At 60.0% G+C, this 57017-nt stretch carries 53 protein-coding genes (2 of these 53 running past the window's edge); 19 read left to right on the top strand and 34 right to left on the bottom strand.

The window, feature by feature from the left end:
* From odhB to sdhC, 6 genes are all read right to left on the bottom strand, one after another.
* A protein-coding gene (gene odhB / locus CUR33_RS14900; RefSeq protein WP_289240151.1) for a 2-oxoglutarate dehydrogenase complex dihydrolipoyllysine-residue succinyltransferase crosses the window boundary here: on the bottom strand, positions 1–415 show its beginning. 812 nt of this gene lie to the left of the window's left edge; the window shows 415 of its 1227 coding nt (coding positions 1–415); it begins with the start codon at positions 413–415; the stop codon falls past the left edge of the window.
* Positions 416–484: 69 nt separating this feature from the next.
* A complete protein-coding gene (locus CUR33_RS14895) occupies positions 485–3316 on the bottom strand; it encodes a 2-oxoglutarate dehydrogenase E1 component (RefSeq protein ID WP_160087248.1) in 2832 nt (943 codons plus the stop codon).
* Between the two features lie 245 nt (positions 3317–3561).
* The gene (locus CUR33_RS14890) at positions 3562–4269 is read right to left on the bottom strand and encodes a succinate dehydrogenase iron-sulfur subunit (RefSeq protein ID WP_090253279.1); all 708 of its coding nucleotides are present in this window, start codon (positions 4267–4269) and stop codon (positions 3562–3564) included.
* Positions 4270–4280: 11 nt separating this feature from the next.
* A complete protein-coding gene (gene sdhA, locus CUR33_RS14885) occupies positions 4281–6053 on the bottom strand; it encodes a succinate dehydrogenase flavoprotein subunit (RefSeq protein WP_090253275.1) in 1773 nt (590 codons plus the stop codon).
* Between the two features lie 3 nt (positions 6054–6056).
* Positions 6057–6425 carry a succinate dehydrogenase, hydrophobic membrane anchor protein gene (gene sdhD, locus CUR33_RS14880; RefSeq protein ID WP_289240150.1) on the bottom strand — a complete coding sequence of 123 codons (369 nt, stop codon included), beginning with the start codon at positions 6423–6425 and terminating at the stop codon, positions 6057–6059.
* A complete protein-coding gene (gene sdhC, locus CUR33_RS14875; protein WP_090253269.1) occupies positions 6419–6793 on the bottom strand; it encodes a succinate dehydrogenase, cytochrome b556 subunit in 375 nt (124 codons plus the stop codon). The genes sdhD and sdhC overlap by 7 nt, the downstream gene beginning before the upstream one ends.
* 361 nt (positions 6794–7154) lie before the next feature.
* On the opposite strand from sdhC, the gene gltA reads away from it, so the two are divergent.
* Positions 7155–8429: a citrate synthase gene (gene gltA / locus CUR33_RS14870; protein ID WP_160087256.1), complete on the top strand. Its 1275-nt coding sequence runs from the start codon at positions 7155–7157 to the stop codon at positions 8427–8429.
* A gap of 67 nt (positions 8430–8496) precedes the next feature.
* Here the strand turns inward: gltA and CUR33_RS14865 are convergent, their stop codons facing one another.
* From CUR33_RS14865 to CUR33_RS14845, 5 genes are all read right to left on the bottom strand, one after another.
* Entirely contained in the window at positions 8497–9099 is a 603-nt protein-coding gene (locus CUR33_RS14865; RefSeq protein ID WP_289240149.1) for an START domain-containing protein, read from the bottom strand.
* Between the two features lie 36 nt (positions 9100–9135).
* Positions 9136–9396 (bottom strand): YkgJ family cysteine cluster protein, encoded by a 261-nt coding sequence (locus CUR33_RS14860; protein WP_167144762.1) that lies wholly within the window; start codon positions 9394–9396, stop codon positions 9136–9138.
* Between the two features lie 88 nt (positions 9397–9484).
* On the bottom strand, positions 9485–11380 hold the full coding sequence (locus tag CUR33_RS14855; protein ID WP_289240148.1) for a sensor histidine kinase: 1896 nt from the start codon (positions 11378–11380) through the stop codon (positions 9485–9487).
* A complete protein-coding gene (locus tag CUR33_RS14850; RefSeq protein ID WP_289240147.1) occupies positions 11380–13593 on the bottom strand; it encodes a GGDEF/EAL domain-containing response regulator in 2214 nt (737 codons plus the stop codon). The genes CUR33_RS14855 and CUR33_RS14850 overlap by 1 nt, the downstream gene beginning before the upstream one ends.
* Before the next feature lie 89 nt (positions 13594–13682).
* Positions 13683–14558: an NAD(P)-dependent oxidoreductase gene (locus tag CUR33_RS14845; RefSeq protein ID WP_282876116.1), complete on the bottom strand. Its 876-nt coding sequence runs from the start codon at positions 14556–14558 to the stop codon at positions 13683–13685.
* Between the two features lie 207 nt (positions 14559–14765).
* Here CUR33_RS14845 and CUR33_RS14840 point away from each other — a divergent pair, with 207 nt between their 5' ends.
* The 3 genes from CUR33_RS14840 to rhtA all read left to right on the top strand — a co-directional run bounded on the left by CUR33_RS14840 (position 14766) and on the right by rhtA (position 16645).
* A complete protein-coding gene (locus tag CUR33_RS14840) occupies positions 14766–15317 on the top strand; it encodes an exonuclease domain-containing protein (protein WP_289240146.1) in 552 nt (183 codons plus the stop codon).
* 95 nt (positions 15318–15412) lie between these two features.
* Complete coding sequence (gene ppnP / locus CUR33_RS14835) at positions 15413–15694, top strand: pyrimidine/purine nucleoside phosphorylase (protein ID WP_090253248.1); 282 nt, start codon at positions 15413–15415, stop codon at positions 15692–15694.
* 78 nt (positions 15695–15772) lie between these two features.
* Positions 15773–16645 (top strand): threonine/homoserine exporter RhtA, encoded by an 873-nt coding sequence (rhtA, locus tag CUR33_RS14830; RefSeq protein ID WP_289240145.1) that lies wholly within the window; start codon positions 15773–15775, stop codon positions 16643–16645.
* On the opposite strand, the gene CUR33_RS14825 is transcribed toward rhtA, so the two are convergent.
* The 5 genes from CUR33_RS14825 to CUR33_RS14805 are packed head-to-tail and all read right to left on the bottom strand — an operon-like array spanning position 16642 to position 21009.
* Entirely contained in the window at positions 16642–18420 is a 1779-nt protein-coding gene (locus CUR33_RS14825; protein ID WP_289240144.1) for an ABC transporter transmembrane domain-containing protein, read from the bottom strand. The genes rhtA and CUR33_RS14825 overlap by 4 nt on opposite strands.
* 27 nt (positions 18421–18447) lie before the next feature.
* On the bottom strand, positions 18448–18837 hold the full coding sequence (locus CUR33_RS14820) for a DoxX-like family protein (protein ID WP_289240143.1): 390 nt from the start codon (positions 18835–18837) through the stop codon (positions 18448–18450).
* Complete coding sequence (locus CUR33_RS14815; RefSeq protein WP_289240142.1) at positions 18830–19270, bottom strand: thiol-disulfide oxidoreductase DCC family protein; 441 nt, start codon at positions 19268–19270, stop codon at positions 18830–18832. Before CUR33_RS14815 ends, CUR33_RS14820 begins: the two co-directional genes overlap by 8 nt.
* Before the next feature lie 23 nt (positions 19271–19293).
* Positions 19294–19869, bottom strand: a complete 576-nt coding sequence (locus CUR33_RS14810) for a DUF1287 domain-containing protein (RefSeq protein ID WP_289240141.1) — start codon at positions 19867–19869, stop codon at positions 19294–19296.
* Between the two features lie 24 nt (positions 19870–19893).
* The gene (locus tag CUR33_RS14805; RefSeq protein WP_289240140.1) at positions 19894–21009 is read right to left on the bottom strand and encodes an ATP-NAD kinase family protein; all 1116 of its coding nucleotides are present in this window, start codon (positions 21007–21009) and stop codon (positions 19894–19896) included.
* Between the two features lie 152 nt (positions 21010–21161).
* On the opposite strand from CUR33_RS14805, the gene CUR33_RS14800 reads away from it, so the two are divergent.
* Positions 21162–21338, top strand: coding sequence for a PA1571 family protein (locus CUR33_RS14800; RefSeq protein ID WP_338110971.1), 177 nt, complete (start codon positions 21162–21164; stop codon positions 21336–21338).
* A gap of 33 nt (positions 21339–21371) precedes the next feature.
* Here CUR33_RS14800 and pdxB read toward each other — a convergent pair whose 3' ends face one another.
* Positions 21372–22520: a 4-phosphoerythronate dehydrogenase PdxB gene (gene pdxB / locus CUR33_RS14795; protein ID WP_289240139.1), complete on the bottom strand. Its 1149-nt coding sequence runs from the start codon at positions 22518–22520 to the stop codon at positions 21372–21374.
* Positions 22521–22689: 169 nt separating this feature from the next.
* Here pdxB and CUR33_RS14790 point away from each other — a divergent pair, with 169 nt between their 5' ends.
* Together CUR33_RS14790 and CUR33_RS14785 are read left to right on the top strand one after the other, a co-directional pair.
* Positions 22690–24069: an MATE family efflux transporter gene (locus CUR33_RS14790; protein ID WP_289240138.1), complete on the top strand. Its 1380-nt coding sequence runs from the start codon at positions 22690–22692 to the stop codon at positions 24067–24069.
* On the top strand, positions 24069–25151 hold the full coding sequence (locus CUR33_RS14785) for a DUF3080 family protein (RefSeq protein ID WP_289240137.1): 1083 nt from the start codon (positions 24069–24071) through the stop codon (positions 25149–25151). Before CUR33_RS14790 ends, CUR33_RS14785 begins: the two co-directional genes overlap by 1 nt.
* On the opposite strand, the gene CUR33_RS14780 is transcribed toward CUR33_RS14785, so the two are convergent.
* Together CUR33_RS14780 and tusA are read right to left on the bottom strand one after the other, a co-directional pair.
* Positions 25109–25564: a gamma-glutamylcyclotransferase family protein gene (locus tag CUR33_RS14780; RefSeq protein ID WP_167144774.1), complete on the bottom strand. Its 456-nt coding sequence runs from the start codon at positions 25562–25564 to the stop codon at positions 25109–25111. The two genes, CUR33_RS14785 and CUR33_RS14780, sit on opposite strands and share 43 nt — an antisense overlap.
* A complete protein-coding gene (gene tusA, locus CUR33_RS14775; protein ID WP_170048792.1) occupies positions 25564–25815 on the bottom strand; it encodes a sulfurtransferase TusA in 252 nt (83 codons plus the stop codon). Before tusA ends, CUR33_RS14780 begins: the two co-directional genes overlap by 1 nt.
* 187 nt (positions 25816–26002) lie before the next feature.
* On the opposite strand from tusA, the gene CUR33_RS14770 reads away from it, so the two are divergent.
* Positions 26003–27544: a CocE/NonD family hydrolase gene (locus tag CUR33_RS14770; protein ID WP_289240136.1), complete on the top strand. Its 1542-nt coding sequence runs from the start codon at positions 26003–26005 to the stop codon at positions 27542–27544.
* Positions 27545–27548: 4 nt separating this feature from the next.
* Here CUR33_RS14770 and rlmM read toward each other — a convergent pair whose 3' ends face one another.
* Complete coding sequence (rlmM, locus tag CUR33_RS14765) at positions 27549–28604, bottom strand: 23S rRNA (cytidine(2498)-2'-O)-methyltransferase RlmM (protein WP_160087293.1); 1056 nt, start codon at positions 28602–28604, stop codon at positions 27549–27551.
* Between the two features lie 260 nt (positions 28605–28864).
* Between rlmM and CUR33_RS14760 the strand changes: the two genes are divergently transcribed.
* The gene (locus CUR33_RS14760) at positions 28865–30430 is read left to right on the top strand and encodes a methyl-accepting chemotaxis protein (RefSeq protein ID WP_289240135.1); all 1566 of its coding nucleotides are present in this window, start codon (positions 28865–28867) and stop codon (positions 30428–30430) included.
* A gap of 42 nt (positions 30431–30472) precedes the next feature.
* On the opposite strand, the gene CUR33_RS14755 is transcribed toward CUR33_RS14760, so the two are convergent.
* Positions 30473–32752, bottom strand: a complete 2280-nt coding sequence (locus CUR33_RS14755) for a fatty acid cis/trans isomerase (RefSeq protein WP_289240134.1) — start codon at positions 32750–32752, stop codon at positions 30473–30475.
* Positions 32753–32920: 168 nt separating this feature from the next.
* On the opposite strand from CUR33_RS14755, the gene metH reads away from it, so the two are divergent.
* Entirely contained in the window at positions 32921–36637 is a 3717-nt protein-coding gene (gene metH, locus CUR33_RS14750) for a methionine synthase (RefSeq protein WP_289240133.1), read from the top strand.
* 56 nt (positions 36638–36693) lie between these two features.
* Here metH and cysK read toward each other — a convergent pair whose 3' ends face one another.
* Positions 36694–37668, bottom strand: a complete 975-nt coding sequence (gene cysK / locus CUR33_RS14745; RefSeq protein ID WP_090253204.1) for a cysteine synthase A — start codon at positions 37666–37668, stop codon at positions 36694–36696.
* Positions 37669–37790: 122 nt separating this feature from the next.
* On the opposite strand from cysK, the gene CUR33_RS14740 reads away from it, so the two are divergent.
* The 3 genes from CUR33_RS14740 to CUR33_RS14730 all read left to right on the top strand — a co-directional run bounded on the left by CUR33_RS14740 (position 37791) and on the right by CUR33_RS14730 (position 41210).
* Positions 37791–38861: a DUF748 domain-containing protein gene (locus CUR33_RS14740; protein WP_289240132.1), complete on the top strand. Its 1071-nt coding sequence runs from the start codon at positions 37791–37793 to the stop codon at positions 38859–38861.
* A gap of 133 nt (positions 38862–38994) precedes the next feature.
* Positions 38995–39840 (top strand): AAA family ATPase, encoded by an 846-nt coding sequence (locus CUR33_RS14735; RefSeq protein ID WP_289240131.1) that lies wholly within the window; start codon positions 38995–38997, stop codon positions 39838–39840.
* A gap of 191 nt (positions 39841–40031) precedes the next feature.
* On the top strand, positions 40032–41210 hold the full coding sequence (locus CUR33_RS14730; protein ID WP_090253197.1) for a vWA domain-containing protein: 1179 nt from the start codon (positions 40032–40034) through the stop codon (positions 41208–41210).
* Positions 41211–41251: 41 nt separating this feature from the next.
* On the opposite strand, the gene CUR33_RS14725 is transcribed toward CUR33_RS14730, so the two are convergent.
* The gene (locus tag CUR33_RS14725) at positions 41252–42142 is read right to left on the bottom strand and encodes a LysR substrate-binding domain-containing protein (RefSeq protein ID WP_090253191.1); all 891 of its coding nucleotides are present in this window, start codon (positions 42140–42142) and stop codon (positions 41252–41254) included.
* A gap of 103 nt (positions 42143–42245) precedes the next feature.
* Between CUR33_RS14725 and CUR33_RS14720 the strand changes: the two genes are divergently transcribed.
* Positions 42246–43232 carry a DMT family transporter gene (locus CUR33_RS14720; RefSeq protein ID WP_289240130.1) on the top strand — a complete coding sequence of 329 codons (987 nt, stop codon included), beginning with the start codon at positions 42246–42248 and terminating at the stop codon, positions 43230–43232.
* 55 nt (positions 43233–43287) lie between these two features.
* Here the strand turns inward: CUR33_RS14720 and CUR33_RS14715 are convergent, their stop codons facing one another.
* The 4 genes from CUR33_RS14715 to CUR33_RS14700 form a co-directional block, all read right to left on the bottom strand.
* Positions 43288–43812, bottom strand: coding sequence for a DUF2937 family protein (locus tag CUR33_RS14715; protein ID WP_160087311.1), 525 nt, complete (start codon positions 43810–43812; stop codon positions 43288–43290).
* Between the two features lie 15 nt (positions 43813–43827).
* A complete protein-coding gene (locus tag CUR33_RS14710; RefSeq protein ID WP_289240129.1) occupies positions 43828–44604 on the bottom strand; it encodes a class II glutamine amidotransferase in 777 nt (258 codons plus the stop codon).
* A complete protein-coding gene (locus CUR33_RS14705; protein ID WP_090253181.1) occupies positions 44597–45040 on the bottom strand; it encodes an HIT family protein in 444 nt (147 codons plus the stop codon). Before CUR33_RS14705 ends, CUR33_RS14710 begins: the two co-directional genes overlap by 8 nt.
* Positions 45041–45127: 87 nt before the next feature.
* On the bottom strand, positions 45128–45601 hold the full coding sequence (locus CUR33_RS14700) for an MFS transporter (protein WP_090253178.1): 474 nt from the start codon (positions 45599–45601) through the stop codon (positions 45128–45130).
* A gap of 151 nt (positions 45602–45752) precedes the next feature.
* On the opposite strand from CUR33_RS14700, the gene CUR33_RS14695 reads away from it, so the two are divergent.
* The 3 genes from CUR33_RS14695 (at position 45753) to CUR33_RS14685 (ending at position 50048) form a co-directional block, all read left to right on the top strand.
* Positions 45753–47783, top strand: a complete 2031-nt coding sequence (locus tag CUR33_RS14695; RefSeq protein ID WP_289240128.1) for a S9 family peptidase — start codon at positions 45753–45755, stop codon at positions 47781–47783.
* Between the two features lie 219 nt (positions 47784–48002).
* Positions 48003–49628, top strand: a complete 1626-nt coding sequence (locus CUR33_RS14690) for a methyl-accepting chemotaxis protein (RefSeq protein ID WP_289240127.1) — start codon at positions 48003–48005, stop codon at positions 49626–49628.
* Between the two features lie 102 nt (positions 49629–49730).
* A complete protein-coding gene (locus CUR33_RS14685) occupies positions 49731–50048 on the top strand; it encodes a cyclic nucleotide-binding domain-containing protein (RefSeq protein ID WP_289240126.1) in 318 nt (105 codons plus the stop codon).
* An 11-nt stretch (positions 50049–50059) separates the two neighbouring features.
* Here the strand turns inward: CUR33_RS14685 and CUR33_RS14680 are convergent, their stop codons facing one another.
* On the bottom strand, positions 50060–50359 hold the full coding sequence (locus tag CUR33_RS14680) for a hypothetical protein (protein ID WP_289240125.1): 300 nt from the start codon (positions 50357–50359) through the stop codon (positions 50060–50062).
* A 125-nt stretch (positions 50360–50484) separates the two neighbouring features.
* Here CUR33_RS14680 and CUR33_RS14675 point away from each other — a divergent pair, with 125 nt between their 5' ends.
* A complete protein-coding gene (locus tag CUR33_RS14675) occupies positions 50485–50856 on the top strand; it encodes a YajD family HNH nuclease (RefSeq protein ID WP_090253165.1) in 372 nt (123 codons plus the stop codon).
* A gap of 174 nt (positions 50857–51030) precedes the next feature.
* Positions 51031–51501, top strand: a complete 471-nt coding sequence (locus CUR33_RS14670) for an RNA methyltransferase (protein WP_289240124.1) — start codon at positions 51031–51033, stop codon at positions 51499–51501.
* A 15-nt stretch (positions 51502–51516) separates the two neighbouring features.
* Here the strand turns inward: CUR33_RS14670 and CUR33_RS14665 are convergent, their stop codons facing one another.
* The 6 genes from CUR33_RS14665 to CUR33_RS14640 form a co-directional block, all read right to left on the bottom strand.
* Complete coding sequence (locus CUR33_RS14665) at positions 51517–52614, bottom strand: extracellular solute-binding protein (protein ID WP_289240123.1); 1098 nt, start codon at positions 52612–52614, stop codon at positions 51517–51519.
* 9 nt (positions 52615–52623) lie between these two features.
* Positions 52624–53736, bottom strand: coding sequence for an agmatine deiminase (gene aguA / locus CUR33_RS14660; protein WP_289240122.1), 1113 nt, complete (start codon positions 53734–53736; stop codon positions 52624–52626).
* Between the two features lie 100 nt (positions 53737–53836).
* Positions 53837–54721 (bottom strand): LysR substrate-binding domain-containing protein, encoded by an 885-nt coding sequence (locus tag CUR33_RS14655; RefSeq protein WP_289240121.1) that lies wholly within the window; start codon positions 54719–54721, stop codon positions 53837–53839.
* A gap of 49 nt (positions 54722–54770) precedes the next feature.
* Positions 54771–55997, bottom strand: coding sequence for a hypothetical protein (locus CUR33_RS14650; RefSeq protein ID WP_289240120.1), 1227 nt, complete (start codon positions 55995–55997; stop codon positions 54771–54773).
* 64 nt (positions 55998–56061) lie between these two features.
* Positions 56062–56511 (bottom strand): YcgN family cysteine cluster protein, encoded by a 450-nt coding sequence (locus CUR33_RS14645; protein ID WP_160087331.1) that lies wholly within the window; start codon positions 56509–56511, stop codon positions 56062–56064.
* A gap of 84 nt (positions 56512–56595) precedes the next feature.
* Positions 56596–57017, bottom strand: the end of a protein-coding gene (locus CUR33_RS14640) for a D-2-hydroxyacid dehydrogenase (protein WP_289240375.1). Its footprint extends 511 nt past the window's final position; 422 of the gene's 933 nt are visible here — the last part of the coding sequence; the start codon falls outside the window, past its right edge — the gene reads right to left on this strand; the stop codon is at positions 56596–56598.

Genomic DNA, 57017 nt, shown 5'->3' with positions numbered 1-57017 from the left:
TGGTGACACGACCGCCTTTACCGGTGCCAGCGATGCTGTTCGGGTCGATGCCGTTTTCTTCAGCAATCTTGCGCGCAGCTGGGGACAGGATCTGATCGTCGCCCGCAGCAGCGGCAGGAGCAGCGGCAGCAGGTGCAGCAGCCTGAGCGGCAACAGCCGGTGCAGGAGCAGCCGCGCCGCCCTCGCCCAGGGTACCGAGCAGTTCGTTGGACAGAACAGTGTCGCCTTCATTCTTGATGATCTGCGCGAGGACGCCGTCGGCCTCGGCCAGCACTTCGATCACTACTTTGTCGGTTTCGATGTCAACGATCAGCTCGTCGCGCTTGACCGCATCGCCCGGCTTCTTGTGCCAAGTGGCCACGGTGCCGTCAGCAACCGATTCCGGAAAAGTAGGGGCTTTGATCTCGATAGCCATTGTGTGTGGTTCCTTAAATTCGGTTTCTTCTAGCAGGCGACCCAGTTGGCCGCCTGTTGCGCGAAGGCGTTAAACAGTAAAGGCGTCTTGCAGGAGTTTTTCCTGCTGTTCGGCGTGCATCGATGCATAACCACAGGCAGGTGCAGCAGACGCATCACGACCGGCGTACTCGAGGAACAGCGCTTTCTTGTGCGCTGTCGCCACGCGACGCATGTGATGCTGGCTGCAGTACCAGGCACCCTGGTTCATCGGCTCTTCCTGACACCAGACGATGTGCTTGAGGTTCTTGTACGGAGCAATTGCCTCGGCCAGATCATCTTCTGGGAACGGATAGAGCTGCTCGATACGCACGATGGCGATGTCTTCGCGGCCTTCGTTGCGGCGCTTCTCCAGCAAGTCGTAGTAAACCTTGCCGCTGCACAGAATCAGACGCTCGACTTTCTTCGGATCGATTGCATCGATCTCCGGAATCACAGTCTGGAACGAACCTTCGGCCAAATCTTCCAAAGTCGAGATGGCCAATTTGTGGCGCAGCAGCGACTTCGGCGTCAATACGACCAATGGCTTGCGCAGCGGGCGAATCACCTGACGACGCAGCAAGTGGTAGATCTGCGCCGGGGTGGTCGGTACGGCAACCTGCATGTTGTGCTCGGCGCACAGCTGCAGATAACGCTCCAGACGCGCCGAACTGTGCTCTGGCCCCTGCCCTTCATAACCGTGCGGCAGCAGCATGGTCAGACCGCACAGACGGCCCCACTTGTGCTCGCCACTGGAAATGAACTGGTCGAACACTACCTGAGCACCGTTGGCGAAGTCACCGAACTGCGCTTCCCAGATCACCAGCGACTGCGGCTGGGTGGTGGCATAGCCGTATTCGAAGGCCAGCACGGCTTCTTCCGAGAGGAAAGAGTCGTACAGGTCGAAACGCGGCTGACCCTGGTAGAGGTTCTGCAGCGGCAGATGGGTGCCGGCGTCCTTCTGGTTGTGCAGCACCGCGTGACGGTGCGAGAAGGTGCCGCGGCCGATGTCCTGGCCGGTCATGCGAATCGGATGGCCTTCGAACAACAGGGTGGCGTAGGCCATGGTCTCGGCGTAGCCCCAGTTGATCGGCAGCGCACCTGCGCTCATCTTCTGGCGATCTTCGAGAATTTTCGCGACCTGACGCTGAACCACAAAGCCTTCCGGAATTTCCAGCAGCTTGTTGGACAGTTCCTGCAGGGTTTTCAGCTCGAAACGAGTGTCGTGACGCGCGGTCCAGGCATGGCCCAGGTACGGACGCCAATCGACGAAGAGTTCCTTGTTCGGCTCTTTGACCAGGCTTTTGACCACATGCTGACCGTTATCCAGCGCGGTACGGTACTCGTCAATCTTGGCCTGCACCTCATCTGCCGACTGACGCGCCGCAGCGGTCAGCACTTCGGCATACAGCTCACGGGTGGTGCGCTGCTTGGTGATTTGCTGATACATGATCGGCTGGGTGCCGCTCGGCTCGTCGGCCTCGTTGTGGCCGCGACGGCGGTAGCAGACCAAGTCAATGACCACGTCACGCTTGTACTGCATGCGGTAATCGACAGCCAGCTGGGTCACGAACAGCACCGCTTCCGGATCATCGCCGTTAACGTGCAGGATCGGCGCCTGAATCATCTTGGCAACGTCTGTGCAGTACTCAGTGGAACGCGAGTCCAGCGGATTGCTGATGGTAAAGCCGACCTGGTTGTTGATCACGATGTGGATGGTACCGCCCGTCTTGAAGCCGCGAGTCTGCGACATCTGGAAGGTTTCCATGACCACACCCTGACCGGCAAATGCTGCGTCACCGTGCAGGGAAACCGGCAGCACTTTCTCGCCAATCGCGTCGTTACGACGGTCCTGACGGGCACGTACCGAACCTTCGACCACCGGCGAAACAATCTCCAGGTGGGATGGGTTGAACGCCATCGCCAAGTGTACTTCACCGCCAGCGGTCATCACGTTGGAGGAGAAACCCTGGTGGTATTTCACGTCACCGGACGACAAGCCTTCGGTTTTCTTGCCTTCGAACTCGTCGAACAAGTCGCGTGGGTTCTTGCCGAAGGTGTTGACCAGTACGTTAAGACGGCCACGGTGGGCCATGCCGATAACGATTTCCTTGGTGCCGTAGGAGCCGGAACGCTGGATCACTTCATCGAGCAGCGGAATCAGGCTCTCGCCGCCTTCCAGACCGAAACGCTTGGTGCCTGGGTATTTGGTACCCAGGTACTTTTCCAAGCCTTCGGCTGCGGTCAGACGCTCAAGCAGGTGGCTCTGCACGTCAACCGAGAATTGTGGACGACCGCGCACGCTTTCCAGGCGCTGCTGGAACCAGCTGCGCTGCTCGGAATCAACGATATGGGTGAACTCAGCGCCAATGGTGCGGCAATATGTCTGCTGCAACGCATCGCGAATTTCGCGCAGAGTAGCCTCTTCCTTGCCAATGAACAGACCACCGGTACGGAAGGTAGTGTCCAGGTCAGCATCGGTCAGACCGTAGTGATTGATTGCCAGATCAGCCGGGACAGGACGCTTCCAGAGGCCAAGCGGATCGAGCTGGGCAGCCTGATGGCCGCGCATGCGATAAGCCTGAATCAGGCGCAGCACTTCGACTTGCTTCTTTTCGTGCTCACTGCTGACGCTACCAGCAGACACCGGTTGGGCGCGGCGCTGGTTTTTAGCGAGCAGGACGAAATGATCGCGAATCGTTGAGTGCGATACGTCTGTGGCGGCGCTGCCGTCGGTCGGCAACTTCTGGAAGTAAGTGCGCCACTCTTCTGGCACAGCGTTGGGATCGTGCAGGTAAAGCTCATAGAGCTCTTCCACATAGGCAGCGTTACCACCGGATAGGTGGGCACTGTCCCACATGCGCTGCATCACGCTTTCTTGCATGCTTGGTCACCCTCGGTAAGGGGACACCACCGGCGAAGAAACCGCATGGCTGTCAGTCCTGAAGCAGCGACTGGTAAGCCACTACGGATCCCGCAGATAGTCCGGGCACCAGCCCGGATGCCCCTGCTGGTCGTCATATTTTCAAATTAGGGCCACCGCTTTGTGAGCAGCCGCCCTGGCTAAAACTACGGCGCTGGGTTGAAAGCAGCGCCGCAGGTGTTACAGGTCTAGCAAACAACCGTGAATCAGGTACCGCTTTGCAGCAACATGTTACGTACGTGGCCGATTGCCTTGGTCGGGTTAAGACCCTTAGGGCAAACGTTCACGCAGTTCATGATGCCGCGGCAACGGAACACACTGAACGGATCATCCAACGACGCCAGACGCTGTTCGGTCTGAGTATCACGGCTGTCCGCCAGGAAACGATAAGCCTGCAGCAGCGCAGCTGGGCCGAGGAACTTGTCTGGGTTCCACCAGAACGATGGGCAGCTGGTCGAGCAGCACGCACACAGGATGCACTCGTACAGACCATCCAGCTTCTCACGCTCTTCCGGCGACTGCAGACGCTCGATGGCCGGAGCCGGCGTGTCGTTCTGCAAATATGGCTGCACCTTCTCGTACTGCTTGTAGAAGATGCTCATATCAACAACCAGGTCACGAATGACTGGTAAGCCAGGCAGCGGCCGGATCACAAGCTTGCCACCTTTAAGGCCGGCAACCGAAAGCGGCGTGATGCACGCCAGACCATTCTTGCCGTTGATGTTCATGCCGTCGGAGCCACAAACACCCTCACGGCAGGAACGACGGTAAGAAAAGCCTTGATCCTGTTCTTTGATCAAAGCCAGCACGTCGAGAACCATTACATCCTTGCCACCGGTATCGACCTGGAAGTCCTGCATAAACGGCGCTGCATCTTTTTCCGGGTTGTAGCGATAAACACTGACTTGCAACATATCAGTCACCCTTAATAAGTCCGGACCTTGGGTTCAAACGCCGGTACTGTCTTCGGCGCGAAATTGACGGCACGCTTACTGACGCGCTTATCCTCTGGAAGATAGAGGGAGTGGCACAACCAGTTTTCGTCATCACGCTCTTCAAAGTCTTCGCGAGCGTGAGCCCCACGGGACTCTTTACGAGCCTCCGCAGCGATCGCAGTAGCCTCAGCAACTTCGAGAAGGTTTTGCAGTTCCAGCGCTTCGATACGCGCAGTATTAAATGCCTGACTCTTATCCGCGATCTTGACGTTCGCGATACGCTCACGCAGGTCGGTCAGTTGTTTGATGCCTTTTTGCATGTATTCGCCGGTGCGGAACACACCGAAGTAATTTTGCATGCAGTTCTGCAATTCTTTACGCAGCGGCGCTACATCTTCACCTGTGGTGCGCTCGTTGACGCCAGCCAAACGCTTGAGCGACAGCTCAATGTCCGTCTCAGACGCGCCACGCGCATCTACGCCTTCTTTAAGTGCTTTTTCCAGGTGGATACCGGCGGCACGGCCGAACACCACGAGGTCAAGCAACGAGTTGCCGCCAAGGCGGTTTGCACCATGAACCGATACGCAAGCCACTTCGCCCACAGCGAACAGACCGTCGATGATCTTGTCGTTACCGTTGGCATCCTGAGTGATGGCCTGACCATGGATGTTGGTCGGTACACCGCCCATCATATAGTGACAAGTCGGCACAACCGGGATCGGTGCAACAACCGGGTCAACGTGTGCGAAGGTCTTCGACAGCTCGCAGATACCCGGAAGACGGCTGTGAAGCACCTCCTCACCCAGGTGATCGAGTTTGAGCATCACGTGATCGCCTTCTGGACCACAACCGTTGCCGGCGATGATTTCCTTAACCATCGAGCGTGCAACAACGTCGCGGCCGGCCAGGTCTTTGGCGTTCGGAGCATAACGCTCCATGAAACGCTCGCCGTGCTTGTTGATCAGGTAACCACCTTCACCACGGCAGCCTTCGGTTACAAGCGTACCGGCACCTGCGATACCGGTTGGGTGGAACTGCCACATTTCGATGTCCTGCACCGGAACGCCAGCACGCAGAGCCATACCAACACCGTCACCCGTATTGATCAGGGCATTGGTGGTGGAGGCATAAATGCGACCAGCACCACCGGTAGCCAACACTGTGGCTTTGGAACGGATATAAACGGTTTCGCCGGTTTCGATGCAGATGGCGATGGTGCCAACTACGGCGCCGTCCTGGTTCTTCACCAGATCGACCGCGTACCACTCGTTGAGGAACGAGGTGCCAGCTTTCAGGTTGGCCTGGTACAGGGTGTGCAGCAGGGCGTGACCGGTACGGTCAGCAGCAGCACAGGTGCGCGCAGCCTGAGTCGGGTTATTCGGGCCTTTGGACTGACCGCCGAACGGACGCTGATAGATGCGGCCCTGCTCGGTACGGGAGAACGGCAGCCCCATGTGCTCGAGTTCAAATACGGCTTCCGGACCCACAGAACACATGTACTCGATAGCGTCCTGGTCACCGATATAGTCGGAGCCCTTGACGGTGTCGTACATGTGCCAGCGCCAATCATCGTTTGGGTCGGCCGAAGCGATGGCGCAGGTGATACCACCCTGAGCGGAAACAGTGTGCGAGCGGGTCGGGAAGACCTTGGTCACTACAGCGGTTTTGTGACCACCCTGAGCCAACTGCAGTGCAGCGCGCATACCCGCGCCGCCGCCACCAATAATGATGGCGTCATAAGAAAGAGTGCGAATGCTTGTCATGGATCAGTTACCCCAAAAAATCTGCACGCCCCAGACGAATAACGCGAACATGGCAACGCCACACGCGGCCTGGAACAGAAAACGCACGACAGTAGCCCACTTACCCAGGGCCATCGGCGTCAGGTAGTCGGTGGAAATTGTCCACATGCCAACCCAGGCGTGAACGCTGAGCGCCACTAGGGTCAACAGGCTGAAGATACGCATTGCGTTATTGGAGAACAGCGCATGCCATTCGGCATAACCCAGACCCGGGTTACACACGACAAAGCCAAGCAGAAACAGCACATAAGCCGCGAGGACGACAGCAGATACACGCTGTGCCATCCAGTCATAAAGACCCGAACGCGAGAAATTCGTGACGTTGGTTACCATATCCACACCCCCAGCAGCACGATCACGATCGTCGAGACGACGAGAACGATTTTCGAACCCAGTTTGCCGCCTTCCAGCGTCTCACCGATGCCCATATCCATGATCAAGTGGCGAACACCGGCCACCAGGTGGTACAGCAGAGCGGACAACAGACCCCAAATCACGAACTTGGCCAGCGGGCTGGTCAGGCATTCCTGCACCTGGGCAAAGCCCTCTTCGGACGCCAGCGACTTGTCGAGGCCATAAAGCAGAATGGCGATACCGACAAAGAGGATGACACCGGAGATACGGTGAAGGATGGACGTGTAAGCAGTGATCGGGAGTTTGATAGTCCTAAGGTCTAGGTTTACAGGTCTTTGGCTATTCACGGCTTTTTATCACACTGAGAGCCCCTAACTATCAGGGCAAAGTTGTCGGGAGGTGCACTGGTCAGGTACCCATCACCCAAGGAGTGACAACTACCAAAAGACAGGCTAAAGCCCTTGGTAGCTGGGCGCAGAGTATAGACAGTTAGGTTACTAATGACAACGCAAAGCCCCCTACCTAAAAGCGCATTGCGTACCTTTTATAAATGGCGTAAAGAACCACTTTAAAAGCCCGAAAACCACCCGCAAACCCTTCTGCCGCCTGGGTTTTCGCAAATTGACATTCGAATTTATCTCACTATAGTGGTGCGGGCCCTGCGTGGGGGGCAGTCAGATGATTTCAAGCATAACTAGGAGGCCACACATGGCTGACAAAAAAGCGCAGTTGATCATCGAGGGCGCAGCCCCCGTCGAGCTGCCCATTTTAACCGGCACCGTTGGTCCCGATGTAATTGACGTGCGGGGCTTAACCGCCACGGGCCGTTTCACATTTGATCCTGGCTTTATGTCCACCGCCTCGTGCGAGTCGAAGATCACCTACATCGACGGCGACCAGGGCATTCTGCTGCATCGCGGCTACCCCATCGAACAGCTGGCAGAGCAATCCGATTACCTGGAAACCTGCTACCTGCTGCTGAACGGCGAACTGCCGAGCGCAGAAGAAAAAGCCAAGTTTGTCAGCACCATCAAGAACCACACCATGGTTCACGAGCAACTGAAGACTTTCTTCAACGGCTTCCGCCGTGACGCTCACCCGATGGCCATCATGTGCGGTGTAGTCGGTGCCCTCTCGGCCTTCTACCATGACTCGCTGGACATCAATAACCCGCATCACCGCGAAGTATCGGCCATGCGCCTGATCGCCAAGATGCCAACCATCGCCGCCATGACCTACAAGTACTCCATGGGTCAGCCGATGATGTATCCGCGTAATGACCTGAACTACGCGGAAAACTTCCTGCACATGATGTTCAACACCCCGTGCGAGATCAAACCGATCAGCCCGGTGCTGGCCAAGGCCATGGATAAGATCTTTATCCTGCACGCCGACCATGAGCAGAACGCCTCCACCTCCACTGTACGTCTGGCCGGCTCCTCGGGTGCCAACCCGTTCGCCTGTATCGCAGCCGGTATCGCCGCCCTCTGGGGCCCGGCGCACGGCGGTGCCAACGAGGCAGTGCTGAGCATGCTGGATGAGATTGGCGATGTTTCCAACATCGACAAATTCATCGCCAAGGCCAAGGACAAGAACGATCCGTTCAAACTCATGGGCTTCGGTCATCGCGTTTACAAAAACCGCGATCCGCGCGCCACCGTGATGAAGCAGACCTGCGACGAAGTACTGAAAGAGCTAGGCATCAAGAACGATCCACAGCTGGAACTGGCGATGCGTCTGGAAGAAATCGCCCTGACCGACCCATACTTCAAAGAGCGCAACCTGTACCCGAACGTCGACTTCTACTCGGGCATCATCCTCAAAGCTATCGGTATTCCGACCAGCATGTTCACCGTGATCTTCGCCCTGGCGCGGACCGTCGGCTGGATCTCGCACTGGAAAGAAATGCTCTCCAGCCCTTACAAGATTGGCCGTCCGCGCCAGCTGTACACCGGCTACCCGCAGCGCGACCTGAAGAAGTAATTCAGTTCTCGCTGCACAAAAAGGCTGCCCTCGGGCAGCCTTTTTTATTGCGCTGAATAAGCCAGCTTTATGGCTGTTCAGCCAACTGACGCAGCCCCTGCAAAGTATTGAACGGCGCATCCACGACAAAGCTGTTGGCCAACCAGGCCGGCACGCTGCCACCCGGCTCAGAATGCACCTCGTAGATCACCTCGATTTCATCTTCGTGCGGCATGAGGCTCCAGAAGCCCTCCACCTTGCTCACCCGCACAAAGCCTTGCTGCGGCGGTAAAAAGTCGGCAACGCCATGCAAGGTGCGGGTTACCCGACCATCAGCATCACGCGTGGTAGTCACCTGCAGGATGGAATCACGCGGTTGCACTGGCCAAGGCGTGTGGAAGCGGCTGTAGGCCCAGCTCAGATCCCCCTCATGCTTGAGCAGTTTCTGCTCGCTGCACGCATGAATCCAAGCGCAGGCCGCGCTGACGTCATCCTGCAGGGCCAACAAGCGTGGCATATCCACTCGTATACGAGTGACACCGCGAAACGCCTGAAAACTTGAGCCTGGGATCTGCTGCAAATAGACCTGAATACCCGCTTCATCCTTAACCAGACGCCATTGCGCCGCCTGCGCCCCGCTCACCGCCAGCAACGCGGCAATACCCAAGAGCAGCCCTTTAAACCGCACCATCACGCCTCCAGCAGCCAATAACGTTGCGCCACAGTATCAGACTGCAACGGCCGTGCTTTGCTCCAGCCAGCCAATCAACTGCAGCGCCTCTGCCGTATTGCTGCCGCATACATACTCGGCAGCATGAAATGCAGAACACACCGCAGGTCGCTCAGGCCGGCCAAAAATCAGGCAGTAGTTGTTCGCATCCAGCTGCACGCAGCGCACACCAGCCGGCTTGCCATCAGGCATACCTGGGATAGGGGAACTGATCGAAGGAGCGATGCAGCAGGCGCCGCAGCCGGCACGGCAATTCATGACAGGGAGACCTCAACATCACAGCACAGGGCATAGGCCGGCGATTCTACGTGGGTGCAGACGGCTTGGCAGCCATTCATCCATAGATTCAGGCGAGTGGTAAACGCAGACGAAACTGCGTGCCCTGCCCTGGTATACTGCGTACCTGTAGTTCAGCGCCGAGAATATCCACAGCCAGCTGGTGGGTGATATGCAAGCCAAGCCCGGTTCCTCCGCGTCCGCGACGGGTGGTAAAGAACGGGTCGAAGATCTTGCCCAGCACCTCCTCGCTCATGCCGTCGCCGTTATCGCTGACTTCAATCACGCATTCGCGGCGCATCTCATCATGCTCAACCCTGACCGTAACCACGCCGTTCATGCCCGAATCGAAAGCATGGATCAGCGCATTGTCGATCAGGTTCTGCAGGATCTGGCCCAGAGGCCCTGGATAGCTGTCGAGCATCAGGCTCGGCGGTAGCTCCAGCTGTACCCGATGGTTTGACTGCTTAAGCTTGGGAGTAAACAGCAGCATGACCTCACCGACCAACTCGACCAGATCAAAGCAACGTCGCTCGGTACTCGCACGGTCACTGGCCAGTTGTTTGAAGGCCCGGGTTAGCTGCGCCATGCGCGTCAGACTATTAAGGATGATCGCCAGGCCTTCATCATTGCGCTGTACAAAGCGCTCCAGCGCCGAACGCTGCAACCCTTCACCGAGGCTCTTCTGCAGGCTCTGATTACCTTTATCCAGGGTTGAGGCAGCCATGCTGGCGGCACCAATCGGCGTATTCAGCTCATGCGCCACCCCCGCGACCAAGGTACCCAACGAAGAGAGCTTTTCCGCCTGGAGCAAGGCGCCGCGCGTGCGCTGCAGCTGATCAACCGTGTCACGCAGCTCCGCATTACGCTGCAACAGTGCCTTACTACTGACCTCCAGCGCCTGGCGCACCTGATCACGCTCGAACTCCGCCAAGCCGAGGCGTAACACCACCAGTAGCCCAAGAGAGAGCATCACGCAGACAAACAGCAATACCTGCCAGAATACTTGCCCGCGCAGGCCCTGGATTTGTTCCAGAGGCAGGTGCGAAACCAGCAACCAGTACTCACCTGTTGCCGCGTCCTGGCCACTGCCCTGGTAGGGATCGAACTTATTAAAGGCCCAGTAACCACCACTGTCGCTGAACACGCCATCGTGGGCAGCCTGCATCCGCCGCCAGCTATCCGGAAAGCGGCTGGCCAGCGTTGCCTCAGGCTTGCCCAAAGCAAAACCCCAAGCATCCTGCTCATCAGCGGCGAGCATCCAGTAGCCTTCATGGTCGACCAGAGTCAGGTTGTTGCCGTAACTCTTGGACACCTCGGCCAGACGCTGCAGCAGCACTTGCCCAAGGTAATTGAGGATCAGGATGCCGCGGCGCTTTCCCTCACCATCGAAAATCGGCTCGGCACCCCGCAGAGTGGGCTTGAGTGGTTGTTCGACGCTGCCCATATCAGCGTTCAGGTCAAAACGTGAGAGGTAGAACGCGCCCTGAGGCAGGTTCATGGTCTCAACGAAGTAATAGTGCTGCGCCTGATTGTGCAATTGCGCCTCATCACTCGCCAGCGGCTCGCCATTGCGCCAATCAACCCGCACCTGCTCTGCACCACGCTCATCCAGCCAGCGAATCTGGTCATAAACCATGCTGCTGCGGGCGAACTCGACAAACAGTTGACTCAGGGCGTGCCGGTTATCTGCACTTGGGTTCCGCAGCACCTCAGCCAGTAGTGGCTGTTGGATGAGAAATTGCAGATTGCCGCGCAAGGTCGCCAGGTGCCGATTTAGCACGCCTACGCCCTCGTTAAGACTGACCTGCTGATCGCGCAACAACGGTTCAAGTCGCGCATCCAGCAAGCGCTCGTAAAGCAGTGCCATCAGCAGCAGAATCAGCAGCGTCCACGGCACAAATAGCAGCAATAGGTTGCGCCTTACCGGCTGCGACAACAGCTTGGCGCGCCTGGATTGCTGCATCAGGCCGTGCGCTCCGGCCAGTCACTCAACCAATTGAGTAAATCAGCGCAGGTCATCGGCTTGGCAAACAGATAGCCCTGCGCCTGCCGGCAGCCATGCTTGAGAATCCAGTCGGCCTGCTGTTGGGTTTCGACGCCTTCGGCAATGACCCGCATGCCAACCCGCGCGGCAATCTGGATCACCGCTTCGGCGATCATCTGCTGGTCGCTGACCTCACCGATTTCCAGAACAAAACTGCGGTCGATTTTCAAGCGATCGGCAGGCAGCAAACGCAGGTAGCTGAGCGATGAGAAACCAGTGCCAAAGTCATCGATGGCCACCTCCACGCCCATGGCCCGCAACGCACGAAGCTTTTCACAGACGGTGTCGAAGGTGCGCATGGCCACCGACTCGGTAATTTCCACTTCAATCTGCTCAGGCAGCACCCCAGCCACCTGCAAGTGCGACTTAAACCGCTCAATGAAGTCATGCTGCAGCAGTTGCGGTGCAGAGACGTTAACCGCAACGCGGATGTGCGGGTACCCCGCATCAGCGAGCTGTTTTGCCGCCTGCAGCGCGAGACGCATCAGTAAATCGCCCAACGGCAAGATGTAGCCCGTGGCTTCAGCCAGAGGAATAAAGCTCAAAGGCGGAACCATCTTGCCATCAGTTTTACGCCAGCGTGCCAAAGCTTCCACACCAGTTACTCGGCGCGTTTCAAGGTCAATTTGCGGCTGCAATTCAACACTGATTTGGCCGGCGTCCACCGCATCACGCAAGGCCAGCAGCATGCGGTACGACTCGGCATGCGCGCTCTGCAGGCGCGGGTCATACACCCCGTGCTGATCATGCCCCAAGCGCTTGGCCTGTTTTAGGGTCAACAGCGCATCCTGCAGGGCCACACTGGCGCTGCCGGTAAAGTCAGCTAGGTGCATGGTCACGCTGCTCAGGCTGTGCACCTGGCCCAGCTCATAAGGGCGTTTATGCCGGCGAAACAATGCCACCACGTCTGCGGCATTAACCTGGGTTTGCGGGCCGAGGATGGCAAACAGGTCATCACGCACTCGGGCAATCAGCACATCATGGGTGAAGGCGTCGCGCAGTTTCTTCGCCACCAGGCCGAGAATAAAATCGCCATAACCGGTGCCAAAGGCGGTGTTGGCACCGGAGAAATTATCGATATCGATAAGCACCAGCACCCGCTGATCCTTGGCCTCCGATTTGAGCGTCATGTCCAGCATGCGAATCAGCGCATTGCGATTAGGGATCTTCAGCAAGTCGTCCTGATAGGCCATTTCCTCCAGGCGGCTGAACAGCGCAACGTTGTAAAGGCCACGGCTGATACTGACACTGAACACCTTGAGCAGCTCCAACTCGGTGTCATCCAGAGCCCGTGCACTGTCGATATAGCAGGCGTAGTCAGAACCGGCCTGAAAGCGCGGAAAGAACAAGACCGTGCAATCGCTCAGACGCAGAGTCTGCTGCGCCCGCAGGCATTGGCGCACCGCCGCCGCGACCTGCGGCTGCAGCACGTCCAGATTGGCGTCGATGCTGTCGAAGAAGCGCCCGCTGGCGCTGACAATCCGCGCATTTGGCTCGTTAGTGGCGTCACCCTCATCGGCGCGCACGCAGACAATGCCCTCGGTCTGCAGGTCAAGCAGTGAGGTGATTTCCGAGAGAATCTTGGCCGACAGCTCGCGGGTACTCTTCGAACAGAACAGTGCATTGCTCGACTCGACGATCATCTGCAAGCCACGCCGCGCGCTAGCTACAGCCTTGAGCTGCGCATAACCGCGTACCGCTGCGGTGAGCACCGTCAGCAAGCGCTCGGCGCTGAGTTCACTTTTGGTCCAATAATCGTTGATGTCGTAATCACGCATCACTTCATGAGCCGGCGCCAGGCCTGGCTCACCAGTGAGCATCACCACGCGGGTTTCGCGATTGCCGATCACCTCACGCAGCGCCTTGATCAGGCGCAGGCCGGCGTCTTCGGTCTCCATCACCACATCGAGCAATACCAGGGCGATGTCATGGTGTTTGGCCAACAGCATGGAAGCTTCACGGCAGCTGAACGCCTGGATCAGCTCAATACGCCCGCCCAGCAGCTCCAGCTCGCTCAGGGCAAAGGCGGTGGCGCGCTGGAAGTCGGCGTCATCATCAACTGCCAGCACGCGCCATACGGACTGGCTGGTGGTGCTGGGAAGGTCGTCGCTGAATGCAAATTGATCATCCATGAACAGTGCCCGCATGCCTGAAAAGTGAGAACAGTGCCGAATCCATACTGGCTTTGAACCCAGTATAGACGGCCGTACTCAGCTGCCAGTTAGCGCTTGTTCAGGCGGGCCAACAGACTGGACGTGTCCCAGCGGCCGCCGCCCATGCCCTGCACATCGGCATAGAACTGATCGACCAGCGCGGTGACCGGCAGCTGCGCGCCATTGCTGCGCGCCTCGGCCAGCAGAATTGCCAGGTCCTTGCGCATCCAGTCCACGGCAAAACCATGCTCGAACTCGCCGGCCAGCATGGTTTTGTGGCGATTTTCCAGCTGCCAGGATTGTGCAGCGCCCTTGCTGATCACCTCCATCGCGCCATGCGTATCGAGTCCGGCGCACTCGGCGAAATGCAGCGCCTCGGACAAGCCCTGCACCAGCCCGGCGATGCAAATCTGGTTGACCATCTTGGTCAGCTGACCGCTGCCGGCTTCGCCCATCAGGCGGGCCATGCGTGCATAGGCCTGAATGATTGGCTCAGCTTTGGCGTAGGTCGCCGCCTCACCGCCGACCATAATGGTCAACGCGCCGTTCTGCGCCCCAGCCTGTCCGCCGGAGACCGGCGCATCGAGAAAACCCAGTTGCCGGGCAGCGGCCTGCTCGGCCAATTCACGTGCAACCTGCGCCGAGGCGGTGGTGTGATCAATCAGCACCGCACCAGCCTGCATGCCGGCAAAGGCGCCCTGCTCGCCCAGCACAACACTGCGCAGATCGTCATCATTGCCCACGCAGACCATCACAAACTCGGCACCCGCAGCCGCTTCACGCGGGGTTGGCGCGTGGCTGCCGGGGTATTCGGCGGCCCATTGCGCAGCCTTGGCGGCGGTGCGGTTGTACACACACACCTGATGCCCGGCACGTGCCAGATGCCCAGCCATCGGATAACCCATTACGCCCAGCCCGATAAACGCCAGCTTTGCCATATCCACCTCTACCGTCGAGCGTCCTTTACCGCACGCTTCTGATTAACTGCATACCTGCGCAATACAGCGGGTACGAACTTGGCTGCAAGCATGCCCGCCCCCTGCAATCAACGCCAGTACAGACATGTGGCAAAACTGTATGGATGCCCCACGCAACAGGCTTTACCCGACGCTGAAACTGCTTCCATACTGACTGCACGCTAAGGAGGGCTTATGCAGCACTGGCTGGTCATCGACCTAGAAGCCACCACCGAAGAAGGCGGTTGGCCGATTACAGACATGGAAATCATCGAAATAGGCGCCAGCCTGGTCAACGCGGGCGGCCATGAAATCGAGAGTTTCCAACGGTTTGTGCGACCCACCCGACGCCCGCACCTGACCCACTTCTGTCGTCAGCTCACCCAGATCAGCCAGGCCGATGTTGATGCCGCCGCGCCGCTGAGTGCGGTATGGGCACAATTCGAACGCTGGCTGCTGGCCCATCAGGCACAACTGGCGGGCTGGGCCAGCTGGGGCGACTACGATCGCCGTCAGTTTGAACAGGAATGGCGCGCCCATGGGCTGGAGAGCTACCTGAGCCAGATCCCGCACATCAACCTGAAAAAGCGCTTCGCCGAAGCCCGCCAGCTGCCCAGCCCGATTGGCTTGAAAATGGCGCTGAATCTCGCCGGCCTGCAGTTCCAAGGCCAGCAGCATCGCGCCCTGACCGATGCGCGCAATACCGCCCGGCTGCTGCCACTGGTTTTGCCTGCGCAAAGCAGATGACGAAGAAAAAACGCTTGGGCATACTGGCGGGCCTTTTTCTATGGCCTGTCGCTACTGGCGGCCAGCCTTTTTAATCCCCTATTGAGGAACTGCAGATGTTCAAGGTCAATGAATACTTCGACGGCACCGTCAAATCCATCGCCTTCGGCATGGCTGAAGGCCCGGCTACCATTGGCGTGATGGCTGCAGGCGAGTATGAATTCGGCACCAATCAGCTGGAAATCATGCACGTGGTCGCCGGCGCCCTGACCGTGAAACTGCCAGGCAGCGACAACTGGGAAACCTTCACCAGTGGCAGCAAGTTCACCGTACCGGCCGACAGCAAGTTTCAGCTCAAGGTGGCAGCTGATACTGCCTACCTGTGTGAATACCGCTAAGCCTTAGCCGTGGTGCATAAAAGCCGGCCCCAGTGGCCGGTTTTTTTATTACTGGATAGATAACCCAAAGGAACAGTCATGCCGCGCTCAACGCAATTCTCCCTGGTGATCCTGCCGATCCTGTTGCTAGTGATCGCCATGACCTCGATCCAGAGCGGCGCTTCCCTGGCCAAGGGGCTATTTCCGGAAATTGGTGCAAGCGGCACGACGGCCCTGCGCCTAAGCCTTGGCGCGCTGATCCTGTGCATTCTGATGCGGCCCTGGCAGGCAAAGCTGACGCTGAAGTCCAGCCGTTCCCTGCTGGCTTACGGGTTGTCGCTGGGCGGTATGAACCTGCTGTTCTACCTCTCGCTGAAAACCATTCCCCTGGGCATCGCCGTAGCCCTGGAATTCACCGGTCCACTTGGCCTGGCGCTGTTGTCGTCACGCCGTTTGGTGGATTTCGTCTGGATTGCTCTGGCGGTTTTCGGCCTGTGGCTGCTGTTGCCCACCGGGCAAAGCGATGTGCCGCTGGACCCCGTCGGCATGGGCCTGGCCCTGGCGGCTGGGCTGTGCTGGGCGCTGTATATCGTTTTCGGGCAAAAAGCCGGCGCTGAACACGGCAAGCAGACCGTGGCACTCGGCACCATCGTCGCGGCCTTGCTGGTGTTCCCGATTGGCCTGTGGCAAGCCGGCAGCGGCCTTTTTTCACTGGACCTGCTGCCCGTCGCCCTCTGCGTCGCCGTGCTGTCCTCGGCCCTGCCCTACAGCCTGGAAATGGTCGCTCTGACCCGCCTGCCGGCGCGCACTTTCAGCATCCTGATGAGCATGGAGCCGGCGATTGCCGCGCTTTCTGGCCTGCTATTCCTCAGCGAGCGCCTGACCCTCAGTCAATGGCTGGCGATCAGCGCCATCATCCTCGCCTCGGCCGGTGCAGCGGCGACCATACGCCCCAAAGCCAAGCCGCTTTAAACAGCGGCCTCCGCCTCGTTACTGAACTGCAACTCGGCTAAACGGGCATACAGCGGGCTGTTGCTGACCAGCTCGCTGTGCGTGCCAATCGCCGCCAGCTTGCCGTGCTCGATCACAGCGATGCGGTCAGCGCTTTTGACCGTCGCCAGGCGATGGGCGATCACCAGGGTGGTACGCCCTTCCATCAGCGGCGGCAAGGCTTGCTGAATCAAGTGCTCGCTCTCGGCGTCCAGCGCACTAGTCGCCTCGTCGAGCAGCAGAATCGGCGCATCCACCAACAATGCCCGAGCAATCGCCAAACGCTGACGCTGCCCGCCGGAAAGCCCTAAACCGGCATCACCCAGGTGAGTCTGGTAGCCATCCGGCAGCTTCATAATAAATTCGTGGGCATGCGCCGCTTTGGCCGCAGCTTCAACCTCAGCCAGGCTGGCAGTGGTTTTACCGTAACGGATATTGTCCTCCACCGAGCCGAAGAACAGCGCAGGGTTCTGCGACACCAGGGCAAAGCTACTGCGCAGTTCGCGAGGGTCGAGCTGTTGGATCGGCACGCCATCAATCAGGATGCGACCCTGCTGCGGGTCGAAAAAGCGCAACAGCAGATCAAACAGCGTCGATTTACCCGCGCCAGACGGCCCGACCAGCGCCAGAGTTTCCCCCGCGGCAACCTGCAGATCGATACCGTCCACGGCGAAACTGCCGGGGCGCGACGGGTAGGCGAAGCGCAGCCCTTGCAGCTCGATACGGCCCTGCACCGGCTGGGTCAGATGCAAAGCATCAATAGCCGGCGGACTAATTTCATTGCGTGCCTGCAACAGTTCAGCGATGCGTTCAGCGGCACCGGCAGCGCGTTGCAGCTCACCGATCACCTCACTCAGGGTGCCAAAAGCTGAGCCTACGATCAGGCTATAGAACACAAAAGCGGCCAGCTCACCGCCGGAAATTCGCCCGGCAATCACGTCCATACCGCCGACCCAGAGCATCACCCCCACCGCGCCGAGCACCAGCACAATCACCACAGTAATCAGCCAGGCACGCTGGGCAATGCGCTGACGCGCGGTGTCGAAGGCGGCCTCGGCGGACAGGCCGAAACGGCGTTTGTCCTCATTTTGGTGGTTGTAGGCTTGTACGGTCTTGATCTGCCCCAGCACCTCACCAACGTAGCTACCAACATCCGCCACCCGGTCCTGGCTCTGCCGCGACAACGCGCGTACGCGACGGCCGAATATCAGGATCGGCGCGACCACCAGCGGCAGCGCCATCAGCACGATGCCGCTGAGCTTGGCGTTGGTCACCACCAGCAGCACGCTACCGCCAACCAGCATGATCAGGTTACGCAGTGCCATCGACAGCGACGAGCCGATCACCGATTGCAGCAGCGTGGTATCGGCAGTCAGGCGTGACTGAATCTCCGAGCTGCGGTTGCTCTCATAAAACCCCGGATGCAGCTCGATCAGGTGGTTGAACACGCGCGTGCGGATATCGGCGACAAAGCGCTCGCCAATCCACGACACCAGGTAGAACCGGGTAAAAGTACCGATGGCCAGCGCCAGTACCAGCACGAAGAACAGCCCAATCGACTGCTGCAAGGCCGCCGGCGATTGAGTCGCCAGGCCCTGATCAACCAACAGCTTGATGCCCTGCCCCATCGACAGGGTGATGGCGGCGGTAAACATCAGCGCCAGCAAGGCCCCAAACACGCGACCGCGATACGGCGCAATAAAGCGCCAGGCCATGCGCAGGGCATTGCGTTGACGGGAAGACAGGATCGAAAGCATGAAAGCTCGCTGGGGCGCTGACGCCCGTTAATGAGGAAGCGATTGCGGCGTTTCCGCCCGCCAAGCCACCCAACACAGCGCCAAAGCAGCAAGGTTGGTCGACAGCGGATTGAACGCCTGCAGCAGTAGATGGGGACTGAATAGCATCACATCAAGCAGCAGCCCGGCTAACAGCAAACCCGCGAGCAGCAACGGCCAGCGCTGACGCCGCCAAAGAAGCAACAAACCCAGAATGATTTCCGCCAGACCAGCGATGCGCGCCACCCATTCGGGAGCCGGCAGGTTGTGGACTTGGATCATCGCCAGCTCATCAGGGCTTAACCAGAGAATCTTCGGCACCAGGCCGTGCCAGATAAACACCAGGGCCAGGGCGATACGCGCTAGCCAGGCGATCTGCCGTAAACGAGGATCAGTCATGCAAGAAGCGCCGAGCATGATCGGCGGTTGGTATTAGGCAACTGTCGTAGCGACCAAATAGCCGGTAGCGATTTAGCGCAATACGGTCATAACACCAGTCGCGTAGAGGCCTTGGAATAACTCGTAGCCAGGTCAGAAGCCGCCATGGGCCGGGCAATCGCGCAACGATGCGCAGCACCGCGTCCGACCGCAGCAGCATCTGGCCATTCTCGATCAACGCCATGGTATCGAAACGATCGGTGGGCAAACCGCCCCAAGCCAGTAGCGCATGGCCCTCGGCCGACTGCACCGAGGCCAGGCGAAAGCGCTGCTCAGCATCATGACGAATCAGAAACTTCGCCCAGCCGTTGCACAGTTTGCACACCCCGTCGAACAGCACCACGCGTTCACCAGGTTGGATAATGGGTGGAGGTGTTTGTGCTTGCTTCTGCATGCCCAACTCCTTCTGCCTAGCCTTTAAGCGGCCGGGATACGGTAATGACCGGTAATTTTAAAACTGAAGAGAATGTCCTCTTCCTGGGTGCCGCGGCCGATATTGTGCAGCACCAGGGGCACACCGCTGCCGGCCTGGCGGTCGCTGATAATGCCGATATGGGTCAGGCCGCCGCCGAGATCCCAGGTGACGATATCACCAGGCCGATAGCGCTCGGCATCCTGGCCAAGCGGCAGCGACCAACCCTGACGTTTGAACCAGGTCATTAAGTTCGGCACACGGCGGTGGTCGATATGGCTGTCGGGCCGGCTTAGCCCCCAGTTCTTTGGATAGAGACTAAAGTTCGCGCGCATGTCCTGATGCACGGCCTGCTGCAAGTCGAGCCCCTGTTCGCGCAGGGCGCGGATCACCACATCGGTGCACACGCCGGTATTTAGCGGTACATCGCCATTGGGGTAACCAAGGCGACGATAGGCCGGGTCATAAGTGAGCGTCACGCCGACCTGCTCGCGGGCCGCTGTAACCAGGACATCAGCTTGCAGCGCCCAGGCCTGGGCGCTTAGCAACATAGCCAATGCAAATAGCAGAATCGCCCGCATCACGCCTCCTTAATCGCCCAGCTGCTACTTGCCCACGGGATAGAGCAGCTCTTCCTTATAACCGGCCCACACCCGTACGACATCGGGAAAGGCATCGTCCAGCGCGACATCGCCGCTGTCGACCAGCAGCGGCCGGCCTTCAAGCGTACCGAGCTTACGTTTGGTGGCGACTACCCGCAGGTTATCCAGGCCAATCGCGCGCAACACCCGTGGGCTGATCTGCTGGTTGCCGCGACCGATAATATGACCCTGGCCACCAATGGCGGTGACCAACAGACGCGCTGGATGGCCGTCAATCAGCTCGAACAGCTGCGCCTCGGTTACATCGCAGGCCAGCAGCTGGCCGTTTTCGACCACATCGACGCCAAGCAAGGTGGTCTGCATACCGAGGTTCTGCGCCAGACCATGTAGGGTCGAACCCGGGCCGAAGACATAACGCACGTCGGCTTCCCAGCTGTCCTGCAGCCAGTCAGCCAGATCATTCAGCACCAGCTCTTCGGACTCCACGCCGCCCTGTTTGACCTGCTGCACATAGCCGCCTTCCTGCGGCACGGTCAGTTCGCCGTACCAGCGTGCGGTTACGCGCCCCTCACGCAGGGCGCTTTCATCAATATCGCGCACTTCACCGCTGCTCAGGCGCACCAAGCCGCCTTCGATCAGCCGCGCAGTCAATTCGCCGGCAGCGCGCGGGCTGATGGCGTAGACCCCGGACTGAATCTTCACCCCGGCCGGGATCCCCAGCACAGGTTGGCCTTCGCGCACAGCGGCGCAGATATCCCGCGCCGTACCATCGCCACCAGCGAACAGAATCAACGCCACGCCAGCACCCTGCAGCAGCTCAACCGCCTGACGGGTATCGACGGCGCTGCTCGGACCAGCCGGTAGCTCACCGACCACACGGTGGGCAAAACCCATCTCGCTCAGCAGGTCAGCGCCCATCGCGCCGGGAAAGGTGACGAATTCCAGGCGCTCACGCAGCGGCAACAGCACCTCAAGGGCAGTTTGCGTACGCAGCGCCGACTTGGCCTCAACACCCAGAGCCAAGGCCTGCTCGGCCATGCCATCACTGCCCTTGAACCCCGCCGGGCCGCCCAGGCCGGCCAATGGGTTGATGATCAAGCCAATATGGAAAAGCCCCATAACACCCTCTAATTCAATACCTGCCAGCTCAATACCTTCCGCCCCTGGCACAGTGCCTGCAATGGCTAACTTGCCCTGTGTCTTGCGGCGGTTTTCTGCCGTCGCAGTTGTCATAGCGCCTTCATCTAACACTCATAAAATCGCGCTAACCGATGAGGAGACAAGCCATGCACAGCCAACAACAGAATTCGCAAAAAACCACGACAATGCCGATTGGCGGCTTTGTCATCGACGCCCAGGGCCGCGAAATTCCGATCACCGAAGAGATGATCCAGCAGGCCTGCAACGCGTTGGAAAAAGCTCAACAGCAAACCACCAAGCGTAAATAAGTTTCCCGCCAGGGCAGCATTCGCTGCCCTTCGCTACAACTGATTCAACCTCGCGCCCAACGCCTGCACCAGGCTGGCCAACGCCGGCGCATCACCCTTCACGCAGACCTCCAACCCGTCGATCTCCCGGCGCATCGGGTAGTGCTTGCGCAGCCCGTCAAAAGCCACACGCCGGGTTAGCGCATCGCCCTGTAGGCTCCGGCGAAAATCCGCATCATCGCGACGTAGGTCATACACGGCGCGGCAGATACTGGCCAGGGCCCAGGCCGGATCAGCGCTGGGGTCGATAGTCAAATCACTCAGCCACGGCGCGGGCATCAGCTGCGCCAGTTCAACGCTGGGCGCAACACCCAGGTACTGACACAGCGCCTGATAGATCTGCGCCGTGCCGCGCAGCTTGCCGTCGAGGCTGTAGCCAGCAATATGCGGCGTGGCGATGCGGCACAATGCGGCCAGCTCGACATCGGCCTGCGGCTCGCCTTCCCAGACATCCAGCACCACCTGCAGATCGCTGCGCTGCGTCAGCAATTCGCGCAATGCCTGGTTATCCACCACCGCGCCACGGCTGGCGTTGATCAGCCAGCTGCCTGGCTTGAGTGCGGCCAAGCGTGCGTGATCGAACAGGTGATAAGTCGGGTGCTCACCCAGACGTTCCAGCGGCGTATGCAAGCTGATCACATCGCACTCGGTTAGCACCTGCTGCAGACTGACGAAATCGCCGCCCTCAACGGCCTGACGCGGCGGATCGCAGACCAGCACACGCCAGCCCAGACCTCGCAGCACCTTAAGCAGACGGCTGCCTACCTGCCCCGCACCAACCACCCCATAGGTGCGCATAGCCAGATCAACACCCTGCTGCTCAGCCAATACCAGCAGGCTGCCCAGCACATAGTCGACCACACCACGAGCATTGCAGCCCGGCGCGCTAGCCCAGGTGATACCGGCCTGCTGGAAGTAGTCGAGGTCAAGATGATCAGTGCCGATGGTGCAGGTGCCGACAAACTTCACTACCGAGCCGTCTAGCAGCGCGCGATCAACCTGGGTCACCGAGCGCACCAGCAACAGGTCAGCATCGGCGACAGCAGCCGCATCGATACTGCGGCCGGGCAGGCGACGAATTTCGCCAAAACCGGCAAAGAATTCGTCAAGCAGGGGGATATTTTCATCAGCAACGATGCGCATGGCTGTGCTCCATAAATCAGGCCGGCATTCTAACCTGCCTGCACCGCTTGGCTACGCTGAGTAGCGCAATGCGCCCGTCGTGCTGAAACACTGTGCAACAAGGTTTCCTGACCAAGCCGTCAGGGCGTAGACTGCACGGTTTCCTGATACCAGCTGGATACCACTTTTCATGCTTGCCCAAACCCGCTTGCAACGCGCCAGCACCGAGTTCTACAGCCTGCTGAAGCTCGCAACGCCGATCATCATTGCCCAGTTGGCCAATACTGCCATGGGCTTCGTCGATACCGTGATGGCCGGCCGGGTCAGCCCGCAGGATCTGGCCGCGGTGGCGTTGGGCAACTCGATCTGGGTGCCGGTATTTCTGCTGATGACTGGCATTCTGCTGGCCACCACGCCCAAGGTAGCGCAGCGCTTCGGCGCAGGTGCGCATACCGAGATCGGCCCGCTGGTGCGTCAGGCCCTGTGGTTGGCCCTGGCGGTGGGCATCGCAGCGGCGGTGATTCTGTGGAATGCGGAAATCGTCCTCAGCCTGATGAACGTCGACCCGGCGCTGATCGAGCCCGCCATGGGCTACCTGCGCGCCGTGGCCTGCGGCTTTCCGGCTGTGGCGCTGTACCACGTACTGCGCTGCTTCAGTGACGGCCTCGGGCATACCCGGCCGAGCATGGTCATCGGCCTGTGCGGCCTGGCGCTGAATATTCCGCTCAATTACATCTTTATCTACGGCAAGCTCGGGCTGCCGGCCATGGGCGGCGTCGGCTGCGGCTGGGCCACCGGCCTGGTGATGACATTTATGTTCCTGAGCATGCTCTGGTGGGTGAAGTGGGCGCCGTTCTATCAGGCGAGCAAAATCTTCAACCACTTCGAATGGCCGCAGTGGCCGGTGCACAAACGCCTGCTCTCGGTCGGCTTGCCGATCGGCATCTCGGTATTCGCCGAATCGAGCATTTTCGCGGTGATTGCTCTGCTGATCGGCGGCCTGGGCGCCACCGTAGTAGCCGGGCACCAGATCGCCCTGAACTTCAGCTCCATGGTGTTTATGATCCCGTATTCCCTGGGCATGGCTGCAACCGTGCGCGTCGGTCAGGCACTGGGCCGTGGCGAACCGCGCGAGGCGCGCTTTGCTGCTGGAGTGAGCATGGCGGCAGCGCTGGGCTACGCCTGCCTGTCGGCCAGCCTGATGCTGCTATTGCGCGAAGAGATTGCGCAAATCTACACCCCGGACGGTGCAGTAATTGCGGTGGCCACCACACTGCTGGTGTATTCGGCGCTGTTCCAGTTCTCTGATGCCATTCAGGTGACGGCCGCCGGCGCGTTGCGCGGCTATCAGGACACCCGCGTCACCATGATCCTGACCCTGTTCGCTTATTGGGGTATCGGCCTGCCGGTGGGTTATGCGCTCGGTCTGACCGACTGGTTCGGCGAGCCCAGCGGCCCCAGCGGTCTCTGGCAGGGTCTGGTGGTCGGCCTGACCTGCGCCGGCGGCATGCTCGCCGTGCGCTTGGCCGGCAGCGCGCGCAAACGCATTCGAGCCGCTAAGATGGCCTGATGAACGCCCGCCTGCTGCTTCTAATCACTGCGCTTTGTCTATGCGCCTGTACGCCCGCCGATGACGGCCTAGCCTTGCAGGCTGATTACCTGCAGCGATTAAGCAATGCTCTGGATGTCGAACCGGCAACCGCCTTCGACTCCAGCGAACTGACCCGTTACCGCCTACCCGCTCGGCGCGAACGACTGATAGAAATTGCCGAACTGCGCATCAGCCTGCTGGACCTGTTGGTCGATGTGCGTCGCTGCCCCGCCCTACAACAGCAGATCAGCCAGCGCAACAACAGCCTCGGTAAACAACTCACACCCAGCAGCCGCCTGGCTTACGAAGGCGATCTGCTGCGCGCCCTGGATGACTGCAGCGAACACCTGCGCAGTCAGGACCAACAGCCACTACGCAATACCCTTGAGCAACTGGCGCAAGAAAAACGTGCGCAACTACCCGGCGTATTCTGGAATGCCCTGAATGCCAGCCCGGAGGTCGAACGCTACCTGCGCTTTGCCGAGCAACCCCTGCCGCCAGATGCCAGCGAAGATAACGCGGCGCTGAATGCCCTAGCGCAGCTGGCCGCCATCGGCAGCGCCCTGCCCGCCAGATTGCCGCCAAGTGCCGAGCAGCTGGATCCGCTGCTCTTCGCCCTGCATGCCAGCGACCAGGGCGGCCAGTTGATCAGTAGCCTGGCCAGCCTGACCCACAGCCTCAACCAAGGCAGCGCCATGCTGCAAAGCCGCCAACAGGGGCGGCCGCTCTGCCCCACGGGCAGGGCCACAGAACGTGCGCGCACCCTACAGAACATCTTCGTCAAATATTACGCCGGTGGCCTGCAGCCCTACCTAGCGCTCGTGGATCAACGCGGCCAAGCTTGGAGCAGCAGCCTGCGCAGCCTCAGCGGCGTTGCGCAGATACCCCCAGCGACGCGGGAATACCTGCAGCAATTGAGCAGTGACGAGGCGTCGTTATGGGCGGACTTCCAACAGGCCACCGCACGGCATGTGCGCAGTTGGCAGGACGTGCTGAACAGCTGCGGCCTGGCGCCCGGTCAATCGGGATGGACGGGCCAAGCTGCCAGCGTCGACCAGTAGGCTTCGGACAATAACTCACGCCCCGCCAGCAGGTGGGCCAGGTAATCGGCGCTGGGCAACAGCCCTTCTTCACGAAAGACCGGGTTGGCGATATACACCCAGGCCGGCTGCACGCCGTGGGCCGCGACAATCGGCAGGCATTCGCGGCTGTAATAGATTGGCGTGCCTTCGAAGTGATCCAGCTTGGCGATCTCACCAGCGTCGGCCAGGCGATACAGCACACCTTCCACCCGCCCCTCGCGCTGATGACGGATATTGGCGTAGGCCCGCCCCGGCGCCCGATCCGCCGCCCGCTTGTTAAAGCACAGGCTGTAACCGGGAAGATGGCCCGGCAGTGCCTCCAGCACCGTCATGCCGCGCGCTTGCATACGTGCCAGGTTCATATTCGAGCCGTAGGCGAAGTACCACTGCATCAGTCGAGCTTCTTGCGGATTAAGTACAGATAGGTCGCGCCGTCTTCAGCCTGCTCCACCAGCTCATGGCCAAGAAACACGCAGAATTTTGGAATGTCGCGACGGGTCGAGGGGTCGGTGGCTATCACCTTGAGCAGGCCGCCTGCCTGCAGGTCGCGCACCTTGTTGTGCAGCATCATTACCGGCTCGGGGCAATTGAGCCCAGTGGCGTCAAGGGTGGCATCGGGAATGGCGGTGGTTTGCAAAGACATCGGCTGGCTCCAGTAGCAGGCCGCTATTCTCGCGCAAAGCTGACCCAAAGGTCATCTAGCGCCTGATGGAAAACGCCTGTGTAGCGCGATTGGCCCGACAACAGGCCAACACAACCTTGGATGGGCAGGCAGCCACGCCCTGATCAGGCAGGCTGCGCAGCGTCCACCATTCCAATAAGAGCCATTCATGCGCCTTGCCCTTCTAATTGCCACCCTGCTGCTCAGCGGCTGCGCCGCCCGTGATCAACTGCCGGACTTCAGCGTCACCGCGCAGCAGGATCTACCAGCCACCCACTTTGATGCAGTGATCCATGGTCGCGATGGCACACGGCTGTCGGCCACCGTATTCCAGCCTGCACTGAAGGCTGGCGAGCAGGCTCCGGTCATCGTGCACACCCACGGCTGGGGCGGCTGGCGCGTCACCCGACCGAACGGCTTCTACGGCACGCAGATGATGTCCGGTCGCGCCGCAGTGAAAGCCTGGCAGGCTGGTTACTGGGTAATCAGCTACGACCAGCGCGGCTGGGGCGGCAGCGAGGGCGATATCGAGATGATGGACCCCGACTATGAAGTGCAAGATGCCCTGGCAGTAATCGACTGGGCCGCCGCCAACCTGCCACGCCTGAGCATGGATGCACCGAATGACCCGAAAGTCGGTATGCTCGGCGAAAGCTATGGCGGCGCCGTGCAGCTGCTTGCGTCAGCTACGGACCCGCGCATCGACGCGATTGTGCCGATATCCACCTGGTACGACCTGAGCGAAGCCCTGGCCCCGGACAGCCACCTGAAAATCGGCTGGACAAGCGTGCTGCTCAGCTTGGGCCTTTCCACCGGCTATGACCTGGGCAAGTTCGTCCAAGCACCCTACCTGAAAAGCGCTGATGGCCGTATGCGCGAACCGGTGCGCGACGAACTCAAAGCCCACAGCTTGACCAGCTACTGCGCACGCGGCCAGCGCCCGCAAGCCGATGCCTTGCTGATCCAAGGCATGCGCGACACACTGTTCCCGCTCAACCAGGGCCTGGCGATTCGGGATTGCCTGCAACAAGGCGCCCGTGATGTGCGCCTGCTCGGCATGCAGGGTGGGCATATTTTGCCACCGCCCATGCAACGCTGGAGCGGCCTGCCGCCGTTCAATAATGAAGCGGTACTTAACTGCGATGGCCGGGCGATCAACCTCTACCAGAGCATCATCAGCTGGTACGAAGACAAGCTGCGCGGGCGCAAAGGTGTGGCAGCGAGCATTCCCGATTTCTGCGTCAGTCTCGATCTGGATCAGGGCGTGGCTCTGCAACAACTGCCGGCTAATCAGCGGATAGAGCTGCCGGCCACTTCGATTCGACCGCTTAGCAGCGGACTGCTACAGCCGTCGCGGTTTATCCCGCTGCAACAGGTACAGACGAGCAGCGCACTGGTTGGCGTGCCCCGCATGCATCTGGAAAACGCCGAAGGAATGCCAACGCTGTTTGCGGCCCTGGTGGTCAAGCGCGCCGATGGCAGCAGTGAGGTACTCAGTGAACAGGTCACCCCGCTCAACGGGCAAGCCAGCACGGAACTGGCTGCCGTCAGCGCACAACTGCAACCGGGCGACACCTTGGGCCTGCGTATCAGCGGCTTTAGCGGCCAATACCTGTTCAACGGTTCCTGGCAGCTCTCCAGCAGCACACTGCAAGGCAGTGTCGAGTGGCCGCAGTTGCTGCCATTGCAAACGCAACTAGCCAGGCACTGAGGGGTTATTTACCTAGGCGGCGCAGGTGACAGGTAACTTCTTCGCGGTCGTGGTAGAGCTGTTTGCAGGCAATCGACACCTTGATCTTGCGCGCGGCAAAGCCGTCTTCCAGGCGCTGCAACAGGCGACGTACCTCAGCGTAACGCTGCTTCATCGGCAGCTTGAGGTTGACCACAGCCTCCCGGCAATGGCCATCGCCAATCCAGGTTTCCACCATTGCCGCAGTCCGCGCCGGTTTCTCGACGATATCGCAGACCATCCAGTCCACCGGCTGCTTAGGCGTCCAGGTGAAGCCATCGACCATCAAGTGGTTGACCAGCCCTGTGTCCATCAAGCTTTCCGCCATTGGCCCGTTATCAATGGCCGTCACCAGCATGCCGCGCTTGACCAGCTGATAGGTCCAGCCGCCGGGTGCCGCACCGAGGTCAACCCCGGTCATCTCATCGGACAGGCGCTCATCCCATTGCTCGCGGGGGATAAAGGTGTGCCAGGCCTCTTCCAGCTTGAGCGTCGAACGGCTCGGCGCTTCGCGGGGGAACTTCAGCCGAGGAATGCCCATAGGCCAGAGCGCCGAGTTATTCGCCTCGGCCATGCCGACAAACACCTCACGACCACTTTTGAAGGTCAACAACAGGCGTGGCTTGTGTGCATCCTCGACCAGCTTGCCGGCCTTAGTCAGGGCGTTGCGCAGCGGCGCCTCGAACTTCTTGCAGAAATTCGACAGCTCCTTGCCATCGTTGGTGTCCAGCACTTCCAGCCACAGGCTGCCAAATACCGGAAAATCTGCCAGATGGCCGAGCAGCACGCTGATCCGGTCCAGCTCTGGCAGGTTGATAAACACCCCGCGTGCCCACTGCCGCGGAAAGATCAGCTGATTGAAGCGCACCCCACGCATCAGGCGCTCTGCACCGTCTTCCTCAGTGCAGATAAATTCCGCGCAGGCGGTACTCGGCTTGGCCTTGGCATAACCGGCAACATCCAGGCGCGCGGCGTGCTCGGCGATTTCCGCGCACACCTCATTTTCAAAACCCGGACGGCAGTGCAACAACAACGTATTCATCAGCGACTCTCCTCAAGGCGCGCATCATAGCCGAGTCACCCGCCTGTGCTCGCTTAGCATCGGCCTTTTCCTGATCTGCAGGTTAGACTGGCGCCACTGCGCAAGGCTCTGGCCCTGCCAATCGATCATCGACCGCCCCAGCAAAACAGCGGGGTAAACGACAACAACATGCCTCTTGCCGGTTGCGCCTGGATTCACGGGCTAAACTTCCGCCAGCAACGGCCGAAGTACCGGTAACGTTTAAAGGAATAAAAAACGCCATGCGCAATAATCAACCTATTACTCAGCGCGAGCGCACCTTCCCCGCGCAGCAACGACTGATCTCCACCACCGACCTCAAAGGCCAGATCAGCTACTGCAATGACGCCTTTGTCGAGATCAGTGGCTTTAGCCGCGATGAGCTGATTCGTGCGCCACACAACCTGGTACGTCACCCGGACGTGCCTGCAGCGGTGTTCCAGCATATGTGGGACACCCTGAAAAAAGGCCGGCCGTGGATGGGGATCGTCAAGAACCGCTGCAAGAACGGTGACCATTATTGGGTCAATGCCTACGTCACGCCGGTGACAGAGAGCAACCAAGTGGTGGGCTATGAGTCAGTTCGGGTCAAACCAACGGCCGAACAGATCCGCCGGGCCGAGGCGTTATACCAGCGCATCAACAGCGGCAAATCGGCCATTCCTGGCAGTGACCGCTGGCTGCCAATCGTGCAGGACTGGCTGCCATTTATTCTGGTCAGCCAGATCGGCTTCCTGATCGGTGCCTGGCTCGACTCCAGCTGGGGATTTGCCCTGGCAGCGGCGCTCTCGGTGCCGCTCGGCCTGGCCGGCTTGAACTGGCAACAGCGTGGCCTAAAACGCCTACTGCGCCTGGCCGACCAGACCACCTCTGACCCGCTGATTGCACAAATGTACACCGACAGCCGCGGCGCCCAGGGCCGCCTGGAAATGTCCATCCTCAGCCAGGAAGCGCGCCTGAAAACCTGCCTGACGCGCTTGCAGGACACCGCCGAACAGCTCACCGAGCAAGCCAAGCAGGCCGACACCCTGGCGCACAACAGCTCCGCCGGGCTTGAGCGCCAGCGCAGCGAAACCGACCAGGTGGCCACTGCGATCAATGAAATGGCCGCCACCACCCTGGAAGTGGCGAGCAACGTCGCCCGTACCGCCATCGCCACCCAGGATGCCAACCGCCTGACCAGCGCCGGTCGTGGCATTGCCGCAGAAACCCGCGCAGCCATTCAGCGCCTGTCACAATCGGTGGGTGATACCGGTGAAACAGTGACCCGCCTGGCCCATGACAGCACTGAAATCGGCGGTGTGGTCGATGTGATCAAAGGCATTGCCGACCAGACCAACCTGCTCGCCCTCAACGCTGCCATCGAAGCAGCGCGTGCTGGCGAAATGGGCCGAGGCTTTGCGGTGGTGGCCGATGAAGTGCGCTCACTGGCGCAGCGGACCGCCGAATCTACCGGGCAGATTCACCAGTTGATCGCCAAACTGCAGCGCACCGCCGAGGAGGCGGTGCTGACCATGGAAATCGGCCGCAAACAGGCTGACGAAGGGGTTGAGCGTGTCCAGCAGGCCGATGAGGCTCTGGCCGGCATCAGCGACGCGGTGGCTAATATCACCGACATGGCCAACCAAATTGCCGCCGCTGCCGAAGAGCAGAGCGCGGTGGCTGATGAGGTCAACCGCAGCATCACCACCATCGCCCAACTAGCCGACAAGACCGCCGGTGAAGCACATGACACTGCCTTGCTCAGCGAAGCCCTGACGGCCACAGCACACGGCCAGTACGCGCTGGTAGAACGCTTCAACCGCTAAGATGCAACCGCGCACTGCCTCGCAGTGCGCAGTCCTCCCCGTTTACAAGTTCTGATAGCGGTTCATATCCAGCACGCCAGCTTCCAGCGGTTCGGTTTGCTGGATATACGCCGACATATCGTGGAAGTAGCGCCAGAACTCCGGATGCGTACGGCGAATCCCCCAACGCTCGACGACTTTTTCGAAGGCCGCTGCGTCACGCGCCTGCTCCAGCGCCGTGACAAATTCCGCAGTCTGCTCCACTCGCACATTGAAGATAAAGTTCGGGTAGCTGCTGAGCACGCCCGGATACACCGTCAGGGTATCCAGCGCCGGCTGGTAGCGCAGTTCCTCACCGAGCATAAAGGCCACATTCGTGTGCGCACGATTGCGCAGCAGGCTGTACACCTCACGCTGGCCATCGGCCATTTCCACCCGCAGCAAGGTAGCCTCTGGCAGTTGCTCGATCACCTTGAGGGTGCCCGCAGGTTTTGCCGTCAACCGACTCAGAGACTGTTCGGCGCGCTGTAACTCGGCATCCAGCTCAGGGCGATGACAATACGCACCCGTGCAGCGGTTGATCGGGTCGGGTCTTGCATTCAGGCTGCCATAGCGCTCCAGCAGCGTTTCGACAAAGCTGCGTTTAGGGTCGCTGCCGGGCAAGCGCAGGGCGCTCGGGCTTTCGCTGTCGATGGCCTGGTAATCCAGCCAGATCTTCAGTTTGCCGCTGCTCTGGTACCAGTCGCTGAGATAGCCCTGCCGCGACTCGGCTGGCATCAAGCGCAGAAAGTTGACCTCGGCGCCGTTGCGGATCAAATCGAAGTACAGCCGCGTTTGCGCCTGGTGCGACACGTTGCCGAACACATCGAAATTCACCACCAGCTGGTAATAGGTACGCTCCAGCAGCGGGAAATCCAGCCACCAGATGGTTTGCGGCACTTCGCCAATCAGGCCTTTGCGCACCGACGCACTGTCGTGCTGGCGAAAAATCGACAGCAGTGCGTTGTCGTTACCGGCCCAGATATGCGACCAACTGGGCGCTGGCGCATCGGCGTAGCGCTGCATACGCAGCGCTTCATACTGATTGCGCTTATCGCGGTAAGTCCGCCACAGACCGAGCGTGTCGCCGATGCTGTCCAGTTGACCCGGCATGGCCAACAACTCCTTGGCCTCCTCACGGTACTCAGGGTCAGTGATATAGAGGTCATGCTGCGGGTCCTGGAACACCGCCCAGAAATTATCGCGAATCACGTCTGTGGCAATCTGTCCGCGGCAAACCGGGCCGCGAATAAAGGTGCGCACAAAGTATTCAGCGTTATCCAGCATAAATTGGTAACGCGCCTGGGCCGGAATCGCCGCAAAGGTCTCAAATGGGTTGGCACGGCGCTGCAGGCCATAACCTGGCACCGCGTCCGCCTGCCAATCGCTGGCAAAAAACAGCTCGTTGACCCGCTTCAACTTGGCGGCACTGAGGCCATAGGTGATGTGGGTCTTATGCACAATCACGCCCTGAACGGGGATCAGGCGGTAGTAGAACTCAGTGCCGGGGTCATCATTGGGCAGACGTGTGGCAATGATGTCCGCAGGTTTACCAGTGGGCGTGCGTGAACGCACCATCTGGAAGAAATGCCCCGGCTCACCGCCGGCGAAATGCAGATGGGCCAGAAACAGGTGCTCGTAGAGCCAGCGTGACACCAATGCTTCGCGGGCGCCTGGAGCGTTCATAAACGCTTCCCAGCTGGCGATTTGCTCTGCCTCCGCCGCGCTGGCCTGCAGCGCCTGCTCATCTACCGGTGCCCCCTGCGCCAGCCAAGCCTGCAGCGTCTGGTAGTCGGCATCACTCAGCCCGGTCACTGCGAACGGCATGCCGGCTTGCGGATTTTTCCGAGCAAACGCCTCAAATTCCTGAGGAAGCGGACATTGATTGACCCGGTTGATGCCGATATTCAGCTGCGCCGGTAATTTGCTGTTGGCAGCAAACGGCTGCTGATGACCCAGTTCAAGCATGCGGGCCATCAACGCGGCCTGACTGCCTTGCTGATCCAGCACAGACACAAAGTCCTTACGCCGCCACGCGGCCTCACCGTGGGCATCAACAAACAGCCGCGTAGTGGCCTGGGCCTGGGTGCGCGTGCCGTTGTACACCGCCGCCTTGCTGGCACCGCGCTGCACGCCTTCGCCACTGCCTAGGTTGAGCTGGCAGGCGGCGTCGTAACAGGCATGGCAAGCCACACAGTTCTTGGTAAAAATCGGTTGAACATCACGGCTATAGGAAATGGGTTCGGCCGCCTGTAATGAACCAATGAACAACAAACACACAGCGAGCAGTAAGCGGCAGACCATGGAAACGTCTCTAAAATGGCTTAAATGGCGATTCTAGCTGGCCCTGGGTCACCTAGGCCAACCCGTAAACATGAGCAAGATTCATGTAAAAGCACAGCCCACTGCAAAAGCGTGCAGCTTTGTTATCATCGCGCATCTTTTTTTCACGCGTCCCAGGTAGTTCTCTCCATGTCTCTGTCCGATCGCAGTGCCCGCCTCAATGCCCTTCAGCAAGCCCTGAAGGAACGCATCCTGATCCTCGACGGCGGCATGGGCACAATGATCCAGAGCTACAAGCTGGAGGAAGAGGACTATCGCGGCACGCGCTTCGCCGATTGGCCAAGCGATGTAAAGGGTAACAACGACCTGCTGATCCTCAGCCGCCCGGACGTCATCGGCGCTATCGAGAAGGCCTACCTGGATGCCGGCGCGGATATTCTGGAAACCAACACCTTCAACGCCACCCAGGTGTCTCAGGCTGACTACGGCATGCAAGCGCTGGCCTATGAGCTGAACGTCGAAGGCGCACGCCTGGCTCGGCAAGTGGCCGATGCCAAGACCCTGGAAACCCCAGATCGCCCGCGCTTTGTCGCCGGCGTTTTAGGCCCGACCAGCCGCACCTGCTCGATCTCCCCGGACGTGAACAACCCCGGCTACCGCAACGTCACCTTCGACGAGCTGGTGGAAAACTACGTGGAAGCCACCCGCGGTTTGATCGAGGGCGGCGCGGACCTGATCCTGATCGAGACCATCTTCGACACCCTCAACGCTAAAGCGGCGATCTTCGCCGTGCAGCAGGTGTTCGAGGATGACGGCATTGAGCTGCCGATCATGATTTCCGGCACCATCACCGACGCCTCCGGCCGCACCCTGTCGGGCCAGACCACCGAAGCATTCTGGAACTCGGTGCGCCACGCCAACCCGATCTCTGTGGGCCTGAACTGCGCCCTCGGCGCCAAGGACCTGCGCCCGTATCTGGAAGAGCTGGCAGCCAAGGCCGATACCCATGTCTCCGCGCACCCCAACGCCGGCTTGCCGAATGCCTTCGGTGAATACGACGAAACCCCGGCGGAAATGGCGTTGGTGGTCGAAGAATTTGCCGCCTCGGGCTTCTTGAACATCGTCGGCGGCTGCTGCGGTACCACGCCTGCGCACATCCAGGCGATTGCCGAAGCGGTGAGCAAGTATCCGCCGCGGGTGATTCCGGATATTCCCAAGGCTTGTCGCCTGTCGGGCCTGGAGCCCTTCACCATCGACCGCAACTCGCTGTTTATCAACGTCGGCGAGCGCACCAACATCACCGGCTCGGCCAAGTTCGCCCGCCTGATCCGCGAGGACAACTACACCGAAGCCCTCGAAGTCGCCCTGCAGCAGGTGGAAGCCGGCGCCCAGGTGATCGACATCAACATGGACGAGGGCATGCTCGATTCACAGAAGGCCATGGTCACCTTCTTGAATCTGATCGCCGGCGAGCCGGACATCTCCCGCGTACCGATCATGATCGACTCCTCCAAATGGGAAGTCATCGAAGCCGGCCTCAAGTGCATCCAGGGCAAGGGCATCGTCAACTCGATCTCCATGAAGGAAGGCGTCGAGCAGTTCAAGCATCACGCCAAGCTGTGCAAGCGCTACGGCGCCGCCGTGGTGGTGATGGCCTTCGACGAAGCCGGCCAGGCCGATACCGCTGCGCGCAAGCGTGAAATTTGCCAGCGCAGCTACGACATTCTGGTCAATGAAGTGGGCTTCCCGCCGGAAGACATCATCTTCGACCCGAACATTTTTGCCGTGGCCACTGGCATCGAGGAGCACAACAACTACGCGGTCGACTTTATCGAAGCCTGCGCTTACATCCGTGACCACCTGCCCTATGCATTGAGCTCGGGCGGCGTGTCCAACGTGTCGTTCTCCTTCCGTGGCAACAACCCGGTGCGTGAAGCGATTCACTCGGTGTTCCTCTACTACGCGATCCAGAACGGCCTGACGATGGGCATCGTCAACGCCGGTCAGCTGGAAATCTACGACGAGATTCCCAAAGAGCTGCGCGACGCCGTGGAAGACGTGGTGCTCAACCGCCACGATGGCGCCACCGAAGCGTTGCTGGCCATCGCCGACAACTACAAGGGCGATGGCAGCGTCAAAGAGGCCGAAACCGAAGAGTGGCGTAACCTGAGCGTCGAAGAGCGGCTCAAGCATGCGCTGGTCAAAGGCGTGACCACACACATCGTCGAAGACACTGAAGAGTTCCGTCAGCAGTGCGCGCGCCCCATCGAAGTCATCGAAGGCCCGCTGATGGCCGGGATGAACGTGGTCGGCGACCTGTTCGGCGCCGGCAAGATGTTCCTGCCTCAGGTGGTCAAGTCCGCGCGAGTGATGAAGCAGGCGGTGGCGCACCTGATCCCCTTTATCGAAGCCGAAAAAGGCGATAAACCAGAAGCCAAAGGCAAGATCCTCATGGCCACGGTCAAAGGCGACGTGCACGACATCGGCAAGAACATTGTCGGCGTGGTGCTAGGCTGTAACGGCTACGACATCGTCGACATGGGCGTGATGGTGCCGGCTGAAAAGATCCTGCAAACCGCAATTGCCGAGAAATGCGACATCATCGGCCTGTCCGGTCTGATCACGCCGTCGCTGGATGAGATGGTCCACGTCGCCCGTGAAATGCAGCGCCAGGGCTTCCACCTGCCGCTGATGATCGGCGGCGCGACCACCTCAAAAGCCCACACCGCAGTGAAGATCGAACCCAAGTACCAGAACGATGCGGTGGTCTACGTTACCGACGCCTCGCGCGCGGTCGGTGTGGCCACCCAGTTGCTGTCCAAAGAGTTGAAAGCCGACTTTGTCGAACGCACCCGCCTCGACTACATCGAAGTGCGCGAACGCACCGCCAACCGCAGCGCCCGCACCGAACGCCTGAGCTACGCCAAGTCAGTGGAGAACAAACCCAAGTTTGACTGGGCAACCTATCAGCCGACCGTGCCGAGCTTTACCGGCGTGAAAGTGCTGGAGAATATCGACCTCAAGGTGCTGGCCGAATATATCGACTGGACCCCGTTCTTTATCTCCTGGGACCTGGCCGGCAAGTTCCCGCGCATTCTCACCGATGAGGTAGTCGGCGAAGCTGCCACTGCGCTGTACGCAGACGCTCAGGAGATGCTGAAAAAGCTGATCGACGAGAAGCTGATCAGCGCGCGCGCCGTGTTCGGTTTCTGGCCCGCCAATCAGGTCAACAATGATGACTTGGACGTTTACGGCGACAACGGTGAGAAGCTGGCCACCCTGCACCACCTGCGCCAGCAGACCATCAAGCCGGACGGCAAACCGAACTATTCCCTGGCCGACTTCGTCGCGCCGAAAGACAGTGGTGTCACCGACTATGTGGGTGGCTTTATCACCACCGCAGGGATCGGCGCCGAGGAAGTAGCCAAGGCGTACCAAGACGCCGGCGACGACTACAACTCAATCATGGTCAAAGCCCTGGCCGACCGCCTGGCCGAAGCCTGCGCTGAGTGGCTGCACAAAGAGGTGCGCACGAATTACTGGGGCTACGACCCCGAAGAAGCGCTCTCCAACGACGAGCTGATCAAGGAAGCCTACAAAGGCATCCGCCCCGCTCCCGGCTACCCGGCCTGCCCGGATCACACCGAGAAAAAGACCCTGTTCACCCTGCTCGACCCGGTGGCCGAATTCAACAAGGCCGGCGCCAGCGGTGTGTTCCTCACCGAGCACTACGCCATGTTCCCGGCGGCTGCGGTGTCCGGTTGGTACTTCGCCCATCCGCAGGCGCAGTACTTTGCCGTCGGCAAAATCGACAAGGATCAGGTGGAAAGCTATACCGCACGTAAAAAGCAGGACTTGAACGTCAGCGAGCGCTGGCTGGCGCCAAACCTCGGCTACGACAACTAAGCAAACCCCATAAAAAAGCCGCCTTAACAGGCGGCTTTTTTGTCGCAACCGAATGCTTACTGCTGCAATTCCTGCTCGGTAAACATATCGCTAAACAACATGCTCGACAGGTAGCGCTCACCGGAGTCCGGCAGGATCACCACGATGGTTTTGCCCTGCATGCCGGGTTCGGCGGCGATACGCAGGGCGGCAGCCATGGCCGCGCCGCAGGAGATACCACAGAGGATGCCCTCTTCGCGCATCAGGCGCAGGGCTACAGCCTTGGCGTCGTCATCCGTCACCAGTTCAACCCGGTCGACCATGGCCAGGTCGAGGTTGCCAGGAACAAAGCCAGCGCCTATGCCCTGGATCTTGTGCGGGCTGGGTTTGACTTCATCACCCGCGATGGTCTGGGTGATGACCGGCGAGCCAATCGGCTCGACCGCTACCGATAGAATCGGCTTGCCCTGGGTCTTTTTGATGTAGCGCGAAATACCGGTGATGGTGCCGCCAGTACCGACGCCAGCAACCAGCACGTCAATCGCGCCATCAGTGTCGTTCCAGATTTCCGGGCCAGTGGTCTTTTCATGGATCGCCGGGTTGGCCGGGTTGTTGAACTGCTGCGGCATAAAGTAGGTGGCACTGTCAGAGGCAGCAATTTCCGCAGCCTTCTCGATAGCGCCCTTCATGCCCTTGGCTGGCTCGGTCAGCACTAGCTCAGCACCCAGAGCCTTGAGCACCTTGCGCCGCTCCAGGCTCATCGACGCAGGCATGGTCAGCAGCAGTTTGTAACCGCGCGCCGCAGCCACAAAGGCCAGACCAATGCCGGTATTACCCGAGGTTGGCTCGACAATCGTCATGCCAGGCTTGAGCACGCCGCGCTCCTCGGCATCCCAGATCATGCTGGCGCCAATGCGGCACTTTACCGAGTAAGCGGGGTTACGCCCTTCGATCTTGGCCAGAATGGTTACGCCCTCTGGGCCCAAACGATTGATCCGAACCAGCGGGGTGTTACCGATGGCTTGTGCGTTATCTGCGAAGATGCGGCTCATGGCGAGGTCCTTGTTCATGCGTTACCGAGTAAGCTCCCAAGCCTAAGGCCCGTTCGTGTAGCAGTCCAGCCATGTACACAGCTCGGCGGAAACCTATTGTGATTGGATAAGTCTGTTTCTGTATGAGAAAGCGCTACGCACTGCCCCTCTGGACTCTGCTCACCCTGGCCATCGCCCTGCTGGCCCTGCATATCGCCCTGCCCTGGCTGCTGCGCGATTACCTGAATAACCAGCTGGCGAATATGGGCGATTACCGTGGGCAGATCAGCGACATCGACCTGGCGTTATGGCGCGGGGCTTACCAGATCAACGGCCTGAATATCGTCAAACTCAATGGCCAGGTACCGGTGCCGCTGCTCGAAGCCCCGGTCATCGACCTGGCCGTCAGCTGGCGCGAGTTGTGGAATAACCGCTCGATAGTCGCCGAAGTGGCCTTCGAGCGGCCACAGCTGACCTTTGTTGACGGTGGTAACGCCGCCAATTCACAGACCGGTGAAGGCGTCGACTGGCGCGCCCAACTCAGGGGCCTGCTGCCGATTCACATCAACGAAATCCGCGTGATTGATGGCACCCTGGCCTTTCGCAACTTCACCGCCGAGCCGCCGGTCGACCTGCAGGCCAGCGAGATCAATGGCAGCATCCTCAACCTGAGCAACGTCAGCGTCGCAGACAATACGCGTCCCGCCAGCCTGCAGGCCACCGCCAAGGTGTTCGAGCAAGCCCCCGTGCAAGCCAGTGCCAATTTCGACCCGCTCGGCCAACTGGATGACTTCGATCTTCAACTGCGCATCACCGATATCCAGCTCAAGCAGCTCAACAGCTTTACCCGCGCCTATGCCGACTTCGACTTTGCCGCCGGCCAAGGCGATTTCGTCATGGAGCTGGATGCCCGCCAAGGCAAGCTCAAGGGCTACGCCAAACCGCTGCTGCGCAACATGGAAGTCTTCGACTGGCAGCAGGATGTCGCGGCCAAGGACAAGAACCTGCTCACCGGCGCCTGGGAAGCCCTGGTCGGCGGCGGCAGCTGGCTGCTGAAAAACCAGCGTAAAGACCAGTTCGCCACTCGGGTGAACATTGAAGGTGACCTCAAAACCTATGACATCAGCCGCTGGCAGGCGTTTAAAGCGATCCTGCGCAACGCCTTTGTACGCGCCTTCAGCAGCCGCTTTGATAACCAGGAACAGCAACAGTAGCCAGGTGACCCGCCATTCAGTGACTGAATAGCCCGTCTACGTTCACAGTCACCGGGGCTGCGCGTTATAGTCCACTTTTCAAATACTGAACCCGCGGGTATGGCCCTGCGCGTTACCGTTCGAGGATTTACCGATGAAGTTCGAAGGCACCCAGTCCTACGTCGCCACCGACGACCTCAAGCTCGCGGTTAATGCCGCCATCACCCTGGAGCGCCCATTGCTGGTCAAGGGTGAGCCGGGCACCGGTAAAACCATGCTGGCCGAACAACTGGCCGAATCCTTTGGCGCGCGCCTGATCACCTGGCACATCAAGTCCACCACCAAGGCTCACCAGGGCCTGTACGAGTACGATGCGGTCAGCCGCCTGCGCGACTCGCAACTGGACAGCGACAAAGTCCACGACGTGCGCAACTACATCAAGAAGGGCAAGCTCTGGGAAGCCTTTGAGTCGCAAGATCGGGTCATCCTGCTGATCGACGAAATCGACAAGGCCGACATCGAGTTCCCCAACGACCTGCTGCAAGAACTCGACAAGATGGAGTTCTACGTTTACGAGACTGACGAGACCATCAAGGCGACTAAACGCCCGATCATCATCATCACCTCGAACAACGAAAAAGAACTGCCGGACGCCTTCCTGCGCCGCTGTTTCTTCCACTACATCGCCTTCCCGGATCGCGCGACCCTGCAGAAGATCGTCGATGTGCACTACCCCAACATCAAGAAGGACCTGGTCGCCGAAGCGCTGGACGTGTTCTTCGACGTGCGCAAAGTGCCGGGCCTGAAGAAGAAGCCGTCCACCAGCGAACTGGTCGACTGGCTGAAACTGCTGATGGCCGACAACATCGGCGAAGCCGTGCTGCGCGAACGTGACCCCACCAAGGCCATCCCGCCTCTGGCCGGTGCTTTGGTAAAGAACGAGCAGGATGTGCAACTGCTTGAGCGCCTGGCCTTTATGAGCCGCCGTGCCAATCGTTAAATAATCGGGCTGCTGCGCGCCTATCGGACGCGCTATCCACGCGGTATAGGGCTTGCGAGCTAGAGCCAGGCAAGGTGAAACCGAGCTCAGCAGCGTAGCGTACTTCAGTACGTGAGCATGTGAAGCGAGGTTTCAACGCCGCAGGCCGACGTGCAGCAGCCCGACCAGAATCAACACATGAGGGTGCAGCCATGCTGCTCAACCTGTTCAATGAAATGCGTGCCGCCAAGGTGCCGGTGTCGGTGCGTGAGCTGCTCGACCTGATCAACGCGTTGAAACACAACGTGGTGTTCGCCGATATGGACGAGTTCTATTTCCTCTCGCGCACCATTCTGGTGAAGGACGAGCGGCATTTCGACAAGTTCGACCGCGCGTTCGGGGCCTACTTCAAGGGCCTGGAAAACCTTAATCAGCATATCGAGGCGTTGATCCCCGATGAATGGCTGCGCAAGGAGTTCGAGCGTTCGCTGACCGATGAAGAGCGCGCCAAGATCGAATCCCTCGGCGGCCTGGACAAGCTGATCGAGGAATTCAAGAAGCGCCTCGAAGAGCAGAAGGAACGCCACGAAGGCGGCAACAAGTGGATCGGCACCGGCGGCACCAGCCCATTCGGCTCCGGCGGCTTCAACCCGGAAGGTATCCGCGTGGGTGACGCCGGCAAGCGTCAGGGCAAAGCGGTCAAGGTCTGGGATCAGCGCGAGTACAAGAACTTAGACGATCAGGTCGAGCTGGGTACGCGCAATATCAAGGTGGCCCTGCGCCGCTTACGCAAGTTTGCGCGCCAGGGTGCTGAAGACGAACTTGATCTCAGCGGCACCATCGACCACACCGCCAAAGATGGCGGCCTGCTGAATATCCAGATGCGCCCGGAACGGCGCAATGCGGTGAAGCTGCTGATCCTGTTCGACATCGGCGGCTCGATGGACGCTCACGTCAAGGTCTGCGAAGAGCTGTTCAGCGCCTGTAAAACCGAGTTCAAGCATATGGAGTATTTCTACTTCCATAACTGCGTGTACGAGTCGGTGTGGAAGAACAACCTGCGTCGTACCTCTGAGCGCTTCTCCACCCAGGATCTGCTGCACAAATACGGCGCGGATTACAAAGTGGTGTTCGTTGGCGATGCAGCCATGGCCCCTTATGAAATCACCCAGGCCGGCGGCAGCGTCGAGCACTGGAACGAGGAGCCGGGCTACGTCTGGATCAAGCGCTTTATGGAAAAGTACAAGAAGCTTATCTGGATCAACCCCTACCCCAAGGACACCTGGAGCTACACAGCCTCGACCAACATCATGCGCGAGCTGTTGGAAGACCAGATGTACCCGCTAACCCTGCAGGGCTTAGAAGACGGGATGAAGTTTCTTTCCAAGTAAACCAAACGGGCCCAGCAGGGCCCGTTGTTCTTTAAGACGCGTTAACTGGGACTGGTATCGCTGCCTGTCAGGCAATCGACCAGTGCCGCAGCAAACCCCGACAACAACTCGCGCTTGCGTACACAAACCTTCAAATCGCGCTGCGCCCAGGGTTCTTCCAGCTCAATCACCGCCAACTGCGCGCCAGCGGTTACCGCACTGCGCGGCACCAGGCCGATGCCAACGCCTGCACTGACCATGCGGCACACCGCCTCAAAGCTGCGCACTTGAATCCGCACCTCGAGGTGCCGCCCCAATGCGGCGGCTGCGTTCATGGTAAAGGTGTGGATCGCCGAGCCCGAATGCAGCATGACAAAGGGGTAATCCAGCACTTGTGCAAACAGGCTGCTGACGTGCGCAGCGAGCGGATGATCGACCGGGGCAATCAGCACCAACCGATCGGCCCGGTACGGGATAAGTTCAACCTCCGCGTCCGCAATCGTCCCCGCCACCACGCCGACCTCCACCTCGCCGCGCGCCACGGCCATCAGCACCTGCGGGCTGGTGTGCTCTTCCAGCGAAATACTGACCTGCGGATGACGCTGCAAAAAGCTCGAAAGGCTGTCGGGCAGAAAGGTATGGGTGGCGTGGGTGTTTGCCCACAGGCTCACATGGCCGCGTACGCCTTTGGCGTAGGGCGTAAGGTCAGCATGCATCTGTTCGAGCTGGGCAAACACCTGGCGCGCATGGCGCAGCAGCGCCTCGCCGGCCCGGGTCAGCCTGACGCCGCGCGGTTCGCGGAGCAGCAGCGGCGTGCCAATCGACTCCTCCAGCACGCGCATGCGATGGCTGGCCGAAGACGCGGCCAAATGCACGCGCTCGGCACCGCGGGTTAAATTCTTTGCTTCGGCAATCGCAACAAACAGACGCAGATCAATCAGGTCGTAATGCATAGCGTTAGTTAAATCCGAACGATTACTTATGAAAAAGCCAATTCCATAGCGATTCTAACCCCATCATCATTCGGCTCAGCACAACTCTTTAAGGATTACCCACATGCCATGGAAAACCTGGTCTGCTGAACGATTGGGCATTGCACTCGCGGTGCTCGCCGCCTTCGGTTTCTCGTTCAAGGCGATCTTCGTCAAGCTGGCCTATGCCGCTGCGCCCGTGGATGCGGTCACCCTGCTGACGCTGCGCATGAGTTTTGCCCTGCCTATCGCGTTGTGGGCCACGCTGTGGCTGTGTCGCGCAGCGCCGCCGCTCACGCGCAAAGACTGGGGCATGCTGATTGCCTTGGGGCTGCTCGGTTACTACGGGGCCAGCATTCTTGATTTTATTGGCCTGCAGTACATCTCGGCGGCGCTGGAGCGGTTGATTCTGTTTATCTACCCAACCATGACCGTGCTGATTGGCGTGCTGTTTCTGGGTAAGCGTCTGGAGAAACGCCAGATTGCTGCGCTGCTGCTGACCTACGCGGGCATCGGCCTGGCGTTCGCCCACGATCTGCAAGTAGCGGAGGACCTGCATACGGTTCTGATCGGCGCCGCCTTTATCTTCGGTTCTGCACTGTCCTACGCGCTTTACAGCTCGGGGGCCGAGGTGGCCATTCACCGGCTGGGCACCATCCGCTTTGCTGCCCTGGCGATTATCGTGTCCACCTTTGCCACGCAGATTCACTTCCTTGCCACGCAACCGTTTTCTGCACTGCAGCAGCCGATGGAGGTGTATGCGTACAGCGCGGCGATGGCGATTTTCTCCACCGTGCTGCCGATATTCTGGCAATCGGCTGCACTGCGCCTGATTGGCTCGGCGCGTACCGTGCTGATTGGCACGCTGGGGCCGATCCTGACGATTGTCTTCGCCTGGATGCTGTTATCGGAGCCGGTGTCGGTTGCCCAGCTGGCAGGTGCCGGACTGGTGCTGGCGGGGGTGTTGTTGGTGTCGCGGCGTAAAACAGTGTCCGTTCAGCCCGCACCTACTGCCGAGGATGCTCACGCTAACAAGCAGGCACTCGCCACACCGGCGTCACCTGTTAAGTAGGTTTAGAAGCGGCAGAAACATCAAGGGCTCTTACGAGCCCTTGATGTGATCCAACTTAACGCCAGTGCCGCTGCTGCACCTTCTGACTGCGGCCCGCACCAAACAGCATGCCGACCAGCAGCGCCAGGCTTTCCAGCAGCCAGGCCAGCAACATGGCGCAGGCAATGCCCCAGGCGATGGCCTCGGGGGCCAGCAGCACCTGGTAGCGGTAAGCGGCGAAGGTTTCTTCCAGCAACTCATGGTCTGCGGCGGTAGCCAGATGCCAGACCTGACCGTACCAGGGCCCTTGCATGGCCTTGGATTCGCGCTCAAGGAATGCCGAACGCTCGACCAGGGTGCCCAAACTCTGCGCATCGCTGCGCATCACGGGGTCAGCGCTGGCTTGGTAATGGCCAACCAACGCGACCAGATCCCCCTTGAAAAAGCGCTTTGCAGTCTCCCGAAAGCCTTTAAGCCCTTGCTCGGATTCAATCCGATGGGCTTCGACACGCTTGCTGTAATCGTCGATAAACCCCGGCACCTGCACCCCAACCAGCAACCCCAGAGCAAACAAGGCCAACCGCAGATAGCTTCTAAACATGTCCCCTCCCCCAATTCAGTCCGTTAGGCCTTGTGCCACACATTCACCACCGCGCCACAACCGCCACTCGCCCTGCTGGTAAAGCGTCCAGCTCTCGTTATCGGTCAAGGGTTCTGTGGCTAACACAGTGACCACGTCATTGGGCGTGGTTTCCGCCTGAAAATCCACCTGCATATCGGCATCTTTCAGATGCGCCGGGCCAAACGGCGCCCGCCGGGTGATATGCGCCAGCTTGCTGCTGCAGAAGCTGAACAGCCAGTCGCCATCACTGAGCAGGCAATTGAATACGCCGAGCTGACGATAGCCCGCACAGGCACTGACCAAAGTAGGCAGTAACCGCTCTACCGCAACCGGCTCGGGAAAGGCCTGACGCAGGCGATTGAGCAAATCACAGAAGGCCGCTTCGCTGTCGGTGTCGCCAATCGGCCGGTAGTTATCCAATTGCGGGGCAAAATCGGCCAATTGGCCGTTGTGGGCAAAGCACCAGTTACGCCCCCACATCTCGCGTACGAACGGATGGGTGTTGGCCAGGCAGACGCGGCCGACATTGGCCTGGCGGATATGGCCGATCACCACTTCGCTCTTAATCGGGTAGCGCTGCACCAGCTGCGCTACTTCCGATTCGCTGCTGGCACGCGGATCCTGAAACAGGCGCAGGCCGCGTCCTTCGTAAAAACCGATGCCCCAGCCATCGCGGTGTGGACCAGTACGCCCGCCGCGCTGCATCAGACCGGTAAAGCTGAAGACGATATCGGTCGGCACATTGGCGCTCATGCCCAACAATTCACACATTACGTAACGCCTCGCGCAGCTGCTGCGCTTCAATTGCCAGACGCGCCTCGATGCGTTTGCGCGCCAGCGGCAGAAAACGCGTCAGAGCGCGCCACAGCAACGGCATCACATCGCCGCTGCGTCGTGGAATCAGGTGCAGATGCAGGTGTGGTACATGCTGATTGGAGGTCGGCCCGTCGTTGATCAAGAAATTGATGCCCTGCTCGCCATAGCCGGCCGCTCGCAGGGCTGCAGCCATGCGTTGCGCCAGCTGCAGCAACTGCTCGCTGGCCGCAGAGGAAAGGTCTTTAAGAAACGGCGCGTGTTCGCGGCTGACAATCAGCACATGGGCCGGACGCAGGGGGAAGATATCCAGCAGGACGATAAAGTGCTCGTCCTCATAAATACGCTCGGCAGGCAATTGCTCGGCGGCGATTGCACAGAACACACACGTCATAAGCCTCTCCTTAATCAACAACCCAGCATGCTGAACGGCTGGCTGCGTTGGCACAAGGCCGGCGGCGTCAGGAAGCACCGCCGCGGCTTACAGACGGGGTTCAACTCGCAGACGACGGTCGCCGCGGGCATCGTATCGGGTGTCGCCAAAATCCTGCTCATCACGCGTCATCATTTCACGCAAGGTCGGCTCATCGTCGGCAGCCGGTGCTGGCCCCTTACGTGCCTGCCACCAACGTTCAATGGGCCAGCGCACCGCGACAAACAGCAGATAAAGAGTAAACAGGATCAACGCGTACATGCTCAGGTCCGCCACTGCACGCCAGGCGTTATTGCCCACATCCAGCAACAGGTCCATGGCGGTGATTGCCACCGCAGGGGCGAACTGCTCCTTACCGGGGTCAACCACGGTTGGGCTGAACAGCAACACCAACACCAATACGCGCAGCGGCTCACGCAGGTAGCGCCACATCCAACTGGTCAGGCGAAACCACACCAACAGGCAACCAAGAGCGGCCAGAAGATAGGCGCCCCAGGCAAGCAGGTAGTCGTTTTCAGTCATAAAACACACATTCTCTGGCATTGAAGACCCAGCGGCGCATGCACATAAGCACGTAGATTTCAGCAGCCGACGGTCAAAGTGGCGCTTATGATAACGGCTTTTGCCTGCCTCGGCGTCCCCGCTGTCGGCCGTCATCCACAGGAGTTGTTTCATGCCACACGCCCCCATAGCCCGTGCCGACAACGCTGCAGACCCGTATCGCTGGCTGGAAAACCGTGACAGCGCTGAAGTGCTTGACTACCTCAAGGCGGAAAATACCTACCTGGAACAACAGCTCAGCGACCAACTGGCGCTGCGCGAAACCTTGTTTCAAGAGATCAAAGGGCGCATCCGCGAAACCGACCTGAGCCTGCCGTCGCCCTGGGGGCCGTATCTGTATTACCAGCGCACCACGGCGGGCGACGAATACCCGCGGCATTACCGCTGCCGCAAACCCGCCGATGGCTCGCTGACGGTCGATGAGACCAGCGAACAGCTGCTGCTCGACCCCAACGACCTAGCCAATGGCGGCTTTATCTCCCTCGGCGCTTTCAGCATCAGCCCTGACCATCAGCGCCTGGCCTACAGCTTGGATACCAGCGGCGAGGAAACCTACCAGCTGTTTGTCAAAGAGCTGGCCGAAGACCGCCTGATCGAGCTGCCGTTCGAGGAATGCGACGGCAGCATGACCTGGGCCAATGACAGCCAGACGCTGTTCTTCGTCGAATTGGACGACACCCACCGACCGCACAAACTCTACCGCCACCGCCTTGGTACCAACGCAGCCGAACTGGTATTTCACGAGCCGGACGGACGTTTCTTCCTCAGCTGCTACCGCAGCAGCTCCGAGCGGCAGCTGATCCTGCAACTGGGCAGCAAAACCACCAGCGAAGCCTGGGTGCTGGACGCCGAAACACCGCAAGCCGCGTTCAGCTGCGTGGCCCCGCGCGAAGAGGGTCACGAATACGACGTCGACCACGGCGCTCTGGATGGCCAGTGGCGCTGGTTTATCCGCAGCAACCAGCACGGCATCAACTTCGCGCTGTTTACTGCATGCGACGCAACGCCAAACCGTAGCGATTGGCAATTGCTGCGTGCGCATGATCCCGACGTGATGCTGGAAGGCGTTAGCCTCAATCAGCAAGCGCTGGTGCTGAGTCTGCGAGAAGGCGGTTTACCGATGATCGACGTGCAGCCGCAGGGGCAAGCGGCCTACCGCGTGCAGCTACCGGACGCCGCCTACAGCCTGTATGTGCAGGACAGCCTGGAATTCGACAGCCCCGCCATTCGCCTGCGCTATGAAGCGCTCAATCGCCCGGCGCAGGTGCGTCAGCTGGAACTGGCTACCGGCGCGCAAGTGGTGCTCAAGCAAACCCCGGTGCTTGGGCCGTTCGATGCCGACGACTATGTCAGCCAGCGCCTGTGGGCCACTGCCGCCGATGGCAGCCAGGTACCGATCAGCCTAGTGGCCAAACGCGAGGTGCTCGGCACCTCTGCCCCGCTCTATCTGTATGGCTACGGCGCTTATGGCGAAAGCCTCGACCCTTGGTTCTCCCATGCGCGCCTAAGCCTGCTGGAGCGCGGCTTCGTATTCGCCATCGCCCATGTACGTGGCGGCGGCGAGCTGGGTGAAGCCTGGTACCGCGCAGGTAAACTGGAGCACAAGCAGAACTCGTTCGGTGACTTTATCGCCTGCGCCGAACACCTGATCAGCACCGGCTATACCAGCGCGCAGCAACTGGTGATCAGCGGCGGCAGCGCCGGCGGTCTGCTGATGGGCGCAGTGCTCAACCAGCGTCCCGAGTTGTTCGCCGCCGCTATAGCTGAAGTACCGTTTGTCGATGTGCTCAACACCATGCAGAACCCCGATCTGCCGCTGACCGTCACCGAGTACGACGAATGGGGCGATCCTAACCAGCCCGAGGTGTTCGAGCGGATCAAAGCCTATGCGCCCTACGAAAACGTCCAGGCTCAGGCCTACCCGGCGATTCTCGCGGTAGCCGGTTACAACGACAGCCGCGTGCAGTACTGGGAAGCCGCCAAATGGGTGGCCAAGCTGCGCGCACAGAAAACCGACCTCAACCTGTTACTGCTGAAAACTGAACTGGACGCCGGCCATGGCGGCATGAGCGGTCGCTACCAAGCGCTCAAAGATGTCGCCCTGGAATACGCCTTTATTCTCAAGGTACTCGGCCTGGTTTGACTCGCCACCACCGCGCTGCCGCCTGCTGTCCGGCGGTTAAGCCGCGCGACACACGCTCAGAGTCATTCGCACTAAACAGCGGACGTTTAGCGCGAAAAAATACTTGACCGGTCATGCAGATTTAACCGGCCTGACGTACAAGTTCAACTACGCTGAATTGCACGCTGGCTTACTGCCATCCCCCTCATTTCGCTGCCTGCTCACCATGGACGGTCTGTGATGAAAAACTGGAAGATCAGAACCCACTTATTCCTGCTCGCCGGCTGCCTACTGCTGGGTTTGCTCTGTGTTGGTGGTCTGGGTTTGTATGGTTTGCAGGCCACCGTCAAGGGGCTACAAACGGTGTATCTAGACCGCGTGGTGCCGCTGCGCGACCTCAAACTGATTGCCGACCTCTACGCGGTCAATATCGTTGACGCGACCCACAAGGCGCACAGTGGCGAACTGGATGAAAAAACGGCGCAACGGTTGATTGAAGAGGCCCAGGTGCGAATTGAGGACACCTGGAAAGCGTACTTGGCCACCGAACTGATCCGCGAAGAAAGTCAGCTGATTGAGCAAATCAACCCACTGATGGAACAGGCACGGCAACCACTCAATGAGCTACAGAACCTGCTTAACCGTGGTGATAAAGCGGGCATTGATGCCTTTGCCAGCCAACGTCTTTATCCATTGATCGACCCACTCTCTGAGAAATTCGCCGAGCTGATCGATGTGCAACTGCTCGAAGCCAAGCGCCAGTACCAACTGGGTGAGGCCGCTTATGCGAGCAACCTCAAACTGAGCATCAGTGTGCTGCTGATTGCGCTGTTGATTGGTCTGGCCCAGGTCATTTATTTCATCCGCTTGATGAGCCAGCAACTGGGCGCCGAGCCCGGTGAGCTGGAAGAAATCAGCGCACGGATTGCCGAAGGTCGTCTTGGCGGCGGTAAGAGCTTGGGTAACCAGGTGATGACCGGCGTGATGAAATCGGTGCAGAGCATGCGCCGCGGCCTGCAGGATATGATCGGTAATATCGGCGAAGCCTCCGAACAAATCGAATGCGCCACCCTGCAACTGGCCGCCTCCTCCGAGCAGGTGCTGACCAGCGCCAATGTGCAGAGCGACACCGCTTCGGCCATGGCCGCCACCGTCGAGCAACTGGCGGTGAGCATCAACCACATCGCCGAAAACGCCCAGCAAACCTACGACATGGCCAAGAAAGCCGGTGACATGACCGATGCCGGCATTGCTGTCATGGCCCGCGCCACCACAGAAATGCACAAAATCGCCGAGCTGGTTGCTGAGAGCGCGCAGGATGTCGAAACCTTGGCCGCACAATCGCGCAATATCACCGCCATTGTCGACGTAATCCGCGGCATTGCTGAGCAAACCAACCTGCTTGCCCTGAACGCCGCTATCGAAGCGGCACGTGCCGGTGAGCAAGGCCGCGGCTTTGCCGTGGTCGCCGATGAAGTGCGCAGCCTGGCCGGGCGTACCGCACACTCCACCACGGAAATCATCGCCCTGGTCGATGCCATTCACAGCGGTATGCACAAAGCAAAAATCAGCATGGCCGCTGGCTGTGAACGAGTAAGCATTGGTACGCAGTTGGTCGATCAGGCAGGCAATTCGATGACGGGCATTCGCCTGGCGCTGAATGAATCATTGCAAGCCGTCAGTGTGATCTCGCTGTCACTGCAAGAACAACGTGCGGCCAGCGAGCAAGTGGCCATGAACGTGGAGCTGGTGGCGCAAATTGTTGAAGAAAACTCTGCGGCACAAGGCGGTATTGTTCAGGCTATCCAGTCCCTGCAGGCCATGTCCGGGCGACTGCAGGGTGTGATGCGGCGCTTCAGTTTCTAACCGGCATGGCGACTCGGCGGCACGTATCAGGTATCGCTGGCAGGTACGTTGGCGGGCGACCAAGGTCAATTTGTTCGACCGAAGTTACCCTCCCCCTGCGGCATGTTCGACGGCCTCACGCCCAACGAACTGCTCAGCGCTGCCGGCTACTTCAAAGTCAGTAAATGCGCACGGGACGCAAAAATCTGCCGCTTGGACGATCCAGATACCTTTGTGCGCATCATCCACTCGGGGGCGGTTTCGGTTCGCAAAATCAATTCCAACCGCAAAACCATCGAACTGTCTCGGCTGCGCAAGGGTCTCGCGTTTGGCGAGATGGCAGAACTCGACGGTGAGGGCCGCTCGGCCAGTTGCATCGCCGTAAGCGACTGCAGCCTGCTGATGCTGGCCAGGGGCTCACTGGACAAGCAGCAGTTCTAGTCAATCACAACTCACTCGTCGGGCTTCGGCACCGGCTGTGTATTGCGCTCGCGCTGCTGTTGTAACAACGGCACATCCTGATCGCTACGCGGCTGGTTGGATTGTGGCTGCGGCGCTTGCTTGAGCAGCGGCGGATTATTGCGGGCCGGGGCGGGTAAATGCTGCGGCGCCACCTTGGGATAGGGTTGCGGTGTGGCGGTACCAGGGGCACCTGCTGCTGGTTCTGTGCTCGGCATTTTCGGCGGCTGCTGGGCAAGCAGCGAGGTGCTGGCCAGCGTGGTCATCATCAGTAATAGGGTTGTCAGGCGCATGGTGCTATCTCCAAGGGCAGTTATTCTCTTGGGCAGCAACCCTGCAGCTAAGTGCCGCACGGACGGTTCTCACTGACCGCCGGCACGGCTAGACTGATCGCACAGCCCAGCGTACGAGAATCCAGATGAGCAGCGACAAATCCCCCTCCGCCACCGGCAAACTTGACCGCATCCTCGCCGAGGCCCAGCGCTCGCGTGAAGAAGGCTACCGCGACAAGGCGCTGAAGATGTACCCACACGTCTGCGGCCGCTGCGCCCGCGAGTTCTCCGGCAAGCGCTTGAGCGAGCTGACCGTGCACCACCGCGACCACAACCACGACAACAACCCGCAGGATGGCTCCAACTGGGAGCTGCTGTGCCTGTACTGCCATGACAACGAACACTCGCGCTACACCGACCAGCAGTATTTCAGCGAAGGTTCGCTGAGCACACCGAAAACTGCCCAGGCGACCCACAACCCCTTCGCCGACCTGGCTGCAAGGCTGAAAAAGCAGTAACGCACGGCTGTCGAAACCCGTTTGCTGACGGTCTAAGGGTTAGTCGTATCGTCAGCAAGCTGCCCCACAGAAAAATCTGCCCGCTGCCATACAGGTATACTCGCGTCTTTTTTGCCGCCCGCCCTCCTTGGCGTGGCGTCAAAAACTCCTCAAAAATTCTGTGCGAGTGCCACCGTGGCCAACAAGAGATACGCCTGCATCGGCCTGTTCAACCCCAAGTCCCCGGAAAACGTCGGCTCAGTGATGCGCGCAGCCGGCTGCTATAGCGCCGCCTCGGTGTTCTACAGCGGTAAACGCTATGCCCGTGCCCGCGACTTCGTCACCGACACGCAGCGTATCTACATGGATATTCCACTGATCGGCGTGGAAGACCTGCAGCAGATTATCCCCATCGGCTGCACGCCGGTCGCCGTGGAGCTGGTCGAAGGCGCACGGCCGCTGCCGCAATACACCCACCCTGACCGCGCCATCTACATCTTCGGCCCCGAAGACGGTTCGCTGAGCAAGGAAGTCCTCGACTGGTGTGAGGACGTAATCTACATCCCCACCCAGGGCTGCATGAACCTCGCCGCCACCGTCAATGTGGTGCTCTACGACCGCATGGCCAAAGGCATCAACACCAAGTCCGGACCAGGGCTCAAGTAGGCCGCAGCCCCGCCGCTACAAGCCCGACTTGAGCCGGCTAAAGGCGCGAGTTAATGCGCGGTTAAACGCCTTGGCGTTGTCGTTCTTGGTGTACAGCTGCGCGCGCACAGCGGCCGGTGGATAGGTGCCGGGGTCAGCGAGGATGGCTGGATCGACCGTGGCATTAGCCGCTGGCACCGCGTTGGCGTAGTAGATGGTGTTGGTGATGGCACCGATGACATCGGGCGCCATCAGGTGATCCATCAACGCCAGGCCCGCCTCTGGGTGCGGCGCATCCTTGGGAATCACCATCGCATCGAACCAGATCAGCGTGCCTTCACGCGGGATGCTGTAGTGCAGGCTGTAGGGCTTGCCCGCCTGCTCAGCCTGGCCAGCGGCAATCGACACATTGCCGTTCCACGACATCGCCAGACAGGTATCGCCGTTGGCCAGGTCAGTGATATTGCGGTCGTTGTCGAAGTAGCGAATCGACGGCCGCACCTTGGCCAGATGGGCTTCGGCCAGTTTCAGGTCGTCCAGGCTCTGCTGGTTGATATCCAGACCCAGGTAGCGGAACGCCGCAGCAAACACCTCATTGGGATCGTTGAGAAAACTCACCCCACAATCGGCAAACTTGGCCACCACCTGCGGATCCAGCAGCATGGCCCAGCTGTCGGTGGGCGCTTCGGCCATGCGCTTGGCGATGGCCTGCTGCTGATAGCCAAAGCCCGTAGTGCCCCACACATACAACCCGGCATAGCGATTACCCGGATCAAACGCGGCCATATGCCTAGTGAACTCCGGATCAAGCCCTTTGAAATGCGGCAATGCAGCTTTATCCAACGGTTGCAGCGCGCCACTTCTGATCGCTCGCTGCAGGTGCTGGCCAGCCGTCAACACCAGGTCGTAGCCGCTGCGCCCGGTCAGCAGCTTGGTTTCGACGGTTTCCAGCGAGTCGAAATGATCGACCACCACCTTGATTCCGGTCTTCTGTTCGAAGCGGCTGAGGGTGTCCGGTGCCAGGTACTCACCCCAGATAAACAGATTGACCTGCTTTGGCGCTTCGGCCGCCAGCGCCTGAACGCTGGCCGCCAGGCCAATCGCGAAGCCCAACAGGCTGACATGCAGTTTCATCGAAGCCTCCTAGGCGCGCTTAGGCGCGGCGTATTGCGGCATGGTGATACAGGCGACGTTGCCGCCACCGAGGAGGATTTCCCGGGAGTTTTCGATACCGATAATCCGTTGCTTGGGGAACAGCTCGGCCAGGGTGGCTTGGGCCACGCGGTCGCAGGGGTCGTTGAACAGTGGCACGACGATGGCCGAGTTGCCGGCGTAGTAGTTGATGTAGGAGGCGCAGATCTGCGTGCCGGCCTGACGGGTGTGGGTGGATTCATCCTGATCCAGGCCTTCGGCTTCTTCGGCCGTCCACTCCAGTACGCGAGGTTGCGGCAATTTGTGGATCTGCAGCTCGCGGCCTTGGGCATCGCGGGTGCTGCGCAAGATGTCGTAAGCCTCCTGGTAGATTTCCCACTGCGGATCATTACGGTCATCGGTCCACTGCATCACCACCACACCGGGGCGGACAAAGCAGGCCAGGTCATCGATATGGCCGTCGGTTTCATCGAACTTGCAGCCGCGCGGCAACCAGATCACCTGCTCGGCACCGAGATAGTCCTGCAGACGGCGAGTCATCTCCTCCTTGCCCAGATGTGCATTACGGTTGCGGTTAAGCAGGCACTGCTCGGTGGTCAGCAGAGTGCGCTGGCCATCGGTCTGGATGCCGCCCATCTCGGCGATAAAGGGTGCGCGGTAGCGGTCGTAACCTTCGATTTCGAGGATTTTCTGCGCGATCTGGTCGTCCTTGTCCCAGGGGTAGTACAAGCCGCCGTCGAGGCCGCCGTAGGCGTTGAACTCGAAATCCACGCCGCGGACTTCACCGCTGTCGTCATTGACCAGAAAGGCCGGGCCGCTATCGCGGAACCAGGTGTCGTTGCAGGTCATCTCCAGCACCCGCACATGCGCCGGCAGCTGACGCCGGGCGTTGGCGTACTGGCTGGCCGAGGCGCACACAGTCACCGGTTCGCTGCTGGCAATTGCCGTGACGATATCCACCCAGACCTTCTGCGCCGGCTTGGCGCCGTTGCGCCATACGTCCGTGCGTTCCGGCCAGCCCAGCCAACAGCCGGCCTTAGGTTCGAATTCGCCGGGCAGACGGAAGCCATCGGCTTTAGGGAGAGAAGTCAGGGAACGCGCCATCGGATGCACCTTATGCCTGTGGGGAAGATGGCCACACAGTACGCGGCGCGTTGGCCGGGCTTCCAACGACGATTATTGCGGAATAGCTGAATTCAATTCATCAGTCAGCCAGGTGATCACCCAGCCAATCTAAGAATTGCGCCACCGCGGGCTTCTCCAGACGAATGCGTTCGCAGACCAGCGCATATTGCCCAAGCGCCGCCACACTGGCGTTGAACGGTCGCACCAGACGGCCGCTGGCCAGGTCTTCTGCGGCCGTGAGGTTATCGCCCATGGCCACGCCCTGCCCTTGCGCCGCCGCTTCCAGCGCCAGACCGGCATGACCCAGGTAAAGATGACGCGCCGGCTGGATATCGCCGGCATGGGTGGTCAGCCAGGCGGTCCAGGTTTTGCCGTCCTGATCATCGTGCAGCAGGCCATGGCGGGCCAGGTCACGCGGATGCTTGAGCCCGCCCTGGTTGAACAGACTGGGGCTGCACACCGGAAAGAACTGCATGGTCGGCAACGGCCGCACAAAGTAGGTACTGGCATCCTCGGGACCGGTGCCGTAGGTGATCGCCAGGTCGATGTCCGGGCTCGGCAGACTGGCTTCCAGCGGCTGTTCGTGCAGATGCAGGGTGATCTGCGGATAGCGGTCGCTGAAGTCGGCCAGACGACTGACCAGCCATTTCTGCGCCAGCTCGGGGGTTACCGCGATACGCAGCACCGCCTGCGAGCCGGGATCGCGCAGCTCGTCACACGCCTCACCAATCAGTTCGAAAGCCTGCTGCAAGCGCTGCAACAAACGCCGTGCGGCAGGCGTCGGTACGACTTGGCGACCTTCGCGGGTAAACAGCGGTGTGCCGAGTTGTTCTTCTAGCTGACGAATCTGATGGCTGACTGCGCTGTCGGTAACGCACAGCTCGGCTGCCGCCCGACCAAAGTGGGCGTGCCGGGCGGCGCACTCGAAGGTGCGCAAGGCGGTGAGGGACGGTAGGCGGCGCATGCGGGGCTCCAGATCGGCAAGTGCGCCGCATGCTTACTCAGGGCGTGGGCTAGCGCAACAGCTTGTTGTCCAGCGTCTTCGAGGCGCTACCCATGACGTTCTCGCTGATCTCGATAAAGTCTTTGGTGCTGGCTTTGTCGAGGCGCATCAGGCCGCGGGTCACGTCATCCAGCGAACGTGGCTGGGTGGTGCCTTTGGTGGCCTGGCGGATTTCCCGATCCAGTTCCTGCAGCAGCAACACCGCGCGGGCGGTGACCGGGCCGCTGGAGTTGTTGGTGCGCAGGCTGTCCACCGGCTTACTCCAGCGAATCAGCTGCTCGCGGATTTTCTGGTAGCGCTCCTCGCTGAGGCCGCCAGCGCGGCGCATCAGCTCAATGGCGTAATACTCGGCCAGGCCTTCGGTGATCCAGTCACTGCGATCACGGGCGCGAATCCGGCTGAACACATGCACCAGCTCATGCACCAGAGAACTGGTGCCGTTCTCACTAACCAATGGACGGTCCGTGTGCATGTAGTAGGAGTTGGCTGCCGACAGGCCGCCGCGCCACATCGGGTCACCGGCGCCGACAATCAGCAGTTTGGCCGGGTCACGCGGGAACACATCCTGAGCATGCGGCCAGATAAAGGTCAGCAGGGTCATCACGTCCATGCGGCGCATGCCCTCGCCCACTGGCGCGGCGATAGCCACATCGGTTTCACCCAATTTGGCGCGGCGCGTGCCGACCTTACCGGCCACCATCCAGCCAGTCGGGCGATCGAACTTGCGCTGTGGGTTGTCGATGCGGAATTTGTTCTTGCCGATACGCGGCCAGCCGGTTTCGACGCTCTTCCAACCCTTGGGCAGGTCGAATTGCAGGCGCGAGACCAGCTCGGTTTTATCTTCCTGGCGCAGCTTGACCGCCGGCACCAGGTCATCGCCGCGCAGCAACGCCCAGTCCGGGGTGATACGCGCATCAAAGCGCCCCGGGCTGCGCTCGTTATTGATGCGCACACGGTAGCTCAGGGTCGACTTGCCTTTGCCCGGCTGCCAGGTGCCCAGCTCAGGGCTATTTTGCGTCCACAGGCCATCGGCCTTGAAATCGCTGTAGGCACCCTGCTTGCCAAGGTTGAAGGCCAGACTGATCACCTGCGCGCCGTCTTCCAAGGTCAGGCTGACCTCGGCCTGCTCAGTGTCTGGCAGAAAGCGCACGTGATAATCCAGATCGACCTTCTTTGCCCATAGTGGCGTGCTCAGGCTCAGCAGAACAACGGACAACAGCAAACGGCGCATCAACATGGCAAAGCTCCACAGTGCAAATCATTGATTCAGGCGAGTTTAGGCTGGCATTTACAGGCGAGGTTCAGCCAGCGCGGAAAATCATGTGGTCTTCCCACTCATCCTCGGCCACGCTGTTCTCGCTGAGCATGCGCCCAGCCTGGGAAATCCGCTGTTTATGCACCTGCTCCGGGTCGCCGCAGACTAGGTGGTGCCAGAGCAGCAGATCCTTGCCTTCGCTAACTAAGCGATAGGCGCAGGTCGGCGGCAGCCACTGGAACTGGTCAGCCTGGGCCGGGGTGAGCTGGATGCAGTCCGCAACGAATTTGCGCCGGTTGCTGTAGTCAGTGCAGCGGCAGGTCTGCAGGTCCAGCAGTTTGCAGGCGATGCGCGTGTAATACACGCTGCCATCGTCCTCATCCTCAAGCTTTTGCAGGCAGCACAGGCCGCAGCCATCGCACAGCGATTCCCACTCGTCCTGATCCAGCTGTTCGAGGGTTTTACGTTTCCAGAAGGGTTCGACTTTGGCGGCCATGGCGAGGGTACGGTGAGGGGTGAAAAGGCCGGCAGTCTAGCGGCTAGGGCTTTAACGGCCAAGGGCGGCGAGCCGAATGGTTAATTAATAACCACGAACAAAGTCCACGTGCCCGCGCAGTGCATGACTGGCCTGCCAGCGCGCCAGGTTATCGACAAACAACTTCACCAATAGATGAGGATCAGTCGGCGCCGAGCTATGCCCGGTAAGCAGCAGACGCGGCGCATCCCATAAGGGATGACCAGCAGGCAGCGGCTCTTCACGGCACACATCAATCACCGCGCCGGCCAGTTGCCCCTGCTCCAGCGCACTGACCAGCGCTTGATCGACGACCGCCACACCGCGTCCGGCATTGATAAACAACGCACTAGGCTTGCAGGCGGCGAACAGCGCCGCGTCATAGATATCGCGAGTGCTCGGTGTATCCGGCAGCAGGTTGATCAGGTAATCGGCCTCACCCACCAGGCTTGGCAGCTCGTCGAGCCCTGCCACCTGACGAAACGGCT

Source organism: Pseudomonas sp. FEMGT703P (genome assembly GCF_002786345.1).
In the GTDB taxonomy this organism is placed as follows: domain Bacteria; phylum Pseudomonadota; class Gammaproteobacteria; order Pseudomonadales; family Pseudomonadaceae; genus Aquipseudomonas; species Aquipseudomonas peli.
The sequence above is the reverse complement of the archived record's forward strand: the minus strand, read 5'-3'. Positions and strand labels throughout refer to the sequence as shown.

Excerpts from the sequence above, each read along its gene's own strand:
- CUR33_RS14895 (WP_160087248.1), bottom strand. The coding sequence starts at position 3,316 with ATGCAAGAAAGCGTGATGCAGCGCATGTGGGACAGTGCCCACCTATCC.
- CUR33_RS14890 (WP_090253279.1), bottom strand. The coding sequence starts at position 4,269 with ATGTTGCAAGTCAGTGTTTATCGCTACAACCCGGAAAAAGATGCAGCG.
- sdhA (WP_090253275.1), bottom strand. The coding sequence starts at position 6,053 with ATGACAAGCATTCGCACTCTTTCTTATGACGCCATCATTATTGGTGGC.
- sdhD (WP_289240150.1), bottom strand. The coding sequence starts at position 6,425 with ATGGTAACCAACGTCACGAATTTCTCGCGTTCGGGTCTTTATGACTGG.
- gltA (WP_160087256.1), top strand. The coding sequence starts at position 7,155 with ATGGCTGACAAAAAAGCGCAGTTGATCATCGAGGGCGCAGCCCCCGTC.
- CUR33_RS14865 (WP_289240149.1), bottom strand. The coding sequence starts at position 9,099 with ATGGTGCGGTTTAAAGGGCTGCTCTTGGGTATTGCCGCGTTGCTGGCG.
- CUR33_RS14860 (WP_167144762.1), bottom strand. The coding sequence starts at position 9,396 with ATGAATTGCCGTGCCGGCTGCGGCGCCTGCTGCATCGCTCCTTCGATC.
- CUR33_RS14855 (WP_289240148.1), bottom strand. The coding sequence starts at position 11,380 with ATGCAGCAATCCAGGCGCGCCAAGCTGTTGTCGCAGCCGGTAAGGCGC.
- CUR33_RS14850 (WP_289240147.1), bottom strand. The coding sequence starts at position 13,593 with ATGGATGATCAATTTGCATTCAGCGACGACCTTCCCAGCACCACCAGC.
- CUR33_RS14840 (WP_289240146.1), top strand. The coding sequence starts at position 14,766 with ATGCAGCACTGGCTGGTCATCGACCTAGAAGCCACCACCGAAGAAGGC.
- ppnP (WP_090253248.1), top strand. The coding sequence starts at position 15,413 with ATGTTCAAGGTCAATGAATACTTCGACGGCACCGTCAAATCCATCGCC.
- rhtA (WP_289240145.1), top strand. The coding sequence starts at position 15,773 with ATGCCGCGCTCAACGCAATTCTCCCTGGTGATCCTGCCGATCCTGTTG.
- CUR33_RS14825 (WP_289240144.1), bottom strand. The coding sequence starts at position 18,420 with ATGCTTTCGATCCTGTCTTCCCGTCAACGCAATGCCCTGCGCATGGCC.
- CUR33_RS14820 (WP_289240143.1), bottom strand. The coding sequence starts at position 18,837 with ATGACTGATCCTCGTTTACGGCAGATCGCCTGGCTAGCGCGTATCGCC.
- CUR33_RS14815 (WP_289240142.1), bottom strand. The coding sequence starts at position 19,270 with ATGCAGAAGCAAGCACAAACACCTCCACCCATTATCCAACCTGGTGAA.
- CUR33_RS14810 (WP_289240141.1), bottom strand. The coding sequence starts at position 19,869 with ATGCGGGCGATTCTGCTATTTGCATTGGCTATGTTGCTAAGCGCCCAG.
- CUR33_RS14805 (WP_289240140.1), bottom strand. The coding sequence starts at position 21,009 with ATGGGGCTTTTCCATATTGGCTTGATCATCAACCCATTGGCCGGCCTG.
- CUR33_RS14800 (WP_338110971.1), top strand. The coding sequence starts at position 21,162 with ATGAGGAGACAAGCCATGCACAGCCAACAACAGAATTCGCAAAAAACC.
- pdxB (WP_289240139.1), bottom strand. The coding sequence starts at position 22,520 with ATGCGCATCGTTGCTGATGAAAATATCCCCCTGCTTGACGAATTCTTT.
- CUR33_RS14790 (WP_289240138.1), top strand. The coding sequence starts at position 22,690 with ATGCTTGCCCAAACCCGCTTGCAACGCGCCAGCACCGAGTTCTACAGC.
- CUR33_RS14785 (WP_289240137.1), top strand. The coding sequence starts at position 24,069 with ATGAACGCCCGCCTGCTGCTTCTAATCACTGCGCTTTGTCTATGCGCC.
- CUR33_RS14780 (WP_167144774.1), bottom strand. The coding sequence starts at position 25,564 with ATGCAGTGGTACTTCGCCTACGGCTCGAATATGAACCTGGCACGTATG.
- tusA (WP_170048792.1), bottom strand. The coding sequence starts at position 25,815 with ATGTCTTTGCAAACCACCGCCATTCCCGATGCCACCCTTGACGCCACT.
- CUR33_RS14770 (WP_289240136.1), top strand. The coding sequence starts at position 26,003 with ATGCGCCTTGCCCTTCTAATTGCCACCCTGCTGCTCAGCGGCTGCGCC.
- rlmM (WP_160087293.1), bottom strand. The coding sequence starts at position 28,604 with ATGAATACGTTGTTGTTGCACTGCCGTCCGGGTTTTGAAAATGAGGTG.
- CUR33_RS14760 (WP_289240135.1), top strand. The coding sequence starts at position 28,865 with ATGCGCAATAATCAACCTATTACTCAGCGCGAGCGCACCTTCCCCGCG.
- CUR33_RS14755 (WP_289240134.1), bottom strand. The coding sequence starts at position 32,752 with ATGGTCTGCCGCTTACTGCTCGCTGTGTGTTTGTTGTTCATTGGTTCA.
- metH (WP_289240133.1), top strand. The coding sequence starts at position 32,921 with ATGTCTCTGTCCGATCGCAGTGCCCGCCTCAATGCCCTTCAGCAAGCC.
- cysK (WP_090253204.1), bottom strand. The coding sequence starts at position 37,668 with ATGAGCCGCATCTTCGCAGATAACGCACAAGCCATCGGTAACACCCCG.
- CUR33_RS14740 (WP_289240132.1), top strand. The coding sequence starts at position 37,791 with ATGAGAAAGCGCTACGCACTGCCCCTCTGGACTCTGCTCACCCTGGCC.
- CUR33_RS14735 (WP_289240131.1), top strand. The coding sequence starts at position 38,995 with ATGAAGTTCGAAGGCACCCAGTCCTACGTCGCCACCGACGACCTCAAG.
- CUR33_RS14730 (WP_090253197.1), top strand. The coding sequence starts at position 40,032 with ATGCTGCTCAACCTGTTCAATGAAATGCGTGCCGCCAAGGTGCCGGTG.
- CUR33_RS14725 (WP_090253191.1), bottom strand. The coding sequence starts at position 42,142 with ATGCATTACGACCTGATTGATCTGCGTCTGTTTGTTGCGATTGCCGAA.
- CUR33_RS14720 (WP_289240130.1), top strand. The coding sequence starts at position 42,246 with ATGCCATGGAAAACCTGGTCTGCTGAACGATTGGGCATTGCACTCGCG.
- CUR33_RS14715 (WP_160087311.1), bottom strand. The coding sequence starts at position 43,812 with ATGTTTAGAAGCTATCTGCGGTTGGCCTTGTTTGCTCTGGGGTTGCTG.
- CUR33_RS14710 (WP_289240129.1), bottom strand. The coding sequence starts at position 44,604 with ATGTGTGAATTGTTGGGCATGAGCGCCAATGTGCCGACCGATATCGTC.
- CUR33_RS14705 (WP_090253181.1), bottom strand. The coding sequence starts at position 45,040 with ATGACGTGTGTGTTCTGTGCAATCGCCGCCGAGCAATTGCCTGCCGAG.
- CUR33_RS14700 (WP_090253178.1), bottom strand. The coding sequence starts at position 45,601 with ATGACTGAAAACGACTACCTGCTTGCCTGGGGCGCCTATCTTCTGGCC.
- CUR33_RS14695 (WP_289240128.1), top strand. The coding sequence starts at position 45,753 with ATGCCACACGCCCCCATAGCCCGTGCCGACAACGCTGCAGACCCGTAT.
- CUR33_RS14690 (WP_289240127.1), top strand. The coding sequence starts at position 48,003 with ATGAAAAACTGGAAGATCAGAACCCACTTATTCCTGCTCGCCGGCTGC.
- CUR33_RS14685 (WP_289240126.1), top strand. The coding sequence starts at position 49,731 with ATGTTCGACGGCCTCACGCCCAACGAACTGCTCAGCGCTGCCGGCTAC.
- CUR33_RS14680 (WP_289240125.1), bottom strand. The coding sequence starts at position 50,359 with ATGCGCCTGACAACCCTATTACTGATGATGACCACGCTGGCCAGCACC.
- CUR33_RS14675 (WP_090253165.1), top strand. The coding sequence starts at position 50,485 with ATGAGCAGCGACAAATCCCCCTCCGCCACCGGCAAACTTGACCGCATC.
- CUR33_RS14665 (WP_289240123.1), bottom strand. The coding sequence starts at position 52,614 with ATGAAACTGCATGTCAGCCTGTTGGGCTTCGCGATTGGCCTGGCGGCC.
- aguA (WP_289240122.1), bottom strand. The coding sequence starts at position 53,736 with ATGGCGCGTTCCCTGACTTCTCTCCCTAAAGCCGATGGCTTCCGTCTG.
- CUR33_RS14655 (WP_289240121.1), bottom strand. The coding sequence starts at position 54,721 with ATGCGCCGCCTACCGTCCCTCACCGCCTTGCGCACCTTCGAGTGCGCC.
- CUR33_RS14650 (WP_289240120.1), bottom strand. The coding sequence starts at position 55,997 with ATGTTGATGCGCCGTTTGCTGTTGTCCGTTGTTCTGCTGAGCCTGAGC.
- CUR33_RS14645 (WP_160087331.1), bottom strand. The coding sequence starts at position 56,511 with ATGGCCGCCAAAGTCGAACCCTTCTGGAAACGTAAAACCCTCGAACAG.